This window comes from Acidobacteriota bacterium, assembly GCA_016703965.1.
Taxonomy (GTDB): Bacteria; Acidobacteriota; Blastocatellia; order Pyrinomonadales; family Pyrinomonadaceae; genus OLB17.
This window is the reverse complement of the sequence record JADJBB010000002.1, coordinates 288,358-346,028: the sequence shown is the minus strand read 5'-3', so window position 1 is coordinate 346,028 and position 57,671 is coordinate 288,358. Positions and strand designations below refer to the sequence as shown.

Below are 57,671 nucleotides of genomic sequence, written 5' to 3'. Positions count from 1 at the left end.
TTTTGAGGCCGGAATTTGTTATGTAGGATGGGGGTCAATATTCGATACCCATGGCACCAGATAATAAATTTATTAAGACCGATCGTTCGGGAGGAAAAATGAAAGTTAAAGTTTTTACAGTTCTAACTTTGGCCTTTGCTTTGTTCATGATGGCTTGCGGTAAAAGCGATGCCGATCTGCAAAAAGCGGCCACGGATAAGCTTACTGCTGAGAAGGTCACCGGCGTGACCGTTGCTGTCAAAGATGGCGTTGCTACGCTGACCGGCGAAGTCGCTGATGCTGCTGTCAAGAGCAAGGCCGAAGCAGCCGTTAAAGGTGTCGAAGGCATCAAATCTGTTGACGTTGCTAAGCTGACGCTCAAGCCGCTGCCAACACCGCCGCCGCCGTCACCGGACAAAATGCTTGAAGGCACAGTCATCGAAGGCCTTAAGAAAAAAGGCATCGACGGCGTGACCGTAACCGTAGCCAACGGCGAAGTAACGCTGACCGGCAAGGTTGACAAGGCTAAAGTGCCTGAAGTCATGATGGTCGCTAATGAAGCTAAGCCAAGCAAGGTCATCAACAACCTCAACAAATAGGCGTCAATTAAGGAGTAATTATGTCAGTACAGGAAAAATACGTATCACTTCTCGAACTAGCCAACTCAAACGGCACGTCCTATGAGCTGAGCGAAGGCGACGGAGTTTTGCACATCACCGGAACCGCTCCGAGCGACGAAGCAAAAGCTGAACTGTGGGCGGAATATGAACGTCTCGATCCAGACTTTCAGTCGAGCGATCTCATTCTTAACATCACAACCGGAGCCGGCGACGCCGGCGGCGGAGCCAATACCTACACCGTAGTCTCAGGCGACAGCCTCTCAAAGATCGGTGCAAAATACGGCATCGCCTGGAAAGCCATCTGGGACGCCAACCGCGACATCCTCAACCACCCGGACAAGATCTATCCGGGCCAGGAATTGAAGATTCCCTAAACGGAACTTTTTTCCGCGTTTAGTGTGCACTCTGGCATGGTCACTCTGTGGTCTTGCCAGAGTGCATTTTCTTTTTCCCCGCGTCTTGCGGATTAAATTAAGCTTCCTGAACGACAGCTCGATGTCATCTGATCTGAGATCCGGGGGAACTGATTCGCGCATAAAAAGCCACCGATTGGTAGAGTTCTCCACGTTTGACCAATCTGCCAAATAACTCTACCAAACCGCCTGGTTTTGCCTCCCGAGAGCCCAAATACCTTTGACCAATCATAGGTTGCCGGCAGTCATATCACGGATTGTCGGCTTTCGTACCGGGCAGTAAAAATCGTGATCTTGAACGAGCTTTCATAAAAGTGTGAAACGATTCACATTTAAATCAGCCATTTCAAACCCGACAAATGGCCAAAATCAGTGCGCGCACATTTTTCTCCCCCGCGAAGAACTCGAAAACTCATCGCAGATTACTTATATCGCCGATTTTGTTAAAGTTTTTAGTAATGGCATTGGAGACAGACTTTATCGTTATCGGAAGCGGCGTGGCAGGGTTGCGTGCCTCGGTCGAACTCGCAACGAGCGGTGCACGCGTGACCGTTTTAACTAAGGACAAGGCGAGCGAATCGAACACCGAATATGCCCAGGGCGGCGTTGCCGTCGTGCTGTCAGAGGATGATAACGCCGAGCTCCACGAAGACGACACCCTCATCGCCGGAGCCGGGCTTTGCGACAAGCAGGCAGTCGAAACGCTCGTCACCGAAGGCACGACCTACATCAAACAGCTCATCGATTGGGGTACGGAATTCGACAAAGAAGGCGGCAAGCTCCTCATGGGCCAGGAAGCCGCACACTCGCGCCGCCGAATTCTCCACGCCCACGGCGATTCGACCGGAGCTGAATTTGTCCGGTCGCTCATCGCTCGTGCCGGTCAGGAAAAGACGATAAACCTAACACCATTCGCCAATACCGAGAGCCTGATAGTCCACGACGGCCGCTGCGTTGGGGTCCGATTCCTCGACCCGATCCTGCGAGCTCCGCGTGATATATATGCCAAGGCCGTGATAATGTGCACCGGCGGAGCGGGCCAGCTTTATCTACACACAACCAACCCGCCCGTCGCGACCGGCGACGGCATGGCGATGGCGTATTTTGCTGGCGCCGAGATGGCGGATATGGAGTTTATCCAGTTCCACCCGACCGCTCTAAGTATTGAAAACGCCCCGCGTTTCCTGCTCACAGAAGCAATGCGAGGCGAAGGCGGCCAGCTCAAGAATAAGTACGGCGAACGTTTTATGGGCCGCTACGACGACCGGCTCGAGCTCGCACCGCGTGACATCGTTTCCCGCTCGATCGTCGCCGAAATGCGGCGTACAGGCACGCGAGAGGTCTACCTCGACATGACCGCAATGGACGAGGAATTCCTAAAGCATCGCTTCCCAAAGATCTATGAGGTCTGCCAGTCTTACGGCCTGAACATCGCAAATGATATGCTTCCCGTCTCACCGGCGTCGCACTACTGCATGGGCGGAATTAGAACGGACCTTTGGGGCCGAAGCACTGTTCCGGGCCTTTATGCGGCCGGTGAGGTGACTTGTACCGGCGTTCACGGAGCGAACAGATTGGCGTCAAATTCCCTGCTCGAAGGGCTCGTATTTGGAGCGAGAGCGGGCAAAGCGGTGGCGGATGATAATTCGGAATTTCAAATTTCAAACCTGAAATTTGAAACCGCGAGGTCCGATGCGTCGAATGCTGAAGCTGGAATTGCCACCGCCGTCAAAAAACGTATCAAACGCGTAATGTGGGAACGCGTCGGCATTCTGCGGGATAAGGATTCGCTAAAGCGGGCTTTGAAGGAATTCGGCCAGATAGAATCTGGAAATCTGGGCACATCTTCGCGAAACTTCGTGACACTCGCCAAGCTTGTCGCAACGGCGGCCCTTTGGCGTGAGGAATCTCGCGGTGGGCATTACCGCAACGATTTTCCAGAACAGAACGAAGAATGGCGGGTTCACTCCATACAGGAATTGGATGAGCCGATTTCTTCTGCTGAGAGTATCAGTTTTTGACCGAACTGGTTTATACTATCGAAACTCAAAATTACGTTAGACAGATCCGTTCTCCCCGAAACCGATAATCTATGGAAGGCACCGCCACCGTATTAAATCTGGCGTCGATAGTCACACATCACGCCCGCCTCGCACCGCAGAAAGAAGCCATAGTCTGGGGTGATGTCCGCATGACCTACCGGGAGCTTGACCAGCTCTCGAACCGTGTCGCAAATGCTCTGGTCGAAATGGGAATCGGCCACGGCGATAAGGTAGCGCTCAATTGCGTAAACCTGCCGTATTTCCCCGTCGTTTATTACGGGATCATGAAAGCCGGTGCGGCAGTCGTGCCGCTATGTGTCCTGTTCAAGGCGGCTGAGATCGAATACCAGCTCCGTGACTCAGACTCTAAAGCGGTCTTTGTTTTCGAAGGAACGCCCGAGTTGCCGATGCTGGAGGCGACCAAAGAGGCCTTTGATAAGGTCGAATCATGCGGCGAACTGGTGGTTCTGACTGCAGATCTGATGGGTGAATCTCCACTGCCGGAACACAAAACCCTGATGCAGCTGACGTTTGATAAATCGGAGCATTTCGACGCCTATCCGACGAACCCGAATGACACGTGCGCGATTCTCTATACATCAGGAACGACCGGACAGCCGAAAGGTGCAGAACTCACGCACCTCAACCTCTGGTCTAACAGTGTAACGACCTACAGCATCCACATGCCGCTACTGGATTTCACTGATCAGCAGCAGAAATCGTGCCTGATCACGCTGCCCCTGTTTCACACGACCGGCCAGACGGTGCAGATGAACACCCAGCTCTATGGCGGCAACCGGGTCGTGCTGCTTCCGCGATTCGAGCCGCGGGCAACGCTTGATACCATGGTGGCCGAAAAGATCAATTTCTGGGTCGGCGTGCCGACGATGTATTGGGCCTTGCTTAAATACGTCAAGGAAAACGATTACGATATCAGCCATATCGCCGACAATATGAAGGTCTGTACCTCCGGCGGTGCCCCGATGCCGGTCAATTTGATGATGGAGTTTCAGGAGAAATTCGGCGTCCGGGTGATGGAAGGCTACGGGCTTTCCGAAACATCTCCCCTCGCGACAACCAATCATTTTGAAAAGCCGTCAAAACCCGGAACGGTCGGCCAGCCCATCTTCGGAGTGGACGTTAGATGCTTTGACGATGAGGACAACGAGGTTCCACGCGGCACCAGAGGCGAGATCGTCATTCGCGGGACGAACGTCATGAAAGGCTATTACAAACGGCCCGCGGCGACTGCGGAAGCCTTTCGCAATGGCTGGTTTCACACCGGCGACATCGGTATTCAGGATGAAGAAGGTTACATCTCGATCGTCGATCGGAAGAAAGACATGATTCTTCGCGGCGGCTACAACGTGTATCCGCGGCAGCTAGAAGAGGTCATCATCACCCATCCGTCGGTCTCGCTTTGTGCAGTCATCGGCGTTCCGGACGAGCGTTTGGGCGAGGAGGTAAAAGCATTCGTGGTTCTTCACCCCGGTCATGAGCTTACAGCCGAAGAGTTCATCGAGTGGTGCAAGGCAAAGATCGCTGCGAATAAATATCCTCGCCACGTGGAGTTTCGAACGGAACTGCCGATCGGCAACACCGGCAAGATCTTCAAACGTGCACTCAAGGAACAATCCGCGTAACTGGTCTAGATGTTAAGCAAAAAGGTCGTAATAGTAGTTTATCTCGCCTTCGCCGCAGCGGCTGTCGCTTGTACCGGATCTAAACCTTCCCGTTACCTGATCGCCGAAAATAAGAGCTATGAAGCCTCGCTCTTTCGCCAGAACTGCTCGATCTGCCACGGCCCCGAAGCCGAAGGCAAAACGCTTAGCGACGGGAAGGTAATCCCAAACATCCGTGACGGCGAACATAAATATAAAACCGACGAAGAGATATACCGCCACATATCCGAAGGCGGCAATGGCATGATCGCCTTCAAATACCAACTAACGCCGAGAGAGATAAATCTGCTCGTCGGGCTCGTGCAAAATAATCTAAGGGCGGGTCAGAACCATACCCGTTAGTGCTTGCTCGGCCTAATTATCAACGACTGTGCGGCTGCCCACTTACGCAGGCGGTTCTGACAATGTATTATTCAAATTATGAAAGCATTGATCACGGGAGCCTCAGGCCTGTTAGGCCAGGCGTTGCAAAAGTCGTTTAGGGCAAAGGGTTATGAGCTACTGCTCGCCTCGCGAAAAGAACCGACCGATCCTCTCCACATTCAATGGTCGATCGAAGGCGGTTTCACAAACCCCGAAGAGCTCGAGGGCGTCGATATTGTCGTCCACCTCGCCGGCGAGAACGTCAGCGGCCTGCGTTGGACTGACGAAAAGAAAAAAAGCAATCCGCGACAGCCGCGTTCTGGGCACACGGAACGTTGTCGATGCGATTTCAAAACTCAAGCACAAACCGAAGGTTTTTATCGCCTCATCCGCCATTGGATTCTATGGCGAACGTGGTGATGAAGAGGTTACAGAATCGAGCGCGGCGGGCGACAATTTTCTCGCCGGTGTCTGCAAAGAGTGGGAAGCCGAATCACGCCGTGCAGAGGACGCTGGCATTCGCACCGTTCTGCTTCGTACCGGCATTGTCTTATCCAAAGATGGTGGAGCTTTATCGACAATGCTGCTTCCATTCAAAATGGGCGTGGGCGGCGTGGTCGGCAGCGGCAAACAGTGGATGAGCTGGATCTCGCTTGATGACGAGATCGCAATAATCAATTTCGCTATCGAGAACGAAAATATCCGCGGAGCAGTGAACGCGGTTTCACCAAATCCGGTCACAAATCACGACTTCACAAAAACCCTCGGCGATGTCCTATACCGACCGACATTCCTCCCGCTCCCCGAGTTTGCAGTCAGCATGATTTTCGGCGAAATGGGCGATGCTCTACTATTAGCAAGTACAAGAGTGATACCGAAAAGGCTTGAAGATGCAGGATTCGAGTTCAAATACCCGGATTTGAAACCGGCGATCGAACATGCGGTCGTATAGCAGTTTCTTAACGCAAAGGAGAAAAGACGCAAAGTAAATACATTGTTCCTTTGCGTCTTTGCTCTTTGCTCTAAACTGTCCTGAAAATAACCGGTCGGCTTGGGCTCGCGTCAGATTCGAACGGAGCGATCTGTAGATTCAACAGATATTCGCCGTCTACGACCGCGTTTGGAACATAGATCAACTCGGTCACAGTGCTTCGTATTCGGGTGTATTGATCAACCTCCCGGCTTCCTACATCAATATTCCAGAAAATTCGGTGGTTTTCTAGTCTGCCCTGATCTAACAAGCGGTCGATGGACGGCAGATCCACCAGGAGATGTTTGAAACCACATTCAACGACATATTGCATTGCCTTGGGGGTGAAATACGGCGGAATATTCTCACCGTCGTACAATCTCGACAGCTTGGTCTCATCATTCGGCAAGGTGCGTACTACCAGAGCGCCAAAGCCAGTGGCAACGCCCGCTTCCTTTAGTGCGTCTATTCCGATCACGAGATCCCCGCTATAAGTAGAAGGCTCAACAGAGATCAGCACCGCCCGCATAATGATGTCCTGCAGACAGTCACGAACCGAGATCCGCGCATCCGTAATATGCCCGACGCATTCAGTATGCGTGCCGTTGCAATGTGGAATGAACGTCAACTGCTCGAAGTTAACGCTCGAACCATCACGAGTGTCACCGAGAGTTTTTGCAAGTGCGGCCTCAACTCCAAACGCGTTCGGCTGCGGCCCGCCGAATCGTAGCGGGATCGAAAGATCGGCGACGAATTGATAGTTACTCATAGATCCTTGACAGCCGCCAGTACACTGGCGAGATCAAGTTCGCCTACGTTCTCAGTTTTCGCGCATATCGTCATGAGCAACGCGTCCTGAGCATTTCCCCGAGCCTTTGCAACCGAATACGGCAGATCTTCGCGAAACGTGACCATCGAGTACTTTGAGAAATAGTCAGGAAAGGTCTGCTCGAGCTTTGTTTCGAGTTCCCTTTTTTTGACAAAAACCGGATCGGCGACAGCATCACGCATTTCGTAGAAGTTTTCCTCAGCGAGATCAGCGATCGCATCCGTGTTTATTTTTCTTAGTTCGCCGTATTCGTCATAAACCGTTTGCCATTCTGTGCCATGTTTGTCGATAAGTTGGTCAAGCACCCGCACGTCCTCAAACGCACAGTTCATTCCCTGGCCATAAAACGGAACCACTGCGTGGGCTGAGTCACCGAGAAGCAGGGCCTTTCCGTCTGCGTTCCATGGAAAGCACTTCACAGTTCCAAGGTTTCCGGTCGGATTCGCAAAATAGTCTTCGGCAAGCGTTGGCATCAGAGCGGTCGCGTCCGGGAAGTTCTCTTCGAAGAATTGCAACATAGTTGCCTGGCCCTGCAGTTTCTCAAAGCTGTTCTCGCCCTTGTGAGCAAAGAACAATGTGCAAGTGAAGCTGCCGTCGAAATTTGGCAGGGCAATCATCATGAACTTATTTCGCGGCCAGATGTGGAGTACATTCTTTTCGAGTTGGAATCCACCGCCCGGCCCCGCCGGAATATGCAATTCTTTGTAACCGTGCTCGAGCCACTTTTGCGAGAAATCGAACCGCTCAACGCCCCCGTTCATCATTGCGTAACGAACCGTCGAACCTGCTCCGTCGGTTGCGATCACGGTGTCGCCGGTAACAAAGGAGCCACTGGAAAATTGAGCCTGGCCCGTTCGACAGTCAAAGTATGTGCATCGTTCGTTGAAACAAAATGTGACATTTGAGTATTTCTCTGCCTCATTCATCAAAGCGATATTCAAGCCGGAACGCGAAACCGAATTTATGTATTCGCCCTGACGGCCCGAATAAGGCAGCAGTTTTGTCTCACCTGAGACCGTGTGGATCAACCGTCCCTGCATCGGAACGGCTTCAGCAAGCATGTAATCGTCCATGCCGATCTCGCGCAGGGCGGCAATGCCTCGATCCGAAAGCGCGAGATTAATAGAGCGGCCCGCTGCAACTTCCTCAAGCCGCATGTCAGCGCGGGCTTCGTAAACATCCACGGTAATCCCGCGTTTCGCAAGATAAATTGAGAGCAGGGAGCCGGCGAGGCCGGCCCCGATAATAACTACCTTTGACATACTATAAATTGACGAACAACGGCTTCGAACGATATAGATCTAAGCGCCTAAATGTCGAGCTTCTCAATTCTAACAGCCGTGACCTTAAACTCAGGTGCCTGCGTAAAACGATCGCGTGTAGGGCCGGTTGCGTAATTCAGAAAAACCTTTGGATCGTGGAAAGAGGCAAAGAGCTCACCGTTCTTGACCCTCTCGCTTACCTGAGCTGGCAGTACAGCCTCGCCATAGTTGCTTTTTAGAAGCACGCGTTCGCCATCCGCGATCGAGAGCCGCATCGAATCAGCCTGCGATATCATCAGCAGATCGGTCGGCCGAAGTTCGCGGTTCGGCGTGCGCATCGTCATTGTGCCGGCGTTAAATTGCTCAAGCACACGGCCTGTCGTAAGCAGAAACGGGAAATCGTCCGTGACGACCTCTTTCGTAGCACGGAATTTTATTCGCCGCAACGCCGCCTTCACGCCGTTTGAGAACGATTCGCTATGCAATATCTCGGTTCCGGGATGATCAACGTCCGGACACGGCCACTGTATACCGGACTTTTCGATACGATCGTAGGTAATGCCGTATCCCGGAGGCCAGACGGCTCGGACCTCGTCCCAGATCTCTTCGGCCGAGTTAAACGTAAAATCCTTCTCAAATCCCATCGCGGCCGCGAGATCGCAAATTATCTCCCAATCAGATCGCGAATTGCCTCGCGGGCTTACGGCACTGCGAATTCGCTGCACACGCCGCTCACCGTTCATGAACGTGCCATCTTTTTCAAACGAAGTGACCGCCGGAAAAAACACGTGCCCAAACCGCTTGGCGGTCTCATTCATGAAAAAATCCTGAATGATCACGAGGTCCATGTTGGCAAATGCCTTTGCGGTCTCGTGAGCGTTCGCGTTTGAAAGAAAAACGTCATAGCCGATCGTCCACAGGGCTTTGAGTTTGCCGTCGCGCGCTGCATCGATCATTTGCAGTTGGTTGAGTCCGGCGGCCGTTGGAACCGGAGCCTTCCAAACACTTTCAAACAGCTCGCGGCCCGCTTCTATTGTGATCGAGCCGGTCAAAATACCCGGATCGCAGCCCATGTGAGCCGAGCCCTGCACATTATTTTGCCCTCGAAGCGGATTGACACCCGCACCGGGCTTGCCGATATTACCGGTAAGCAGGGCAAGATTGACGATCGTCATCACGCCTTCAGTTCCCTGCAAATGCTCGGTCATACCGAGTCCGTGCATAGCCATCGAGGGTGTGTCGGTCGCATAGATTCGAGCCGCTTTGCGGATCAATTCGGCATCGACGCCGCATCTTTCGGCGACAGCTTCGGGTGAATATTGGGCAACGAATGCCTTGAATTCTTCGAATTCATCGACGCGCGTTGCGATGAATTCCCGATCGGCCAAGCCTTCGTCAATGATCGCGTGGGCGATCGCGTTGAACAATAAAATGTTCGTCCCGGGCCGCAATTGCAGGTGAACATCTGCGTATTTCGTCAGTTCGGTCTGTCGAGGGTCGATGACGATCAGCTTGGTACCGTTCTTGATCACGGCTTGTTTTATGCGAGCTCCGGGGATCGGATGATTTTCGCTTGGGTTTGCTCCGCATAGGATGATCGTCTTCGCCTTTTCAATATCATCAAACGAATTGGTCATCGCCCCCGTGCCGATCATCATCTTCATCGCCGCTGCTGACGGCGTATGACAAACGCGAGCACAGCAATCTACATTATTTGTGCCGAGCACGACGCGGGTGAATTTCTGGGCGAGGTAATTCTCCTCGTTCGTCGCCCGCGCCGAACCAAGAACCGCTATGCTCTCTTTGCCAAACTCAGCATCAATGGCCTTTAACCTATCCGCCGTATATTGGATCGCTTCGTCCCAGGAAACGACACGCCAATCGCCGTTATTACGGATCATCGGCTCCGTAACACGGTCCTCGGCGTCGATAAAGTCGAATGCATATCGCCCTTTTACGCAAAGATGGCCGTAATTCACCGGAGCATCCATCACCGGCTTGACCTGAACGACGCGGTCATCGCGGACGCCGACGTTCATCTCACAGCCGGTCCCGCAGTACGGGCAGGTTGTCTTGGTCCAGTTCGTTGGAAAACCACGTTCGATAACTGTTTTATCTTCCAAAGCTCCGGTCGGACACGCGTCCGCACATGCCCCGCACGAAACGCAGGTACTGTCACCGAACGCCCCGAACGAATCCGGAATGATGTGCGATTCCTCGCCCCGGCCCAGTACATGCCAAACAAACTGCCCCTGTACATCTGCACAGATACGCACGCACGCATAACAGTTTATACAGCGTGACATATCAACGTTGATATATGTTTGCGAAGCATCTGCCGGGATCGAATGATTGCCATGAAAGTCCGCGTCCGTCAGCCCATATTTACTGGCAAGCTTGTGAAATGGTTTTTCGGGATACGACGCAAACGCATCCGCGGGGTAATTCCCAGCCAGCATTCTCAGATTCCATTTGCGAGCCTCTTCAATTGGCTCACTGTGGGTTAGAACCTCCATCCCGTCGGCAAGACGCGTGGTGCACGAAACCGTTTCCTTTGAACTTCCTTTTATCTCAACGAGACACATCCGGCACGCTCCGACAGGGTCAAGCCTGTCATCATTGCACAGCGTCGGAATATCAAATCCAAGTTTTCTTGCGGCCGCAAGCACCGTAATGCCCTCGCCGAAATCCGCTTCTCTGCCGTTAATACTTGCCCGGATCATTTGATTCCCCTTTTTATATGCCGCAAGTTCAATGGAGCTAATGTAGCTGCGATCTTAGAACCTCGGCGAACCTGAACACATCAGTAAACGAGTTATACAACGGCACGGGAGCAACACGGATCACGTCCGGCTCTCGCCAGTCCGCAGAAACACCGCTTGCCACGATGCTGTCGTGCAGCGATCTGTCACCACCTTGCACACGTATCGAAAGTTGGCAGCCACGTTGACTCTGATCGGTTGGCGTGACGATCGATATCCGGTCATCACCGATCGCCATGATAAGTGATTCTAGATAGCCCGTCAGCCTTCTTGATTTTTCCACCAAGGCCGACATACCCGCTTCTTCAAAGATCTCGAGCGACGCCCGTAATGCCGCCATCTGCAGGATCGGCGGATTAGAGATCTGCCACCCTTCGACCCCGGCGAGCGGAACAAATTCAGGCCCCATTAGAAAACGCGTCGCTTTATCGTGTCCCCACCAGCCTGCGAATCTAGGTATATCGTGGCAATTAGCGTGCCTTTCATGGACAAACGCTCCACCGACAGCTCCTGGACCGCCATTTAGATATTTATACGAACACCAAGCCGCGAAATCCACGCCCCAGTCGTGCATGTTCAGCTCAATATTACCTGCCGCATGAGCGAGGTCGAAGCCGACAAATGCACCAGCCTTGTGGCCCGCGGCGGTAATTTGCCCCATTTCAAATGCTTGTCCCGTGTAATAATTCACACCGCCAAGCAGAACCGTCGCGACCGAATTTCCTTCCCGCTCGATCATTTCGATAATATCCTCGGTCCGCAGTGTCGATTCGCCCGGGCGAGGAGCGACCTCGATCAGCGACAGTTCTGGGTCGAAACCGTGAAATCTGATCTGCGACTCGATCGCGTATCGATCCGAAGGAAAAGCCCCCTTCTCCACGATAACCTTATGCCTTTCAGCAGTTGGCCGATAGAACGAAACCAGAAGCAAATGCAAATTCACCGTGAGCGAGTTCATTACAACGGTCTCGATCGGCTTTGCTCCGATGATCGCAGCCATTTTTTGCGTAAGGAACTCGTGGTACGGAAGCCACGGATTCTTAGCATGGACATGGCCCTCGACGCCGAGGTTGCCCCAATCGTCCAATTCCTGCTCGACGTATCCTAGCACCGATTTTGGCTGGAGTCCCAACGAATTGCCAGTGAAATAAATGACTTCGCTTCCGTCGGCCGATCTGGGGATCAGGAATCTATCGCGAAATTTGCGAAGTTCATCGTTTTGATCCATTTCTTGGGCGAAACTCATATCTATACTTAACTGCTGATGGGTCATAATGTAATTATATTTTATGCTATCTTTGGAATCGCACGAAACAGTCACGCTGATCTATCTGTCGATGCGTCCCTCGTCCGAAGCAACATGGAAACGGTGGAAGAAACCGGACACCAAACTCAATTTCTAGCTATTCGATAGAGTCACGTGACTCAACATTTTTATGCACAATATTGATATAGATATCGTCGAGATGTCGCTCGACGTAATTAAGTTTGCGATCAATCAGATAACCCAAACAGACCAGAAGCTTGGGTTCCCGAAAAAAGAAGAAGAACTGTACGAGCTTGTGGGCGAGACCGTAACGGCAAAGGGCATTGGCGGCGAAAAAGCGTTTAAGCTCTTTCGCGATGTGCTCTTGAAAGCCAGTGTTTCGATAGATCATCCGCGGCACCTGGCGTTTGTTCCGGCATCGCCGACCCGCGCGGCGATCATGTTCGATCTGGTCACCTCGGCATCAAGCATCCACGGAGCCTATTGGATGGAGGGAGCCGGCGGAATATTCGCAGAGAATCAGGCAATGAAATGGCTCGTCAAGCTGACGGGCCTGCCGGAAGGGGCTTTCGGTGTTTTTACAAGCGGTGGTACGGAAGCAAACCTTTCTGCGATGGTCACCGCCCGCGAAACGTGGCGCGCAAGGCATCCCGAAAAGGCCCACACCCGCGGGATCGTGATAGCTTCAAACGCCGCTCACTCATCGATCTCGGCAATGGCAAAGGTGATCGATGCGGATGTCTGTCTGATCAAAACTGAAGACCGGCTGGAGGGCACCGACCTTGCGCGAACCATCAGCGAAATGTCTGACGAGGATCGTTCCCGTGTTTTTGCAATCATCGCCACCGGAGGCACAACAAATTCCGGCATAATTGATGACCTGGCGGGCATCGCCCGGGTGGCCAAGCATGAGAACGTCTGGTTCCACGTTGACGCGGCGTACGGCGGCGGAGCTCTCGCGGCTCGTTCGGTAAGGCACCTGTTTAACGGGATCGAGGAGGCAGACAGCATCACCATAGACCCGCACAAGTGGCTATTTTCCCCCTATGACTGCGGAGCAGTGATCTATCGGGAGCCTGAACTCGCAAAAAAGACCCACTCTCAAGAAGGTTCGTATCTTGATATTTTTACAGATGAGGGGGCAAAAGGGTTTAATCCTTCTGATTATCAAATACAACTTACCCGGCGGCTGCGGGGACTTCCGCTTTGGTTTTCCCTTGCTATGCACGGCACCGACCGCTATGAAACCGCTGTTGAACGAGGCATAGAACTTGCTCAAATAGCCGGGCGGCTGATCACGGACGCGAAACACGTAGAACTTGTTCGCGAACCCAGCCTTTCTTGCGTTCTTTTTAGACGTATTGGCTGGTCACCCGATGAATACAAAGCGTGGACTTATAGAAATCACAAGGCTGGCTTCGCTCTTGTAACCCCAACCAAGTGGAGAAACCCTGCAGGCCCTGAAACGGTGGCGAGATTTTGTTTTATCAATCCCGACACGACTGAAACGGATATTACGCAGATACTCGAGACCATGAAATAGAAAATTCCCGGTTGATACTTTTTTACTTCCGTTTTCGCCCTAGTTATTGAAGGAATTTGCCTTCACCAATTAGCTTAACGATTCATACGGAGGTATTAGTGAAATACACTTTTCAGTTCTTGCTCATCTTCGGTTTAGCGATCGGCCTCGGGGTCCCAATTGCAAGTGCTCAACCATCTGCCAAGATCAACGCAGCGATCCCTTTCAATTTTACTGTCGGCGATAAGCGGATCGAGGCCGGTGAATACAATCTCACTCTCACAAAAGACTCATCGGGAGGAGCCATCCTTGTCATTACGGATAGAGAAGGAAAACTCGTCCACACTACCCTTGGTCGCCTTGTTGGTGAGCGGGATCGCAGCGGGTCCGATCTAGTCTTTGCTCGCGTAGGAGACGACCGCTATCTCAGCAAGGTCGTCATTGAGGATTCTAGTTTCTCGTTTGGCGTTAGGCGTTAGGATTAGTCCCGCAAGCAGTTTCGAAAAGAAAACAGCCGCAACAAAATAAATCCGTCTTTCTAACGGCAATTTCATGGTTTGTAATTCTAAGGGGAATGGGGCGACGCCTGATTCCCTTTTCTTTATCGGGTAAACCTGATCGAATCTAACCCCAGCCACTCTAATGCTGTTTTAGAGAAGATCGCCTCCCGAACGTCTTCGCTAAGTCCCATTGATTCTATCAGTTCGCCCGGTCGAGCTTCCCCCAAAGGAAAAGGGTAATCGCTTCCCAATACGATCCGGTCGGCTCCGACCAGGTCGATCAAATACCCTAGGCTTGCCGGATCGTGAACCAATGAATCAAAATAGACCTGCCGAATATATTTGCGAGGATTGTGCGGATTGTCTACCGCACAAAGATCGGACCTGACGTTGTATCCATGTTCGATCCGGCCAAGTGTCGATGGAAATGCACCGCCACCGTGAGCAAAGCAAATCCTCAGTTTAGGCAGACGCTCAAGAGTTCCCGAGAATATAAGAGAGCAGATCGCACGCGAAACTTCAGCCGGCATTCCAACAAGCCACGGCAGCCAGTATTTCTGCATGTCTTTTTCACCCATCATGTCCCACGGATGAACAAAAACCGCCATTCCCAGTCGTTCGCAGGCCTCGAAAAATTTGAAAAACTGCGGATCGCCGAGGTTTAGTTGATTGATATTGGTTCCTATCTGAACCCCCGCGAGACCGATCTGTTTACACCGTTCAAGTTCACGCACCGCAAAATCAGTATCCTGCATCGGAACGGTTCCGAGACCTACAAAGCGGTACGGAAATTCGTTGACAATTCCAGCAATATGGTCGTTAAGAAAAATTGCGACCTCGTTCCCATCCTTCGGTTTCGACCAGTAGCTGAACATCACCGGTACGGTTGAGAGAACCTGCACGTTAACGCCCGACAGATCGCATTCTTGAATCCGTTTTTCGGCACTCCAGCAATTTTCGTCAACGTCGCGAAACTGCACACCATCGTCGCGTACCATCTTTGCACAACAAGGTGCATAATGATTAAGGCCGATGAACCCGCCGTACCCGAACGTATCCTTCCAGCGTGGAATGTCACAAGGCAGAATGTGTGTGTGAACGTCGATCTTTAGCATTAATCCATTCTACTCATTTCGCAGCAACCTGGATAAATCGGCAATCAACTATTGATCTAATTGGCGCTTTCCGGAATGATTTTCTATTTTCTTGATCTGCGTACGGATCGGCTGGCAGCTTAAATGTGGGCGTCCCGACATTTTGGGAGGGGCCGCCATCCCAAAGATCCAAACGAGCAAAAGCCGGGCAGTATATTAACGGCCCGGCTTTTGGCAAATTAAAATGATCAGGCCTTACTGCTGGTCCAAATTATCGTCGTTCGGCGGACGCTGGCCGCCGCCGCCACCCGCACCTGCTGGGGGCAGGATATACGGGAGCTTAGCCTCCAACATCAGAGCGTTCAGGGCCGGGAGATCGACAGTTACGAGGCTTCGGACCTCGGCCGCCGCGGCCGGAATTCGTGCAGACAACAATTCGATCTGCGCCAGTTCCCACGCTGTCGGAGCGGCCGATGCACCTTCGATCGCACCCATCACCTGATTCGCCCGCTGTCCTAAGGTCGGACGCGGCTCTACCAGGGCCGGGCCGGCCGCGCTGAGGTTGACGGCGCCGCCCGCCTGGGGTATCTGTCCCCAGTTCGGATAGATGGCGTCGATCTTCTTGAGCAGATCTTCGACCGAAGTCTTGACGTTCGCCGGTGGTTGCGGAACACCAGGCCGTTTCCATGCCTCAAGCTGCGCGTTCACATTCGCTCTCAGCGCGACGATCTGGGTCGTTGCCTGCTGGGCTTGCGCAATGAACGGAGCGAACTTCGCGATAGCCGCCTTCTTCTTGGCGCGATCCTCGGCCGAGAATTCGATACGCGGATCTTCCATCACCTTGATCGGCTTTGATAGTTCCGTTGTCCCGAGTTTGATCTTTACAGTGTAATCGCCCGGATCGACGCGTGAGCCCTGGCCTCCACCGCCGCCAAAGCCGCCGCCGCCACCTCCGCCGCCGCCGAAGCCACCTCCGCCGCCGCCAGCGCGGGCCTGGGCGCGCATATCCCATACATACCTGTTTATTCCTCGATTCGCGGTGCAGCCACCGCCACCGCCGCCGCCAAACTGGGCCAGAAGGGCCGGAGGAATCGCACCTCCAGCGGCCGCTGCTGCTGCCGCCGCGGCTGCCGCGGCACCACCGCCGCCGCCGCCGCCGCCAAATCCGCCACCACCCGGTCCGGGTGCTGCTCCTGGCTGCGGACGTGCGCAGTTAACGGTCCTGACCGTTTGGCCGGCCGAATCCTGGAAGGTGAGGGTAATGGTCTCGCCCTGATTAAGCGGTTCTTTCAGATAGAAATTGACGTAGGCTCCGATCTGCGGATTTTGTCCGACAAATTGTTTATCACCCGTCAAAGGCTTGTTGTTCCACGGCCGCCACTGAATGCCGGGACGTGAGTCGAAAACCTGAATATTGCTGGCCAGCGTGGTGTCATTCATCCCTTCAAGGGCCGAGATATCGTCCAGGATCCAGATCGAGCGGCCGTGGGTGGCGAGGATCAGGTCGTTATCACGCGGATGGATCAGGATGTCGTCAACGGGCACGGTCGGCAGATTTGCCTTGATCTGGGTCCAGTTCCCGCCCTTGTTCCAGGACGCAAACAGGCCGAATTCCGTACCGACAAAAAGCAGGTTCTGGTTACGCGGATGTTCGCGGATAACACTGACGATGCCGTTATTCTGCGGCAGGTTCGACGCGATCGACTTCCACGATTCGCCGAAATCCGTTGTCATGTAAACATAGACCTTAAAATCGCCATTTCGATGGCCGTCAAATGTCACGTACGCCGCGCCCGCAGAGGACTTCGATGCAACAACGCGGCTGACATACGTGCCCTTTGGCAGTCCCGGGACCTTGTCAACGACATTTTTCCAGGTAGCAGAATCGCGAGTCACCTGTAAATTGCCGTCATCGGTTCCGGCCCACAAAACGTTGCGATCGACCGGAGATTCCGAGATCGTCGTTATTGTCGGATAATTCTGAACGCCGTCGTGCCGCGAACGAGTATTTTTGTCGGGCACTTTACCCATGATCTGCAAGCCGTTGCGGTCGACATTGGTCGTCAGATCCGGGCTAATCTTTTTCCAGCCGTCTCCGCGGTCCGTCGATTTGAAAACAAAGTTACCGGGGTAATAGATCGTGTTGGAATCATACGAAGAGATCAAGATCGGCGAATTCCACTGAAAACGGTAGCTCTTTTCGTTTTCTTCTTCACGTGGCCGGATGCTCTTGCTTTCGCCGGTTTTTACGTTTCGACGCAGCAGATTTCCGTCCTGCGACTCGGCGTAGACGATATTCGGGTCATTCGGATCGGGCTGGGCAAAGAATCCGTCGCCGCCGCCGATCGTATACCAGTCATCATTTTTGATACCACCGCCGGCTAATGTCTGGCTCGGCCCACACCAAGTATTATTGTCCTGCAAGCCGCCGCAAACCTTGTACGGCACGCTGTTGTCAGCTCCAACCTCATAAAACTGGCCGAGCGGGACGGTGTTTGCATAATCCCATGTGCGGCCGCGGTCATAGGTGATGTTGATGCCGCCATCGTTACCGATCACGAGATTGTTGGAGTCTTTTGGGTTGATCCAGATACCGTGAGTGTCGGCGTGAGGAGAGCGGGCCAGGTTTCCCGTCCAAGTCCGGCCGCCATCCTCTGAATACTGCATCGAAACGCCGGCCATCCAGAGGCGTTGGTCGTTATTTGGGTCGATGCGGATCTGGCTGAAATACATGGGCCGTGGATTTGCGGCTATGTCGGCCTGACGCGTCCACGTTTCGCCCTTGTCGGTCGAGCGATAGATGCCGCCGTTGGCGTGTTCGACCAGCGCATAGACGACATTCGTGTCTTTCGCATAAACCGCGATCGCACATCTGCCGGTTTCGAGCAGTCCATCGGGACGCGGGGTCGGCGCGTTTTCCGTATTGTACGGCATGCCATTGACGATCTTTGTCCACGTGTCGCCGCCGTCGTGCGATTTGTACATGGCGCTGTGCTCTCCGCTACCGTTAAAGCCAAACACTGTGCGTCGGCGTTGATACATGGCGGCGTAGAGAATGGTCGGGCTTTCATGGTCTATTGCGATCTCGGTCGCGCCGGTATCGTCGTTGATCTTCAGCGTATTTGTCCACGTTTTTCCGCCGTCAGTCGTTTTGTAAACGCCGCGGTCGGGGCTCGGGCCCCAGAGGTTTCCGGTCGCTGCGACCCAGACGATGTCTGGATTGGTCGGATGGATAACGACGCGGGCGATGGCCATCGTATTAACCAAGCCCATGTTTTTCCATGTCTTGCCGCCATCCATCGATTTGTAGACGCCGTTGCCCCATGATGAGCTCTGGCGGTTATTAGATTCGCCCGTTCCGGCCCACACGATAGACGGATTAGACGGGGCGATCGCGATATCGCCAACGCTTCCCACGCTTTCCTTATCAAAGATCATGGTCCACGACGTGCCGCCGTTCGTCGATTTCACAATGCCGCTGGCCGCGGTCGCGGCGTAAATGATCCGCGAATCCTGCGCGACAACCTCGATATCATTGATACGTCCGCCCATGGTCGCAGGGCCGATCTCGCGAAATCGCAGGCCCGCGATGGACGATTCAAAAGTAGGCGGCGGCGATGCAGGCCGCGGAGCTGGCGTTGGCGTGGCCTGGGCCCCGGCGAACGAAACGACCGACAATAGTAGTAAAGTGGAAACGCTCAAGCGCTTCACAAAGCCGAATATTCTCATCATTAAATGTCCTCAAAACCGTAATTTGGATCAGAACGGAAAAGAAATTCAAAAGTAGATTGCACTTTGGTGAATTGCTATCAATTTAGTACGGTTCCGCAGGTTTGGCAACCAAATTACTACTGCAAGCCGTAAGTTTACAAAAGTTTACATTGGTAATGACGTCGATATTTGTGAGGTCAAACCCGACAAAATTACAGAACGGCAGATCCGGGGCGTTTAGGTAAAGCAAGACGCTCGCATCGGTAGAGTTGTCCGCCAGGATTGGTAGAGTTATTTGCGAGATTGGTCGAACTATCTTTTCTGACGTTTTCGACGGTTTTTGTGCCCAAGATCATAATTTTCATCCACTTCCCGCCGACTGGTTCCGCCGCCCGTGCCGCCGCCGCCAAATATCCGCTGTTCGCCGCCGCTCACCGCCGCCGCGAAACCCCACCGCCACCCGCCGCGAGCGGAGCTCAAGCCTCCCCCGACTGGAGCACGGGGCGTCCCGCTTGCCAACTTCGAGGCTTCCCCGGCGTGACGGCTCTAAAAGTAAGATAAGTTGAAATGAACCCGGGCACATCAGCGGTTCTCAACGACTTGGCAGACGGGACGCCCCGCGCTCCAGTTATTTTTTACTTGACATTTTGTTTTATCTATGATACGTTGTTTCGCATTATGATAAAACACTGGGAAGAATTCACCATCGGGCCCAAAGACGTTTCATCAGAGCTGCATGTCTCGCTGAACCGCAAGGGCGAAATTTTGATCGGGGCGAATGCCTTTGAGAAATTGGGGCGGCCCGGCCAGGCGGTACTGCTTTTTGACAGGGTAAACCGCCTCATCGGCATCTCACCGGCGAGCAAGATCACAAAACACGCTTACCCGCTGCTCCAGAAATCTGGAGGCCGGCATCGAGTGATACGAGCAAATCGATTCATCCGTCATCACCAGATCCAGGTCCCAAGAACCGTCGCATTCCACACCGCCGAGATCGACGAAGACAGCGTGCTGGTATTAGATATAAAAGCGACCCGAGTGATCGGAAAGGCAAAAGCGTGAGCGGACTGGAGCGCAATCGTCCCGCTTGCCAAGCGGTTGAAACCCGCTAAGGCTCTGGGACTTTTACAACTTGCTAAATGATCGGCGCCGTTACGCCGCAGAAGCTGCGGCGTTGGCAAGCGGGACGCTTGAGCTCCAGTCGGTTATGCGAAATTGAGATCGAATGTGAAGATCGCGCCGGCTTCGTCGTGTTGGATGCCGAAAGTTCCGGTGACGCCTTCGAAACCGTCGGTTCCGGAGCCAGGGACGACATCGCCGTACCAGGGCCCGCCGCCTGAGGCATCGCGGACGCCGTAGTGCATAATGACAAAAGTGCCTTCGCGGCCGTCCGTCTTGGCACTGACGCGTTCGATCACGACGTAGCCGCCGGTCTCGTGCTGGGTCTGCATGAGCAGCCCGTAGCCGACGCTGGTGCCTTCGAGCTCGCCGGAAAATGCCTTACGAATCGTCGCCCGGCCCACGTCAGCTAGCTCATCCACGCCGCCCGAATCCGCGACATCCCAGCCTTTAATTTCGAATGTTGATGTGAATTTCATGGTAATTTCCCTTATTTTGGCTGGATACCGTCTTTTTCCTTTTTGCGTTTTTTGCGAAGCTCGACGGCTTCTTCGGCCGTGAGCGGCTTCGATCTCATCAACGAGAGCGACAGGTCTCGCAGTTCGCTGGCCTGACGCAAACGCCGCGTGATCGCCTCCGACGACATATCAATTTTCTTCATTTTCTAACCTCTGAATGTCGGCAAGATCCTGCGGCCTGCCGGCCTGTTTCTTCATTTTGATAAGTCCATCTCTGGCAACTACTGAAAGGGCTTCCCCCGCAAATTCACGATTCTCGCGGCCTGCCCAAACATCTTCGACATGAGGCGTTACAAGTAGCAAGTCGAGTGAGATCACATCTTCCCCGACGATCTTGGAAACGCGCCTTATCTCGACCGTTCGTTCCTTAAACGAGATATCAAGTCCGCGAATATCAAAACCGACTTCGGCAGCCGCGGCGAATGCCTTATCCAAGGATTCCTCGCGGATCAGGAAATCAATGTCTTGGGTTGCCCTAACCAGTCCGTGAGCCGCGACCGCGAGTCCGCCGCAAAGTGCAAACTCAATATCGTGGCTGTTGAAGACCTCGACCAGGGCGCGAAGTTCTTCAATTAGAACAGACATGCATATACCCTACTTTCTTCATCCTTAGATCTGTTATGGCCATTTACACCACTCAAGGATAGGTTCATACCGCCTCCAATTTTGTCTTGAGGCGTTTTAGAGCTTTCTTGTTATTCAAAAGTTTTTCGATCGGATCCGCCATTTCAGCGTCTTGAATGGAATCACGCAGTGTTTGATTGATAAGCGTTTGATATCCCGTGCGTGAACTTTCGGCCTGTGCTTTAAAATGCTCGATTATGTCCGGATCAAGCATGATGGTGATGGGTTTCTTGTTCTCCCTTCGTTTCGGTTCTCCCAAAAAGGCGGGACGTGTAATTCGTCTTAGTCCTCTTTTACTTGCCTCTTCAGAAGTCTCGAGATACTCGTAATCGCTATTTTTTGCACTGCTCATATTCTCGTACCGCCCACTTTTCTGCCTTCCATGCGGTTATCAATCGGATGCCATCGCCCTCGGGGGTAAAGGTAATGTAAACCAGCCCGTACTTTGCAAAGATCGCGATGAGATTGAAACGGATCTCGGATGCGGTCGAATGCTCAACATCCTCGAAATAGACCCCAAAGTCGTCATCAAACGCATCGGTGATGAGCTCGAGATCGATGCGATGTTCTTTAAGAACTTTTAGTCGTTTTGGCTCGTCCCACAAGAACATAGCCTATACGTATAATATATGTATGTCAATCTTTTCAGCTAGCGACCGGCGGCGGTTCCATTACTAAGCCGCATGTTTTGCAAGTTCGCAAATTCTCATCGCCGTAGAATTTACGGAAAACGCCCTGAAACTGTGTGGTGATATCGTCTAGCTGGAAATATTCTTCGTACAGCTTGCTGTTGCAGTTTTCGCAGAACCAGAGGAGGCCGTCGAGTTCGCCTATCCGGCGTTTGCGTTCGATCACGAGGCCAATGGTGTTTGCCGGGCGGATGGGATTGTGCGGAATACGCGGCGGGAGGAGGAACATTTCGCCTTCTCGTATCGGCACTTCAACAGCCTTACCATTTTCCTGAATTTGGACCTTGATGTCGCCCTCGAGCTGGTAAAACAGCTCTTCGCCATCGTCCCAGTGATAGTCTTTGCGAGAATTCGGCCCGCCGACGACCATCACGATAAAATCGCCGTCGTCATAAACACACTGATTCCCCACCGGCGGTTTGAGCAGATGACGGTGCTCGTCGATCCATTGTTTGAAGTTGAAAGGTCTTCGAATCATAAGAATTGCCCACGAAAAGCACGAAAGGCACTAAATAGGAAATTTCTACACGACGATTCTCTCATATTCCAGTCTTGGGTGGTGGCCAAAATTTACTAGAAGAGCGAGGCGGAATTTGTTGGCGTGGAGGTAATTTAAGCACTGTGAACGATGTTCGTCAATGAGTTTCGAAAGGGCTTTCAGTTCAACGATGATCGTACCGTAACACACGAAATCGGCACGGAAAAACTGTTCGAGTTTCGTGCCCTTGTATTCCATTTCGATCTTAGGTTGAGCGATGAAGGGAATCCCCTGCAATGCAAATTCCAGGGCGAGGCATTCCTGATAGACCGGTTCCGTAAAACCACAGCCTTTCGACTTGTAAACTTCAAAACAAGCACCGATTATCTTGTACGATTCATCAGGATAAATTAATTCGGCCATAAAACTGCCAACGAAATGCACGAAATAAAGAAAAAATCTAAAACACACTGCAGTGTTCAATACTATCCATTTAGAAGATCCTAATGCATTTTATACCACGGTTTCTCTTATTCTTTTTAGTTACTTTCGTGCTTTTCGTGGGCACTTTCTTAAAGCGTAGAAAGCTTTTCGACCGTTCGCCAATTGCGGCCGGTGACGGCAAGTTTTAGCTTTTTCTCGAGGTAGCTCTTACCAAGAAGGCTGTCGATCACTCCCTTTGGAAGATGGCAATAGAGCTCGCGGCCGATGACCGTGTAACCTTCGCCTTCGGGGGCGGCAGCGAGAAGTTGTTCGAGCTTTTCGGCGGGCATTTCTTCTCTTAGAAAGAGAACGTGCATTTCCTTGTGGCTTTCGAATTGGCCCTCGTACGGATTGCTCGCAAGGATGTCGGCGATCGCGCTTTGTTCGCGGATCATGACAGGGATCTGTTTGGCGAAGTGCTTTTCTATGGCTTGCTCGATTTTCGCGGTTAGTTTCTCTTCAGCGGCGTTCGGTGATTCGCCCTTGCTGACGCGCGGTCTTTCGCAATCAAAGGCGATGTTGCCGCTGTTGATGTAGGTAACGACGTTCTCAAAGCCGAGTTCCTCGAACACGGCTTTGAGTTCCGTCATCTTGATCATCGTGTTGCCGCCGACATTGATGCCGCGGAGAAGGGCGATGTAGCGCATAGAGTTAGCTATTAATGGTAAATGGTTAATGGATAACCATTCACCATTTACCATTACCATTCACCACTTCCTAAAGCGTGCTCATATCGATCACGAATCGATAACGAACGTCAGCCTTGATCGTGCGTTCGTAGGCTTCTTCGATCTTGGTGATCGGGATGACTTCGACGTCGGAGGTGATGTTGTGTTCGGCGCAGTAGTCGAGCATTTCCTGCGTTTCCTTGATGCCGCCGATGCTTGAACCGGCGAGCGTGCGGTTGTTGCCGGCGAGCGAGAAGGCTCGGGCTGAGACCGGATTTTCAGGCAGACCGACCAGCACCATCGCACCGTAAACGTCCAACAGGTTCAGATACATATCCATCTCGTGATCTGCCGAAACGCAATCGAGGATGAAATTGAACGTGCCTTTGAGCGGTTTGAGGTTGGCTTTGTCGCTGGTCACGACGAAATGATGGGCACCGAGTTTGAGTGCATCGTCCTTTTTCGATGGCGAGGTGCTCAGAACCGTGACCTCGGCTCCCATCGAAACGGCTAGCTTGACGCCCATGTGGCCGAGCCCGCCGAGGCCGACGATGGCGACCTTACTGCCCGGGCCGACCTTGTAATGTTTCAGCGGCGAATAGGTCGTAATGCCCGCGCACAGAAGCGGAGCGACGGCCGCGAGCGGTTGATCGGACGAGACTTTTAGTGCGTAGGCTTCGTCTACGACGTGATGCTTCGAATAGCCGCCGCGCGTCGGCGTCACTTTATCCATCTCGGTACCGTTATACGTTGCAGCGGTGTGCACCTTACAAAACTGCTCCTGATCGGCTTTGCACGCCGAGCACTCGCGGCACGAATCAACAAAACAGCCCACACCGGCGAGATCGCCGAGCTTGAATTTTGTCACCGCACTCCCGACCTTAGAAACGCGGCCAACGATCTCGTGGCCCGGAACCATCGGGTAGATCGACGGCCCCCATTCCTGCTTCGCCTGGTGGATGTCCGAATGGCAAATGCCGCAAAACTGGACGTCGATCAGAATGTCATGATCGCCGAGATTGCGGCGTTCGAAATTGAACGGGACGAATTTTGCATTCGCGTCGTGTGTGGCGTAACCCCTTGTTTCTATCATTTTTTCTCCTATCTCTACTAGTTTATCGTTGCGATCACTTTCAGCTCGATCGCTATCGGCGTTGGCAGCGAACTGATCTCGACCGTCGTGCGGCATGGCTGATTATCGGCAAAATATTCCGCGTAAATGCGGTTGTACGTCGCAAAATCGGCCTTCATATTCGTCAAGAAAACCGTCACATCGACGATCTTGTCCCACGACGAACCGGCGTCCTCGACGATGTATCTAACATTCTGAAACACCGACCGACATTGCGTTTCGATGTCGTAGGAAACGATCTCGCCCGCATCGTTCAGCTCGACGCCGGGTATCTTTTTCGTACCCCTTTCACGCGGGCCGACACCTGATAAAAACAGCAGATCACCGACACGGCGTGCGTGCGGATACAAGCCGACAGGCTCGGGAGCTTTGGACGAATTAAGCGGTTCACCGTTCATAGATCGACTCAAACGAATAAAAATAAGTCTATCAGGAATGTTGGCTGTTAGAACAGTACGGGCGTGAATCTAAATGCAGTGAGCTGCACGAATTTGTTATCGTATAATCTCCGTAGGAGTCTTCAATATGTCACTTCTTACTAAACTTGCATTGGGAACAATGGTTATCGTTGCGGTCGGGTGCGGTATCGCGAGCAGCTCGGGCAAAACTGCCGATCTGCGCGAGGTCGTCCCGGCGGTCGATACGCAGCCGAATGCGGAAGCACCTAAATCTACGCAGGTCGCGGTATTCGCGGGAGGCTGTTTTTGGGGAGTCGAGGGCGTTTTTGAGCACGTAAAAGGCGTGATCGATGTCAGATCAGGCTACTCCGGCGGTGATGCAAAAACCGCGGACTACGAAACGGTCAGCAGCGGCGATACCGATCATGCTGAGGCCGTTCAGATCACTTTTGACCCGGCAAAGGTCACATACACCCAGCTTTTAACGATATTCTTCTCGGTTGCGCACGACCCAACGCAGCTTAATCGTCAGGGCCCTGACACGGGACGGCAGTACCGCTCAGCTATATTCTTCGCAAACGAAGAGCAGAAAAAAGCGGCTCAGGCCTATATCGAAGCGATCGACAGATCAAAGGCCCTGCCAAAACCGGTCGTTACCGAGGTCGTTCCGCTCAAAAAGTTCTACGAAGCCGAGGCGTACCATCAGGATTTCATGAAAAAGAATCCGAATCATGGGTACATAGTTGCCCACGACAAGCCTAAGGTCGAAGATCTCAAGAATCGATTTCCTGAGTTTTATGTAGAAAAGTAGACGGTTCTAAACACTCCCATCGCTGTTTTCCATCGTCAATATAGATGCCAAGAGCCCAACGCCTATCAAAGCAAAGCGGATGGGTTCGTGAAAGACCCAGCGAGCGACCAGCGGCTCAAGTACTGCCGGATCGTAATTGCCCGCTCCGATATAGAAGTTAGTGGGCAAAAAAACGGCGTATGTGTAGACCGCATAAATGACGACGACAAGAATAGCCGTGGACGCGAAGATGATCGCAATCTTCCCGCACTTCAATATCGAAGCTAGGCCGACGATCGAGAAAATAAACGAACTACCAACCGTAAGGTTGTAGTAGTCCGCCGGACTGGCAAGACTGAAGAACTGATTGTATTTCGTAACGTCGGCGATAGCCCCGGATTTCCAGTTGGGCACGACGACGATTAATTCATAAAGATGCCCCGCAAAAAAGCTCGCAAACGACAAGACCATTAACCATAGAACGACCTTTCTCATCACATTAACCTCGGGAGCTGAATTTCAATTCAAAAGCTACCTGGATCTCTCGGTCCAGATCTGAACCAAGGCTACCAGAGTATCGGTTGATTTTTCCAGCCCTTTTTTCGAGTTGAACTCGAGCTTACCATGAAAATTATGGCCGCCCGTGAATAGATTCGGCGTTGGCAAGCCCATTGCGGTCAAACGTGAACCATCCGTTCCGCCTCGTATTGGGCGAAGTTCTGCTTTAATTCCGGCCCTTTTTGCTGCTTCGATCGCGTAGTCGGTGAGCTGCGGATAGTTTTTGAGCACCTCTTTCATATTGAGATAGCCGAGCACGCTGGCGTATTCGATCTTGACGTTCGGGAATTTCTTCTGCGTCGCGGCCATCACGCGCCTGATCGCTTTTTCCTGGCCGGCAAGCCCGGCGATGTCGAAATTGCGGAGCAGTATTTTCACAGTCGAAGTCTCTTCCGTCATGTTCGACGAATACGGGTGAATAAAACCAACGCGGCCGGCGGTCGTTTCGGGACGGTTCGGGACCATGGCGGGAAACCGCGAAAGGAAATCGCCCGCAGCGTATGAAGAATTGATCATGATTCCCTTCGCCGTGCCGGGATGCGTAGATTTGCCGCGAAATGTAACAGTCGCGGTTCGAGCCGACCAAGTCTCGTTCGAGATATCGCCAAGCTGTTCGCCATCAACGGTATAAGCGAACTTTGCTCCCCAGCCCGCGATATCAAACTTTTCGATACCGCCGCCCACCTCTTCGTCGGGTGTGAAGGCGATGGCGATGTTGCCGTGCTTGATCGACGGATTCTGCTTCAAGGTGTCGATCATCGTCATGATCTCGGCACAACCGGATTTGTCGTCAGAGCCGAGCAGCGTCGTGCCGTCTGCCGTAATGATGTCGTCGCCGATGAGGTTTTTGAGATCAGGATTCTGCTTTACCGTGATGACCTGCGTTTTGTCGTTCGGCAAAACAATGTCGCCGCCCTGGTAATTCTTGTGGATAATGGCGTTAACATTCGCTCCGGAAACCGCCGGCGACGTGTCCATGTGAGCCATGAAGCCGATCGTCGGCACGGAGGAATTGTCCGCAAGATTCCCCGGAACCATCCCGTAAACGATTCCCCACTCACTGATCCGCACGTTCTGAACGCCGAGATCTTTCAGCTCTTTCGCCAGCAGATTCGCCAGATCGAGCTGCTTTTTCGTGCTCGGCGGAGCCGGTTGATCCTCAGCCGACTGCGTATCGATCTTAACGTATCGAAGAAAGCGCGACATCGCGGATTCGGCCGGCGGATTTTGCTGAGCAAGCGAAACTATCGAAAAAACCAGAACCAAAACAAAGCTGTAAAAACCTTTCATAATTCAATATTACCCCAATGCGTTCAGAAATTAACTTCACCGATACCGCTCGAGTTCAAATTCGATATCCTGCGGATATTCGATTGCGACCGGCACGGCGAATGAGCCTTTTCGGCTGATCGCGCTTCGCAGATTGTATAGAATATCTCCCGTCTTTGGATCGCGAATGAAGAACTCGAACGCGCCTCGATCCGCAAATCGAAAGAGAGCTCCATCGTTAGCCACATCGGGTAATCGCACCTTGAACCGCCCGTCGGCCCCAACATCGACCGCGTCGATGCGGTTTGGCCCTATCATGCAATCGGGCAGGCCGAGGAATTCGCACTTCCAGTGTGCCCAATACTCTACGGTTAGCCAGCGTTCATTCTTCGCGAGTCTTTCCGGCGATCGGATCTTGCCGCGAAACTCGATGGTCCTCGACCTGCGGAGTCGGGTGCGGATGACGCTTTCGCTTTTCGCGAGGTCAGGAATATCGAGTATCTGCGTCCGGCATCTTGCTCCTCTGATCATCAACTTGAGCGATGTCGCGGGCATTCCGTATCGAACGGTCGGTATATCGTATCGCGAGAATCGAGAATCGGTCTTAATAAAGCTGCTGTAACCGCCAAACGCTCCGGCGATGAAAAACTCGACCGACATTTCCCCCGGCGAACACGCTCCAGACAACTCGAGAATATAGCTTTTCTTTGGCGGTTCATTCTGGCCATGCAGATGCAGAGCAAAAACGAAAAGCAGGCTTAATGTCGTTAGCGTCGATCTCAAACGCATTTTGTTCGATCCGGTCTCCTGAAATATCCGATCAACCGCCATTCGGTTTGAACTGCGGGTAAAATTTCTTGTATCCGAGCAGCCGTGCTGTCGGTGCAATGACAAAACGCATCGTTTTTTGCACGGGCAACGGCGGGCCGTCGGCTATCCAGGAATCCGCATCGGTGCCATAAACCGAAAGCTGCATCATGATCCGCGGCACGCCCGGCCCATTTGGATAAGTATCCATAAAACCGTACAGCTGCGAAAGCAGGTACCCGAATTCCACCGGTAGCGTCTTGGGGTCGTCGCTCTCGACGATCACGGTCTCGGCGGTTTCATTGAATGGCTTATGCTTCGTCATCGGCGGGATCGAGATCGTCTCGCCAGCGTGAAGCGTCCGCTTTTCGCCGCTCACTAAGATGCTGAGCGTACCGCTTTTGACGGTAAACTTTTCCTCGAACGCCTCATGAAAATGCTCCGGCGGCCCGGCGGCGTTCGGCAGAACCACGAGACGTGTCTGCAGCCAACCGTTACCCACTGAGAGAACAGTTTGATCGAATCCTTCGGCCCTGCTGAACAGTTTATCGCCGGGCCTGAAATAATTTGCGTAGTCGATCTTAGGTTGCGCAAATACCAGGTCGCTCAAGATAGCTCCGCCTAGAATGTAGATAACACCAACCGCCAAAAGCCCCAGAATTATTCGTTTGATAGTACTCATATTGTCTCCTCAAACGAAGCATGCACATATCAATGTCGCCAGTCGGCTAGATGCGAATACAGACGTTCTTTTCCTCAGTAAAGAACCTCAGAGCCTCAAACCCGCCTTCCCGGCCGACGCCGCTTTCTTTCATGCCGCCGAATGGCGTTCGCAGATCGCGGAGCAGCCAGCAGTTGATCCAGACGATGCCCGATTCGAGCTTAGCTGCTACGCGATGGGCACGGGAAAGGCTTTCAGTCCAAACCGTCGCCGAGAGACCGTAACGCACACTGTTAGCAAAACCCAAAACCTCGTCCTCAGCGTCGAACGGCATGATCGTCACCACGGGGCCGAAGATCTCTTCCTGATTCGTCCGGCAATCGTGCGGTAACCCCTCGATAACGGTCGGCTCGATGAACCAGCCTTTAGAATGCTGAATGCTGAATGCTGAATGCTGAATACCGCCTTTCAAGATCGTTCCGCCCTCGGCTTTTGCGAGTTCGATGTACGACATTATTTTGTCAAAATGCTGCTTCGAGACGATCGCACCGACATCTGTGTCGGCTGCCAAAGGATCGCCAACCTTTAAGGCGGAAACTCTCTCGATGAAGTCTCTTTTGAATCGCTCGTACAGCGGCCGCTCAACAAATATCCGCGAACCGCACAGGCAGATCTCGCCCTGATTTGAGAAAGACGAGCGAACGGTTGTCGCCAGCATTTCTTCGTAATTGCAGTCTGCGAAAATTATGTTTGGATTCTTACCGCCGAGTTCGAGCGAAAGTTTTTTGAACATCGGAGCGGCAACGCGGGCGATCTCTTCGCCGGTCTTTGTGCCGCCGGTGAATGAGATAGCCTTGACGTCTTTGTGAGCGACGATCGCCGAACCGACCTTTGGGCCTAGTCCGTGGACGATATTAAGCACTCCGGCGGGCAAACCGGCTTCGATACAAAGTTTTGACAGCAGATAAGCCGTCATCGGCGTCACTTCGCTGGGTTTCGCGACGACTGTGCAACCGGCAGCAATAGCAGGTGCGACCTTCCATGTAAAAAGGTAGAGCGGCAGGTTCCACGGCGATATGCAGCCGACGACGCCGAGAGGCTGCCGCAGTGTGTAGTTGATCGCATTCTGTCCAACGCTGTCATGCGATTCATTGGCGGTGTGCATTGCCGCCGTCGCGTAGAACTTAAAATTAGCGACCGCCCGCGGAATATCGACCATTCGGGCAAGCGAAACCGGCTTTCCCTGATCAACGCTCTCGGCCAAGGCGAGCGGCTCCAGATCACGCTCGATCAAAGCGGCCAGCCGCATCAAAATATCATGTCGCACTTCCGCCGAGGTTGATGACCATTCCGAAAATGCAGCGGACGCCGCTTGCACTGCACTCTCGACGTCGCGCTCATCCGAATCCGGTATCAATGAATAAACCGCACCGGTCGACGGGTCGAAATTACCCAGATATTCCCCCGAAACAGGGCTAACTAACTTTCCACCGATGTAGTTCTGCAGGTGATCCATTCTATGTTCGAAAGGTCTTCTAAATTTAGCCGACTTCAGCTATTCTACCAACGTTAACAAAATAATTTGACCACAATCGGCGTGTTTTTACGCTCTATTCTTTGAAGGCTTTAATTTCGCTGTTGTCATTTTGCTTTGAATTAGCACATGGCATCGAGAATTAATAAAAATATGACCAAAGTCTGTCCAAAATGCAGTTTACCTAATCCGGCCGAAGCCGCTTTTTGCCACAATTGCGCTACGCCGCTTAACGCTCCCGGTATCGGAACCCAGCAACAGCAGCCATGGCCGCAGAATCCTGTTGCGGCTCCAGTAATGGGCGGCCAGGCTTACGTGGCAGCCTCGCCTGCCACGCAAAAGCCATTGATCGCTATGCTGCTCTCTGTCGGCGGACTTCTCTGCTGCGGGCCCCTCCTCGGCGTTCCCGGTGCGATACTCGGATGGCTCGAGCTGCAAGCCATCCGCGAAGGCAGATCGCCCGGGGATGGAAAGATGATGTCGCAGATCGGCCTATGGGTCGGTATCGCGGCGACGGTCATCCATATCGGAATTTGGGTCATCTGGGTTCTACTCTCGGCCATCGCGGGCGGTGGTGGATATTAATGGCTAACGATCCGCAAAATTTACCTGTCTGCTCGAACGGCCATCGTCAGCCCGCTCATGGCTCGCGATTCTGCATTTACTGCGGAACTGGAATGGCGGTTCAGGCACCCCAGCCTCAGCAGCCACAAAATCAGCAGTGGCAGCAGCCGCAAGCACATCAAGCCCAGCTTCAGCCACCGAATTACGATCAGAACTATCAGCCGCAGCCGCAGTTTGTGCCGCAGCCAGCAATTTGCCGTACGTGCGGTGGTGATGGCCGCGGCCTGTCGGAAAAGTCGGTAGTCTGTAAGGAATGCCGCTGGCTTCGTCCGCTCGTTCCGGGCTACCAGATCGACAATTCAGCTTTTGCCTGGGCTGCAGACGCCAAGGCAATGGCGGCTCTGAAGGCTGCAAAGCCATTGAATGCCGCCGCTAAAGCCGTTTCGGAAAAGGTCGGACGACGCTGGATCGAGGTATCATTTAACGGCATCTTATTGGGCGAAAAGCAGATGCCGCAAGTTTTCGGTCAAGCCGTTCGGGCGGCTCGCATCCTCGGAATGTCGCACATGCCCGACATTTACCTCTCGGGTGACCGTCCGTGGGATTGCCTGACCTTCGGCAGCGACAAGAACTCGTTCATTGTCATTGGTTCTGCTGTTGCGGGTAATTTTCAGGGTGTCGATATGCTCTATCTCCTTGCCCGCGAAATGGGCCACTGCAAAGCGGGACATGCCCTATGGAAGACGGTTATTCGATTCTTCCTCGGCGAACAAGGCCCCGCGAAAGGATTTATGGCGGGCGGTATCTTTAACGCTATCCTTAGCCCCTCGGCCCTGATCGGAGGAGCAGTCGAAATGCCGCTGCTCGCCTGGGCACGCCAGGCTGAGATCACTGCGGATCGCGCAGGTCTACTCGCGGTTGGAAGCGAGGAGGTCGCACGACGAACGCTTTTGTCGTGGTCGCTGAAATCTTCGTTCATTTTCAAGCAGATAAATATCGAAGCCTGGCTCGAACAGCAGCGTGAGGACGATGGCGATCTGCTGCGGCTTTCGGAACTTACGACAACCTCGACGCCCTATCTCGGGCCACGTTTAAAGCTTCTGAATCAATTTGCTAACGGCCCTGAATTCGCTCGAACGGCCTCGTGGATCAAGCAGGCCTTGATGAAAAACGCTCCGCCCAAGCCTGCTCCGGTGCCGCCTCCACCAAAGCCAAAAGCTCCGACCGAGATCAAGATCAAATGTTCTGCATGTAAAGCCCCACTGCGTGTACCGATCTCTGCGCTCAAGGGCAAGCAAAAACTTTCGGTCAAATGCCCGAGTGCAGGGTGCGGTAAGGTAACCGATATTCAAAAAAGGATCAAACCGGCCGAGCCAAAAGCTCCTCCGGCAAAAATAAAAGAGGAGAACCAAAACTATGGCGAATGAACAAGACCCAACAACGATCATTGACGAAAAGGATTTCGAGATAACGACCGCTCCCGGCGATGAAAGCTCGTTAGCAGACGAGATCGTCGAGGCATTGTTTGACAACGGTGCGGCAGAGACCGAGGTCACATACGCGGATACCGACGGCGATGGAAAGATCGACGCCGGTGCTGCTGATACCGCCGGCGACGGCGAGCTTGACACCATCGCCGGCGACACGGACGGCGACGGAAAGGTCGATGCTGTTTCGGCTGACACCGACGGCGACGGCAATCTGGACGTGATCGTCATGGATACGGATGGCGACGGAGCCATTGATGCCGCGGGTGCGGATACGGATGGCGACGGACAGATCGATGTCGCTATGCTCGATACGGACGGCGATGGTGAATTTGATGTCACCTATACCGACGCTGACGGAGACGGCGAATTTGAGATCGAAACAGCCGAAGGTTTGCCTACGGAAGAAGAACTTTCGACAAATTCCATCGAATTCACCGTCGGCGAAGACGGCTTTCCGGTATCTGATACAGCTGGTGAAGAGTTTACCGGAGATTACGCCGTTGGCACCTCGTACAACCAAGGCAGCGAGCCGGTTTATGCGGCTTCGGTAACCGATCCAACGAGAGAAACGGCGGAAGATCCGGCTTTGGCCGAACAGCAGGCACACGCAGACGCCGCCAGCGAAGCTCAGGCAAAAGCCGATGAATTTGTTGCGCAAGGAGATTACGCGGCCGCGGCCGAAGCGAGAGAGGTTGCGGAGAATGAGTCTTATGCGGCGGGCGATTCGTCGATGCTCGGCGCATCGGATTCGGGTGATCTGGATAACGCCGCTTATAAGCAGGAACTTGCAGACGACTACCGCACACAGCAAGCCGAGCACATCGCCGCGGGCGATTATGAAGCTGCCAAAGAAGATGCTCTGAACGTCGGCTATCAGACCGGCGATGCGGACTATCTCGCAAGCGGATCAGACCACACCGGTCAAGCAGACCAGGACGCTTCTAATCTTGGCAATGCGGTCTACCAGGAAAAGAACGCTGACTATTTTGCCGACAACGCCGAATGGTACGCCCAGCAAGGCAACACCGACGCCGCCCAAAGCAGCCTCGATAACGCCGCCTCGTATCAGGAGTCCGCCGACACATACGCGGCCTCTGCTGATCCGGCCTCACCGATGTACGATGTCGATCCATCGTCGGCGGTGGACGTCGGGGGCGGATATGATATGTCAGCGGTCGATACGGGATTTGATGCCGGAGCAGATATGTCGACGCCGGTTTCATACGATTCCGGAACGGACGACGGAACGGTGTAGCTTAATTTTTTTTCTGATCATAGAGGATGACTGAGAAGTAAGGACAATAGGAGAGTAACCACGAAATAACGCCAAAAAGAACACAAAAATGAAATATTTTTTGATCTTTTTAGTATTATTTCGTGGTTATCTTCTTCTTATTCTGACTTTTCATGCATTCTCTTTTTTATTTGGATATACGTCCGTAGCGTTTCAGGATCTCTTTAACCTTGTCGAGCGGCAAGGCGTCGATCGTGCGGCCGTTGCCGGTGACCGTTGTCGCCTTGAATAACGAATTGAGTATCGCCTCCTCCGTTGCCTCGATCGCGGCTTGGAAGAGCGGTGACATTGCGTCATTTCCGAGGACCGTGATCGAGCGCTTTGGGTCCGAAGCTTTGATGCGGTTCTGGGTAGAAAATGCTATCGCATAATCGCCGCTGCCGTTGGTCATCGATGAACCGGTTCGGGCGAGGCCGGACATGGTTCGCTCGGCAAGTCGTCTTAAAAGCCGATGATCGAGTGGCGCGTCGGTCGCCACAATGATGATGATCGACCCATCCGCTCTGTCAGAACCGGCTGCGTAAGAGGGCGGAACGGCCGACTGCTCAGAAACTGCCTCTTTCAAATAATACCTGCCTAATTCCTGACCGACGGGCACGCCGTCAACGCTGAGGACGCCGCCAAAATTTGTCTGAACAAGTACTCCGAGCGTGTATCCGCCGAGCGATTGCGGCAGCTTTCGCGACGAGGTCCCGATTCCTCCCTTCCAGCCGAACGCGACGGTTCCCGTTCCGGCACCGACGGAGCCTTCGTCGACCGAACCGATTTTTGCGTTCTTCAGTGCGGCAAATACGTCCTCCCTCGCGATCGGACGGCTGCGAATGTCATTCAGCCCGCCGTCATTCGTCTCAGCGACCAGTGGATTGATCGATCGCACCTCCTGATTGCCGGGCAGAGCGAGCATGTAGTCGATCAGGAAATCAGCGGTTTTTGGAACCGAAAGGGTCGAGGTCAACAGGATCGGCGTCTCGATCTCGCCAAGCTCATTGACCTGCGTCGAACCCGCGAGTTTGCCAAAACCGTTGCCAACGTAAACTGCTCCCGGAACTTTCTCCTGAAACAGATTGCCCGAATGCGGCAGTATCGCGGTCACGCCCGTCCGCACGTTATCGCCCCGAACGATCGTCGTCTGTCCGATGCTGACACCGGCAACATCCGTGATCGCGTTAAGCGGCCCGGTGGGAAGAATGCCGATCTTAATACCAGTATCGCGAACGCGTGGTCGCGTCTCCTGAGCAGATCCTGACGCAGCATATAGAAACACTAAAGCCGCAGCAATAACGATCTTTTGAGCTAGCCGCATATTTAAATAGTATCTGCATCTCGTTCTTTACCGAGATTCATACAAAAGGCGCAGGTTACACCTTTGCGAAAGTTAACCCCGTTTGCCCCTGATATTTGCCGCCGCGGTCTTCGTAACTTACGCCGCAGTCTTCGTCCGATTCGAAAAATAAAATCTGGCCGATACCTTCGTTGATGTAGACACGCAGCGGCAGATTAGCCAGATTTGCGATCTCAACGACCAGGCGTCCGGTCCAGCCGGCTTCGAGCGGCGTCGTATTTACGAGCAGCCCGGCGCGGGCGTAGGTTGATTTGCCGAGGGCGACACCGGTGACATTTCGCGGCATTTTGAATGTCTCGACCGTGACACCGAGGCCGTAATGATGAGGCGGAAGGAGATAGTATTTAGCACCATCCTCAGCCTCATGCACCTGAGGCTCGATAAGGGAAAACTGCTCGTCAAATCGTTTTGGATCGATCTCTTTTGCGTGGACCGACGAGAAGATGCGGAAGCCATCGTCCGCCAGACGCATATCATATCCATAGCTCGAACAGCCCGCCGAGATGATCCGCTTGCCGTCTGCCTCGCGCACAAGCTGCGGCAGAAATGGCGTGATCATATTCTCTTCCTCCGCCATTTTACGCAGCCAGATATCTGATTTTATTGTCATAATTTCAGCGACGGGCACCCAACGGCCGTCGGTCTAATTCAAAAAAAAAAGGTGATAAACCTTGGTAGTTTACCACCTAAAAAAAGTCATAACCACCTGTGTCGGGTGTAAGACTCTCGATCTTTGCTACTTTATTTTTCAGAGCGGCGTCACAAGCCTGTCCAATTTCATATTCCCGACTCCGACTACAAATTTAAGCGGTGCTCCGCCGACACCGGCCTTGGCAATGATCGACTTGTCGGTAAAGGGAACCTTTCGATCGCGCGGTTTAAGGTCAGGAATATGATTTTCGATCATTCCGGTCCGCAGGATCGTGGCATCGATCTCAGCACTCATGTTTGACGGGAACTTCACGTTCAGGTCCCCGGCGGCAACCTGGACATCAGTGTATCGTCCGCGCCAACCTCGAACGCCGAACGCTACATCAAGTGTTCCCGTGCCGATGATCAGAGTCGTGTTTCCGGCGATAATCTCAACATTCGCCTTTGATTCAATGAAGTTCGCACGGATCGAGCCCTCGACACCCGCGATCGAGAGATCCCCTTTTCCGCCATCTATTTCAAGATCGGAATACCGCGGGACCGATATGACGTAGTTGAGCGTAAAGGGCAGGCCGATCAGCTGTTTTGGAAAATTCTTGGGCAGTTTCTTCAGGCCGAATTTGTTGTGAACGCCAACCGTGATGACGCTCGTCCGGATCGCACTCTCATCAGTAATAAAGCCGGTAACCTCAGCGATCCTTGCCAAGTCAGCCTCGTTTGCCGCCTGAACTTCGATCACAGCCGTGATCTCGATCTCATTCTTCGCCCAGCCCTGCACCTTGATCGAGCCGCTCGGAGCTCCATTGATAACTACGGTGCCGCCGGAGCCGAAATCAAAACGATCGGTTTTCGTTGTGGTGCGTTTCACCATGTTCGGAGCCTGGCCGAAACCTGCGATGGAAAACGCCATTACAACGAAAAGCCCTAAAAGCAAGGATATTATGTTTTTCATTTGATTTGATGGGTGCGGAGAGTACTACCACAACTATGATATGGCCTGCGGTGTTAAAGGGTCAACAAAATTCGACCGGCCATCATCGGCTAAAGAAACCGATCCCGCCACGCTGATTGGTGACAGTCAGGGTTGCACTGCCGCTGCCGAAGGTTCCAATGACCCGGCGGCCGTCACTGACGCGGTTGAGGTTGGCGTTATCGAAGCTGCCGAGAGAGATGTTCCGTGAGGAGGGTGCCGTTGCGACGAGTTTGAATGACGAGGTGAATGGGATGCGGAGATTGATGGTACCTTTCATTGATGCAAAACGGTATTTGCCATCTTCCTGTATCTCACCGTCGAAGAAGATATCGCCCATCGTGTTCTCAGCTGAGACCGCCGTGGCGTATATGTTCGTCAGCGTAATATCACCTTCGCTTGTGATGTGGGCTCGTACCAGGCCGCTGCGAACGTTTGAGACCTGGAGGTTCCCGATACGGGTTTCGATGTCGACCTTGGAGTTGTAGGGAACTCTGATGTTGAAATTCACATTCCCCGTGTCACGTCCCTGATTATCACGAAGCAGATTGATATCGATAACTCCGCTCAGGCTCTGGGGAGCGATATTTGCGGCTGGAGCTTCCATGGAAGCTACAATGGAAACCTCTGGCCGATTCCAGCCTTCGACTGTGACAGTTCCGGTCTTATTGATCAGGACAAGGCGAATATCCTGGCCGGCAGGATAAACGCGGGCGAACCGCTTTTGGGCGTAGCTTTCACCAGCAAAAACAGACAAGAAAAAAACTACGGCCAGAAGCATCGTAGTTTTCGCCGGACCTTTCCGTCCGATTTTTTTAAAAACTCTGAACAACATCACTTAAAACTAAAGGTCTGCAAAATCGCGCAGCAAATTCATCTTATCAGTCATTACCGCATCGAGCATTTCGCCGGAAAGTTCATCCTCCGGGTCCTGCTGCAGGATCGTAGTGTATTCGTGGACTGATTCGTTGATCACCTGCAGATTGCGATCGAATGCATCTCGGGTCGTACGGTTCCACTGTTCACGTCGGCTCTGGACGCGTGCATTCCAATATTCGATGGCCGCCTGCTGTTCCTTGAGCCGAGTTTCGCGAGCCTGCTGCGGTGTTTCCATCAACCCGACACGGCTTAATACTTTTTCAAAAGTCGTCTGGTTAGCTTTCGACCGCGTCGTAAAATCGTCGGTCGCAGGCTGAGTATAATTCCTTATCGCTACTATCGTCAGCAGCGAACTGATCACGCCTACGCAAATGACGGCCGCCGACAACTGCATGAAAGAAAGCTGCCAAAAACGCCCTTTCGGCGGTTCCGGCAGAGCCGGCGGTGCGGCCTTTGCTTTTGCTTCTGTTTCAATAATATTGTTGATGCGGCACCACAGAGCTTGCGAATTCGGCGGCACGACCTCGCTGGCCGCTTCATTGGCACAAACATCGAGTATCGACGAAAGATCTTCACAAACGAGCGCACATTCGGCACAAACTGCCAGGTGCATTCGCACGTCGGCCGCCTGACTCTCGTCAAGCTCGTTGTCCATAAAGGCACCGATCAGATCTTTACACTTGTCGCAATTCATATGGAACGAAAGGGTCGCCCGCCTCAAGTATTCAAACCTAATAGATTAACCAACACCCAATAAAGTTGCCCTGTTGACTGATATTTTGGCACAAAAAACACGAACAGCGTTTCCAGTGTTCGTGTCCTTAGGGTTGTGCTCCACTATTATCCCTGCTGCTTGATCAAAAGCCCGCGAAGTTTAAGCCTTGCCTTGTGAAGCTGCGATTTAGAAGTGCCGACCGAGATGCCCATCTTGCGAGCGACTTCTTCGTGTTCAAAGCCCTCGACATCGTGCAGAACGAATACATTGCGATAGCCGTTAGGCAGTTCGGCAATGGCGTTTTTCAGCGCGATACGGTCGACGATCTGCATCCTGTTCGGATTTGTCGAGCCCGAAACGACCTGTTCCGGCATCTCGCCGTCTTCTGACGTGCGTTCGTTCTTAACGCTGCGACGGCGGAAATGCATAAGAACCTGATTCACCGTCAAACGATGCAGCCAGGTCGAGAATGCGGAATCGCCGCGAAAACTTCCGATCTTGCGGAACAGCTGAATAAAAACTTCCTGTGTCAGATCTTCGGCCTCGGTCTGGCTCGACGTCATACGAAGGCACAGCGAATATGTACGGCGATGATAACGTTCGTAAATAAGCTCAAAAGCCGCGATATTCCCATCCGCCGCGAGGCGGCAAAGTTCTATATCGGTCGCCGAAGAATCGAACGAAACATCCGCAACAGGCTGTGAAACTGCGATCTGAGCACCGTCGACGGCAAACTGCTCGCCGCTAACAACGAACTGCCCGCTATCCATCGCTACCGAGTGTGGATCCATAATTACTCCCTAAAAATAAGGTTCACGTCGGATTGTAGAACTAAGTCTCACGCTATGATGACCGACCACAGCTAAATGGTTGCTTGACCTTATGAAAAATACTATGCCCATTTTGCCGAAAGGTAAAGCAGTTTTTCGATGAGATTTCCTTTTCGGGGCTCAATTCGGGCGCAGGCCCAAATGATCGACTATCAATGCCTGAGCCTGCGGACGGATAAGGAGTTCATGATTCGCCGGATCGGCAGCAAAGAAAATAAAATCAAACTCCTTTTTTTCGGCAGATTTTTTGAACCATCGGAGAGCTTCTTGAACGTCGCCGAGCCGAGCGTAATACCTGCCAAGCAAATAGGCCGGAGCCGACCCGGGTTGCTCGAGAATTTTGATTCGCTCCTTCCAAAACTCCCGGATCCCGCCTGACGCGTACGCAATCCGTAACTTCTCGAGTTGCTCCGGATATGTACCGGTCGTCATGTATAGTTCTTCAACCTTAAAGTATTCTTCGACCGCCTCATCATACATTTGTTTGGCAGTGTAGATCTCGTAGAGATGCTGGTGACCGGCAAGAAAATTTGGATCGATCTCAAGTGTTTTCTTACACTGGTCAACAGCGAGGTCGTATTTTCGGGAGAAGTATAGGATCTGGCACATATCGGCGTTGATCGCAGCAGAGTTCGGTTCCAGCTCGACGGCGCGCTTTATCTCCGCAAGTGCGGAACCGCCCGAACGGCGGGCCACTAAATTCAAAGCGTACCATTGATGGCCGGTCGCGTAGGTTGGATCGACCAGTACCGCTTGCTTGAAATACGGATCGGCCTCGCCAAGTTTCTGTTCCCAATACATTCGGACAAACCCGATAGTCGCATACGGCTGACCAAGTATCGGGTCTCGACGGATGGCTTCGTTCGCCGTGGCCTCTGCCTTTTTCCAGTGGATCACATCAAAAACGTACGCGTCCGCTAAGGCAGCGTATGCTTGAGCGAATTCAGGGTCAAGCATCACGGCTCTCTCGAGATCGATCGTCGCTTGATGGAGCCCCTCAACCGAACGATCTCGCCACAATTCCCTGCCTCTATTATAAAGTTCTAAAGCTTCCTGGTTTGCCGTCAACTGCTTCCCGGCGGCGATCACCGAATTTGCATCGCTCGCCGCCGGACGCAGAACGCACCAACTAATGACAGCAACCAGGATTATCACCAATCCACCTGCAAGTTTTAACCGTAACGATACGCCTTTCGTTTCCGTCTCTGATCGATCCTGAAGCGAGACGCGATAGTTTGTTCGTTTCTCGACAAAGAATGAGTCTTCGTGTTCCTCGATCTCACGGACCTCGGGATCGAATCGATAGCCGCGCTTTGGCACTGTCTTGATAAATCGTGCTCCATCCTCGCCGAGCAGCTTTCGCAACGTCGAGATGTTCCTGTTCAGATTGCCCTCCTCGACGAACGCATCAGCCCAAACACGGTCCATCAGTTCGTTCTTGCCGACCGTATGACCATGGTTTTCAACGAGGGTAAGCAGGATGTCGAAAATCTTTGGCGTTAGCTGAACGCGACGGCCATTGCGCAGCAATTGACGCTCTTCGAGATCGATGCGAAACATATCGAACTCATAAAAGCGGTTTGGGGGTCGATCTGTCACGGGCTTCAGGAATTTCGGGAAAATTTCCGATTATTAGAAGGATTTTCTGAGACCTGCCGGGTTAATTTTTGCTTTTCAAGGATTTTAGTCTAGGTACGCAGAAAAAAGCAATATGAAATCGGAAGCCCGAACTCACACCATCGAGTTTTCAGTAGAAAAATACGAGACCTTCTCCATTCGGCGCGGCCGCCCGATCACTTACGTCCGGTGCAGCGGTTGTCGGTGCAAGGTTCAAATGTTGAGCCCGGAAGATGCCGCAAAACTGATAGGGATCTCTACTCGGAAAATTTACTCGGACGTCGAAGCCGGCAAAACGCATTTCGTTGAATCGGCCGACGGCTCGATAATCGTCTGCCTTGACTCACTTCGTGAATCGGAATAAGCCAAACACTTACAAGGAGTTTCAGATCAACCATGAAGAAATCTATCCAAACCGTCGTTCTTGCAAATCGGAATCTCGTTCTAAGTTTCACGATCATTTTATTGATGATGATCGGCGGCTTCTCGGCATGGCCGTCGAAGAGTGAAGCAAACGCCCCGAATCTGATCTACGGGCACGATCGATTCGCAAATCGATTGTTCACTTTCAATGGAAATTCCCCTGGGACTTTCACATCAAACATTGCAATAACGGGCCTCAACGCTGGAGAGCAGATAATCGGCATCGACATCAGGCCGGCTGATGGCCTGCTTTATGGCGTTGGAACGACGGGATCAGTGAGCCGATTGCTGAGGATCAACACAACGACGGGAGCAGTTACACCTGTTGGAACCGGTTTCACACCTGTTCTCCCAACTTCGACGTTTTATGGAATCGATTTCGATCCAACTACAGATCAACTGCGCATCATCAGCTTCACCGACCTCAATATCCGCATCAATCCCAACAACGGGTCATTGGCAGGTACAGACCCGAATGTTGCGTTCGCTCCCGGAGATCCGAATTTTGGCGATAATCCCGCGGTGGACATGATCGCTTACAACGATCGCGCAGCCCGCCCTGATGATCCAAATGGAGACCCCGGAGTTTTATACGGCATCGATACCGCAAATGGCGTACTTGTCATCATAAATCCGAGCACCGGCCAGATGGTTACCGTTGGTTTGCTGGGACAGCTGCTCTTCGCATCGGCCGGTTTGGATTTTGACTTTTTGACCGGCGAACTCATCGCTACCTACAATGACGGTGAGTATCGAATAAACATTTTTACAGGGCAGGCAACATTTCTCGGAAATCTTCCGGTCGGCGGAATTGACGGCATGACGGTCGCCCGGCCCGCATCCCCGACTCCAACCCCGACGCCAACTCCAACACCAACTCCAACACCAACGCCGACTCCAACACCAACGCCAACACCGACTCCGACACCAACTCCAACGCCAACACCGACTCCGACTCCGACACCGACTCCGACACCGACTCCGACACCGACTCCGACTCCGACACCGACTCCGACACCAACTCCAACCCCGGTTCCGACGCCGACCCCAACGCCGACGCCGACTCCGACACCAACTCCGACACCGGTCCCAACTGCAACACCGACGCCAACTCCAACACCCGCGCCGACTCCGACGCCGACTCCAACTCCCGTTCCGACCCCAACTCCAACACCTACGCCGACTCCTACGGTGACCCCAACGCCGACACCGGTGCCTTTCCTGATCCTCAACGAGGTGAATGCGGATACGCCGAGCGTAAGTACTAATAGGTGCCAGTTTGTAGAACTTCGCGGTACACCGGGCTATTTGATCCCGCCGGGTACATGGTTCCTCTCGGTAGAGGGCGAGGCAGGCAACTTTGGCCGCCTCAACTGGGCAGTTGATCTGGGTTTGCTTGTGGTCGGCCCTAACGGAACGTTATCCCTCGCAAATCTCTCCGATCCGTGCCCCGGCCGGCTTTTCTCTTCCGGAACGACCCTGATAGACGTTTCCGCGGCTAACACGGGCGGCTTTGGCACCGAAACCGAATCATACATGCTGATCAAGGCACCGCCGCAAAACAGCTTTGTTCAGAACGGCGATGTCGACGTCAACAATGACCGCATTCTCGACGCCGGTGCGGTAATTACGCTGCTCGACGGTATTGCTACGGTGAGCAACACTATCACCCAGGCAAACTACGCACCGCTTGTTTTCTCCGGCCCGAGTTCAAATCAGCCCGATGCGTTTACACGGTTTGTCGGCATACTCACGCCGAATAGCCCGCCCGCCTGGTTCTACGGCGAGTTGGCCGAGAATCCGGACAGCACAACGCAGTATGCCGCTCCGCTCAGTCCGAACGCACCGCCATGTCCGATACTGACTCCGGGCGATCAGAACGGCCAACCGCTCGGTTGCGGGGCACAGTTCTCAAACCGAACGCCCATCTCGATCACTCCCGGAGCGTCCGCAAATTCTGCGAACGATCCTGCCAGTCCGAACGCTTCGCAGATTGCCGTTTCCGGCATGATCGGCTCCGTCGAATCGATCCGAGTCACGCTATTTGATCTTTCACATGTGTTTCCTGATCACATCGATGTGCTTCTCGTCGGACCGCAGGGCCAAAAGTTCGTGATCATGGGCGACGCGGGCGACGGGACAAGTATTTCGCCGTCGAACCCGGTCACACTAACGTTCGGCGACGCGGGAATATCGCTGCTGCCTAACTCAAGCCCACTGACCTCCGGTTTCTGCGAGCCAACAACGTGGGAGACTCCGGTTTCGAACTTTCCGGCTCCCGCTCCCGCAGGACCATACAATGAAGCTGGCAGTGAGACAGGCAGCAGCACCGGAGCCGATACGTTCGCTGAGGTTTTCGCCGGCACAACGCCGAATGGAATCTGGAGCCTCTATGTGAGAGATGACAACGGAACTGCGCGGCCCGACGTCGACAGCGGAATGATAGCCGGCGGCTGGGAGATCGAGATCCGAACGACGACACCACTTGTGACGGTCTCGGGCCGCGTCGTGACGCCGACCGGACTTGGACTGCGAAATGCCGTGGTCGCTATGACGGATTCGCAGGGCATCAGGCGCACCGCGACGACAAGCTCCTTCGGCATTTATACATTTGAAAACGTCCGGGCGGGCGAAACCTACATCATTGGTGTCGCCTCAAAACGCTACCGCTTCGCCGCCCGGAGTTTGCAGATCAATGACAATATCTCAAACGTCGATTTTGTAGGACTTGAGTGATCCGAACGGATCTGCTTTCTTTCGCGATAGCAATGCGAATGCGGCCGTCTTGCCTGGCAAGCGCGTGGTCGTGAGCATCCAAAGGGATGCCACAGTTCCGATTGACACGCTAGCGGCGAGCCAACTAGAATTGCGTTACTCCGTGTGAAGAAAGACCAGATCCCTATAACAATTGATAACATCATTTCGGCTCATCGGACGAGGCGGCGGGAGATCCGTGCCCGACTCGCGGAGTTTGCAGCGATCGGGCGGCATGGGAGCGATCTGAACCTGTTTGAGGAGATGGTGTTTTGCTTTTTTACGGGTGGATGCTCGGCGAAGATGGGATTGTCTTCGATCGAAGCGGTCAAGCCGATCCTGCTGACCGCAGATCAGCCCGAGATGGCCAATGCTCTTGTCGGCCATCATCGCTATCCGAATGCGAGGTCAAAGTATGTAGTAACGTCACGCGATTTTCTGCAGCAGGAATTCGGTTTGAAACTAAGAAAAAAGCTCCGGAGCTTTGATTGCCGGTTTGAAAGGCGTGACTGGCTGGTGCGTGAGAAGGGTATTAAAGGCCTTGGATACAAGGAGGCGAGCCACTATTTGCGTAACATCGGGTATAAAGGCTACGCCATTCTCGACAAACACGTTCTTAACTGCCTCGCCGAACTAAAAATAATTGATGCCCCAAAGCCACCAAATACGCGTACGAAGTATCTAATCGTCGAAGAAAAGCTGAAACAACTTTGTAACATGACGCAGATCGACTTTGACGAGCTCGATTTAGTTCTTTGGTCGATGAAAACCGGTGTTATACTCAAATAACTTTCAGCATCTACCCATTTAGGAGTTCGCGGTATGAGGTACAAAGTTAAATATCCGGGTTTGAGGACGGCATTCCTGATCCTGTCCCTGACGATCACGGCGTTTTCAATGGAAACGGAACAGTCCGTCGACGTCAAGCGTTCGCTCAAGGAAGCCTCGAATAAGACAAGGGCCGGGCTATTCGCCGAGGCGGAGAACATTTTACGCGCAGCGATCAATGCCGACGATAAACGTTCCGACGCTAAGGTCGAACTCGCTTACGTACTCACCAAACAGCGGCGGCTCGGCGAGGCCTACGATATCGTATTACCAATAGTTCAAAGCGAACCAAAGAACGCCAGGGCGCTTGCCGTACTCGGATCGACGATGCTAACCGGCGGACGCTTTCGCGAGGCACGCTTATTATTTTTCAATTCGATCAAACTCGATCGCCGACAGCACCTCGCCTGGGCGGGCTATGGCTTGCTCGACTTCTACGAGAACCGCATTAACGACAGCGTCGAGAACCTTAGAGAATCGGTTTACTACGCACCTGACGAGCCCGATTATCTGTTTGCTCTGGCTCAGGTATCCGCCCGAGCTGAAAAGTATAAAGAAGCGGCCGACGCCTATCGCGATTTTTTGAGCGTATCTAACAGTGCCGACGCGGATCGCCGGGCTCGCATCCGGGGGCTGATCAATTTCCTACGCTATCTCGGCAACGCCGGCACATTGTACCGAGTCGGCGGAGCGGAAAAACAAGTGTTCCATTCGACCTGATCGGAAACCGGCCGATCATCAAGCTCCGCGTAAACGGCAGAGACGAGCCGCACAGATTCGTGCTCGATACCGGTTCGGGCAGCTCTGTCATTTCTGAGGCGACGGCAAAACGGCTGAAGATAAAGTCGATCACCAAAGGCGGTTTTGCACGCGGCATCGGCGGTGACGGCAAGTTCGAGATCGTTTATGGCTTACTTCGCCAGATCGAGGTCGGTGATGTTAACCTGCGTCAGGTTCCGGTTTATATTCGCAAATTCCACGCTGACGCTCAGGACGTCGATGGCTACATTGGGCTCGCTTTGATCTCAAAATTCCTGACGACAATTGATTACGGCGACAAAACATTCGCATTGACTCGTCGAAGCAATGATGAAAAAGAGTTCCGCGACGCTGTCGGGCTTTCGCTGCCCTTGCGGCTGACATCGAGCGGATTTCTCAGCGGTGAGGTTCAACTGCAGGGGGTCGAATCGCCGTTGAATTTTATCGTCGATACCGGTGCCAGCGTTTCGGTGATTTCGGCGGGTGTCGCTAAAGAGGACGGCCTCGTACCATTTGCCAACGAAGAAAAACTGCGCGTCATCGGCTCAGCAGGTGTTACGAATGACGTGCAGACATTCAAACTGCCAAAGGTCACATTCGGCAAGCACTCAGAAACAGACATCACCGCCGTTGCCCTCGATCTCGACGTGATCAACGAAGCATCCGGATTCGAACAGTCCGGAATACTTGGCGGCAATTTCCTGAAGAATTATCGCATGACCTTCGACTTTAAGAACTCGAAGGTGACTTTCGTTTCGGTCAAACCGGATAAGGATTAGCAAAGCGTTAAACTAATTAGGCGAAAGGCAAGATCGCGGTTGTTACGTGTTCTTGCCTTTCACCTTTTTACTATTCCCTTTAAACTTTGCCAGAGAAGTATGAAACAGAGCTTATATCTCGAAACTTCGGTCGTCGGTGCTTATCTCGACAACGGCGAGCCGTTTCGCCGGGATCTGACGATACGCTGGTGGGAGCATGAACTCGCCGAATATGAAGTCTACAGTTCAATCCTCGTCCAGCGCGAGATCGAACGAATGGAAGAGCCGCACCGCAGCGGCTATCTTAATCTGCTCAAACCGCTCAAGCAGCTCGAACTCTCGGAGGAAGTTGCGATACTCGCTGACGGATATATCGATCGCGGCATCTTTCACCGCAAATATATCGCCGATGCCATCCACGTCGCCATCGCCGCGGTTCACAAGATCGATTACATCGTAACCTGGAATTTCGGCCACCTCGCTAACGTACGAAAGCAGGCGAGGCTGCGGCTTTTCAACACCTCAGCCGGCTTCTTTTCGCCCGTGATCGTCACGCCGGAGTTTCTGGTTCATACCGAGATCGAATGACCTTGGCTCTCGTACCCTGAGCGACACGGAAAGAACGTGGAAGAGAAAGAAAAAGAGGATGTCTGAAAAGTCGAGATATCGTTGACTACCTAGCATTTTTAACCGCAGATCACGCAGATGAAGCAGATAAAAACGGATAACTGATAAAAAACCGATTGAAATCCGCGCTATCTGCGTCATCTGCGGCTAAATTTATAAAATATAGGAGTCCGGGTTTAGTTTTCAGACATCCTCTTTGAATTTACGGGCTTTGAAATTACGGATTTACTTCAACAAATCTCGGCATCGCGATAGCTTGATTCAGATATACGCTGAATTCAGTGCCGGATTTAACTTCGGCTTCCGGGCCTTTCAAAAATCGCTCACCGAGAAAGCCGGCTCCGGCTCCGATTACGGCACCGATAGCGGTTGCTTTACCGCCGCCGACCATCGCGCCGAGAACGGCTCCGCCGGCCGCACCGCCGCCGATGAAAATGATCTTGCGGTTCTTCATTTTTGAGGCGGTCGCAGATCCTTCATTGTCGCTCTTTGTCTTACCTGATTCCAGATCGGTCAACGATCCATTGATCGAACGGGTCCGCCCATTCGGAAGCCTGACTGAAACGAAGGAAACGTCGATCTGGCCGGGCTCACCGCCTTTCGCTGCCTTTTTGACGTTTGTGATGCGTGCCGTCAGAGTGCTGCCGGTCGGGATCACGACGACGCCGGTTGAAGAATAGACCGGTTCGGTAACGGTGCTGGTGAACGTATTGCCGACAGCCGCCGTCTTCGAGCTGATGGCGGAGTTCATGCGTGCTCGCATGATCGTTCCCGTTTCAACCGTATAAACAGGGGTCGCCGGCGCCGGAGCTTTCTTGACGACAGTCTTCTTTTTAAGAACAGGCTTTTTCTGACCCAGAGCTTCGCTCGCACCGAAGAACGTAATAAGGGCGAGCATCAGCCCGATGGACAATGTATTTATAGTTCGTTTCATATCGATTTCTCCTCTAACCAACCCAAGCACGCCGCATTTCGAGGCCGGCCAACTCGCGACCGTTTTGAGGCCAACGGGACTGAGTTCGTTGCATCAAATCATTTAAATGACGCTAAAGGTTTCCTCGTTAGAATACCACCGAAATAACTACTTTCGGAAATCATAGATATTTTCTGAAATCCGATTCGATTAGACATATGTTCCAGACGTACAAAGTTAGTTCACAATCTCCAAATACTGAAGTGGCCCCCGGTTTAAAACCCGGGGGTCAAGTCATTTAAGGGAGACGTTAAACAAGTTTTATTCCGCGAGAGGTCTATTTTTCTATGCAGCTTTTTGCCCCGACGTTCCTTCTCTTTGCACTGAATTTGCTCGATGCCCTTTTGACGATCGTTTGGGTTCGCAGCGGTGTAGCCACAGAGGGGAACCAGTTGATGGCGTCACTGCTGGATATCGGTAACGGCCCATTCCTCGGCGTAAAGATCGTCATCGGCCTGGTCGCTGCGATCGTCCTATATCGCTGGGGATCTCGACCGCTCGCTCGCTACGGACTGGCCGTTGCTCTGGCGGTTTACATCGGATTGATGGGCATTCATGTTTTTACGGGCCTCGCGGCATTTGGCGTTGTTTCTAACACCACGATCCAAAATGTTGCCGATTTTCACGGGCAGCTTTTCGCGGCACTTATCTAGAAAAAAACAATTCTCATGATGCTGTTCCCCGGTGTTTCTAACGAAACATCGGGTTTCTTTTTTTCGTAAGTAAACAGCACAACGCGAAGGTGTTTTCACGGCATCAAAAAGTTGATATTTTATTCTTAAATACAAGGTGTGAATTATGAGCAATAAACCAATTTATCAGATATCAGCAAGACAGATCATACTCCTGGCCTTTGCGTCAGCTTTGATAGCTGTCGGAGCGACTGCTCTCTTGTACAACCTGGACCGGTTCTTTCCGGCTAAGGAGAACTCCGGCGTGGCATTGGCGGAACAAGCCCCCGCCAATATTTCTGAGCCTTCGACAGTTACGGACGAACAAAACAGCATCGAGGTCTACAAAGCGATCTCGCCCGGCGTTGCGTTTATTAACACAACCTCGTACCAGCAGGATTTTTGGGGCGATGTACAGGAAGGAAAAGGCAACGGATCCGGGTCGGTCATTGATACCAACGGCAACATCCTGACCAATTACCACGTTATCGAGGGAGCACAAAAATTGACCGTCTCCTTTGGCGGTGAAAAGACTTATCCCGCCAGCGTAGTCGGCGGCGATCCGGACACCGATCTCGCGGTAATACGGCTAGATGCTCCGCCGCCTGGCTTGACCGTAGTGTCATTTGGCGATTCGGACAAGTTGACGGTCGGTCAGAAGGTATTGGCTATCGGTAATCCATTCGGCCTCGACCGTACACTCACAACCGGTGTCATCTCGGGACTTCAGCGTCCGATCCGTGCCCGGAATAACCGGCCGATCGACGCTGCTATTCAGACTGACGCGTCGATCAATCCCGGAAACTCAGGCGGCCCGCTGCTCGATAAATACGGGAAAATGATCGGCATTAACTCGCAGATCCTGTCGCCCGCCGGCGGTTCGGTTGGCGTTGGGTTCGCCATTCCTGCCAACACCGCGAAACGCATCATTCCTCAGCTTATTCAATTCGGCGAGGTCCGTCGTCCGAAACTTGGTGCTTCGCTGCCAACCATCGCTGAACTGAAGCAGCGTGGTTATCGCGTTCCGGTCGAGAGCGGCCTGCTTGTTTATCAAACTCAGGCGGGTGGATCAGCCGAACGCTCAGGCTTGAAGGGTATCCTGCCTGATGGCACGATCGGTGATATCCTCATCTCTGCCGAAGGCCAAAAGCTGAACGATCTTGATGACCTATATCGACTGCTGGACAAAAAACAGATCGGCGATACGGTGAACTTCGAGGTCTATCGAGGCGGCAAAACGGTCACAGTTCCGGTCAAGCTACTCGGAAGTGCCCCGGCCAGCAGAACAACACGACGGAATATTCAGGAATAGACTATTCCGATCGTAGGACTGGAGAGGATGTCTGAAAAGTCGAGATATCGTTGACTACCTAGCATTTTTAACCGCAGATTACGCAGATGAAGCAGATAAAAACGGATAACTGATAAAAAATCGATTGAAATCCGCGCTATCTGCGTCATCTGCGGCTAAATTTATAAAATATAGGAGTCCGGGTTTAGTTTTCAGACATCCTCTTCGTTTATTCAAAGAAATGATCGAGCTTAACGATTTCTACAACGCCGGGTTTGGATGGATCTGCCGCGGATGCGAACGCGATCTCGCCCCGCCCGCTAAAACGGCCGAAAAGCTCTCGAGAGCCTTTCGCGAGGGCGAAGCGGAAAGCAAGAACCCGGCACTAACAAACATCGCTATGGCCAAATGGACCGACGCCACCCGTCGCTACCTAACCTGCCCACGATGCGGGATCACGGAGTTGGCTGAGCAGGCCTGATCGGGTCGGAAAGAAAATTAACCGCAGATGGACACAGATATACACAGATAAGAAAAGCAAAACCCGAAAGGCCATATCTGATCTTCTTGTCCATCTGTGTTTATCCGATCTCATCTGTGGTAAAAACTCTTTCTTAGCTTCTCTGTGGTAAATTTCGCTCGACCGTGCTGTCGTGCTAAATTGTAGTTAATGCTTCAGCACGAGCTTAATACCGCGATCAACCTCGCACGGATCGCAAGCACCTCAATTCTTAAATTTTATAACGACGGTTTCGAGACCGAAGAAAAGATCGGTGCTGATAATTTTAGCGAGCCGGTAACCGCCGCTGACCGCGAAGCGAGCCGAATCATTGTCGACGGCCTGGCGGCCGCCTTTCCTGACGACGGAATTCTTTCTGAAGAAGAGATCGACGACCTCGAACACCGAATCTCAAAAAACCGTGTCTGGATAATCGACCCGATCGACGGAACCGCTGGTTTTGTAAATCACGACGGCGATTTTGCCGTGCAGATCGGGCTCGCCATCGACGGCGAAGCGATTCTCGGCGTTGTTCTGCTTCCGTTTCACGATATTCTGCTTCACGCTGTCCGCGGTGAAGGAACGTTCTCACGAACCGGCGATGGCGAAAGTAAGCAGCTTTTCGTCTCCGATCTCACTGACCTGAAGGAGATGTGCATCGCGGTATCGCGAAATCACCCAAGCAATCGGATGAAGCAGATAATCTCGCATTTCGGCTTCTCAAGATCGATCCGCCGCGGTTCTGTCGGCCTAAAGGTTTCGTTGATCGCGAATCGCGAAGCGGATCTCTACATTCACCCGAGTCCGCGAACCAAGCTTTGGGACACGTGTTCTCCGCAGATAATTCTCGAAGAAGCCGGCGGCAAAATGACGGACTTGTTCGGCCTCGAACTTCGATACGACAGCCGCGACCTGCATAATCGCAACGGCATCCTCGCCTCAAACGGCATCTCGCACAATAAGGTTGTCGCCCATCTCGCCCCTCTGCTCGCCGAATTCGGCCGCGTCCCACACAAAGGCTAAACCGCCTAGATCCAGCATTTATAAGATATCTGCTTAACCGGGAGAAAAAATAATCCTCCTTTTCGTCGTTTTTACCTAAAATCGTGTTGTTTTATGCAGATGTTTATGGTAGAAATATTGCTCAAGTAGTTTCTTCGAGCACTCTAGCTAAATTAGACAAGGAATAGAATTAGGTGATTACAACCACTGGGATAGTTGAATCCGTTGAACCGGTCTGTGATCGGTCTGTGATCTTTGCCGATAATTATCTTAATAAATTAAGCGGTGAGCAGATCGAATATGAGTGCCGCCGCCGGATCGAAACCGGCTGCCGCGAGCTCGAACTGAACTTCTCCAGGACCGAGATAATAAATAGTATCGGTATTTCGATACTTCTCGGCGTTATCGACACCGCGTCGAACAAGGGAGCAAAGGTCGTTTTTTCGGAAGTTAGTGATGAGACCGTCGAGCTTTTTGAAATGCTGGGCCTCACAAACCACGTAGTTATTGAATAGAACGGAATAATTATGACCGAACACTCTCATAAGTTGATCCACGCATTTGGGGCCCTGGCAGAACTCGGTCAGGAGATCACCAATAAGAACAACTTTCAAGAGACGATCCGCACGTCGCTGCATTTGATATCCGGAGCCCTGGGTATAATGCGCGGTTCGGTCGCGCGTTATTCGCGGTTTGGCCATGAGCTCAATATGCTCGCCGTTCGAGGCCTGGGTGACGATTTCCCACTCAGCCTGCAGCTCTGCAGCGAGGACGAACGCCAGTTCTTAAGCAACGGACTGAATCCGATCGAAATATCGCAGGCAAAGGTTTTACCATTCTTTCAGGTTTACGACGCCAGCTTTGAGCGTCGCCGGTTGGAGCTTTTTGTACCGCTAGTGGTTCGCGATGAGATCGTCGGAGCATTGTTCCTGGGCGAAAAAGCCACGGGCGAGGTTTACACCAGCTACGAAAAAGAGATCATCTGCGCGATGGGCCAGCACATCGGCGTTGCGATCGCTCAGCGAAACTTGATGGCTGAGATCGAACGCCACGCGGAACAAAATCGCCGGCTCTTCGACGAAATGCGGTCAACCTATCACGACACCGTCAAGGCGTTCGCCGCCGCGATTGACTGCAAAGATAAATATACCGAGGGCCATTCGGTACGGGTCGGGCGATTTTCAGAGATCATCGCATCGGAACTCGGCTGGGGCAGTGAGGAAGTTGAGGGAGCTGCAGTCGCAGGATATTTACATGATGTCGGCAAGCTAACCGTTGAGCGAAAGATCATCAACGCTCCGTATCGCATTAATGCCAAAGAATCTGCCGAGCTCAACAAACATCCGTCAGTCGGCTACGAAATTCTCCTTCCGATCCATCATCCGTTCACTGACGTTCCACTTGCGGCAAAATACCACCACGAACGCCTCGATGGCCGTGGTTATCCCGACGGTTTATATGACCGCGAGATCCCCTTCATTGCCAAGGTCGTGAACCTTGCTGACTCATTCGACGCAATGACGACCGATCGCCCATATAAGGCTCGCCGGCCGGCCAAAGATGTGGTCGAAGATCTGCAGAGAAATGCCGGCCGTCAGTTCGCACCGGAACTCGTAACCTCATTCCTTGGCGGTATGTTAAAGGAATTGACCGGAGAAGAAAGGAACAAGCGTTTTCGCCGCCTGCTCGGCCGCGAGTACATGGAAGCGGAAGGGATCGTAGACAAACTGAGAGCCTCGTTGAACGAAATGGCCCCGACGACACCCATGACCTACGTCGCCGCTGCCGCGTCGGTCGGTGAATCACAGATCGTTCACTAAACACCTATTTATCCTTTATCCGAAAAAAGCCACGACTCGGCGGCTTTTATGTCTTCAAATATCCGTCCGTTCACGCCACGATTCATTGCAACCAGTTCGCCGAACTGGTTAATATCGTTCTGACTTAGGAATCTGTCAACAAAAGCGATCTTTGCCCGTCCAAAACCCATTTCGGGGATCTCCGACGCCAGCCTGTAAGCGTCCGCAAAAGAGCCTGGTTCCGTGATATTTTCGTCTATGAGAACTCTTTCTGACATGAGCTCTCCAGCCTTGTCAGCAATTTCCTGCCAGGCTGCTCTAGATATCTCGTAGGTGTCTTTTTCGCCCTCGATAAAAGCGTAGAGATAGCCCGGGCGTTCCTCGAGCGTCAATTTATATGGTTTTGCGGAGTTTTGCAGGAACATAGAGAGCAGAAATTCTTTTTTTCACCATTTTAATTCTAATACTGCCCATTTCCTAGCAGTTCGAGGAACTTTTTCGCGGCGATCGAAAGATTCCGGTCGGTTCGATGGATCACGCCGACGGAGCGGATCCAATACTTCTCGGCCATTTGGACAACCGCCAGCGTGCCCGCTTTTTTCGACTCGATAACGGCGGATTCCGGCACGATCGCAATTCCGAAACCTACCTCAACTGCTCGTTTAATGGTCTCAATGTTGTCGAACTCGGCGACCTTCTTAACCTCGACGTTGTTGGTCTTGAATATCTTGTCCATCGCCTTGCGTGTCGGAACGTCACGCTCGAACAGGACAAAATCCTCGCCATCGAGTTCAGCCACCTTCATTTTCTTGCGGTCGGCGAATTTATGCTCCGGTGGTGCGATCAGCACTAGCCGGTCGTCCGGCATAGGCGTTATCGTTAATCCCCGACGCGGCTCAGGAAAGGCGAGAATGCCTAACTCAACCGTGCCATTCAGAACATCTCGGACCACACGCGTCGTACGCGAGTATTCGAGATCGATTTTCGCCGCTGGGAATTTTGTCATGAACTCGCGAACCTTGTCAGGCAATTCATGCAGGCCGACACTGTAAACGGTCGCAACCTTAACAGTTCCGCCGATCTTTCCGACAACTCCGCGAAGGTTTTCCTGCAGCTGATCATAGGCGGCGAGTACTTTTTTTGATTCCTGATAGAAAACGTCGCCGGCCGGCGTAAGTTTCACCTCTCTGCGTCCGCGAATGCGTTCGAGCAAACGGCGTTTGAATTTATCTTCAAGCGCCCGTATTTGCTGGCTAACGGCTGATTGCGTAATAAAATTCCTCTCTGCGGCGAGCGAAAAGCTCTCAAGATCGACGAGGTCACAGAATACTTTCAATGTTTCGACGTGCATTTTGTTGAACCTAACTCATTAGTATTTCTATTTATTCACGGCTAAATTTTTCATTTTATCTTATCTAATCTTCGTCGTAGTATAAATAGCAGATTCGGAACATTGCTGATTTGTAGATTTGGAACTAAAATTCAGACATTCACTTCGGCAATTTTGGATCGTAAAACGGACGTTTATTAGATGGCGATAAAATTCTCTAACACCTTTCTGCTGCGAAAGCTCCATCAGATCACCGGCATAGTTCCGCTGGGTGTATTCTTCTTCGTTCACATGTTCACCAATTCAAAAGCAATGAACGGTGAAGCGAATTTCAACAAAGCGGTTCGAGAGATCCACGATATTCCGTTCCTGCTCCTGATCGAGATCTTCGGCATATTCCTGCCGCTCCTGTTCCATTCGGTTTACGGAGTTATAATTTCGTCGGAAGCAAAGCCGAATCCGCTCAGCTATGGTTATGGGCGTAACTGGTTCTACCTATTTCAGCGGGCGACGGGGATCTTTCTGTTTTTCTTCTTGTTGTTCCACATCCTGAATCTGCGATTCGGCATGATCCCTTATCTCAATATGACGCCGGTGGCCGGCAATGCGGATAAGGCGTTCGCGATCGTATCAGCCGAATTTCAGATCACTTGGGTGCTGATCCTGTACATGCTCGGCGTGATAGCCACGGCCTGGCATTTAGCCTATGGCCTGTTCTTATTCGCGGTCGATTGGGGCCTCGTGATCGGCGAGAAAGCTCAGAAGATGACGTTAACGGCGTGTATGGGAGTGGCATTGATGCTTTCATTCGTCGGGATAAACGCAGCATTCTCGTTCGTTAGGCCGTGCGGTTTGATGCCGCAGGCGATGTGCGAAACACCTAAAAAGACCGCAAGCACCGGAGCAACGAAGTTCTAGAATTCCGGTCTATTCATATATGGCATCGAAATCACTAAAATTTGCGATCGTTGGCGGCGGCCTGGCTGGCCTTGCTGCGGCGATGAAGATCGCGGAAGCTGGGCACGAGGTCGATCTGATATCGGTCGTGCCCGTAAAACGTTCACACTCTGTCTGTGCTCAGGGCGGCATCAACGCGGCCGTCAATACCAAAGGCGAGGGCGATTCGCCGGCAAAGCATCTTGACGACACGGTCTACGGCGGTGATTTTCTCGCCAACCAACCGCCAGTCAAACGAATGACCGACATGGCTCCCGAGATCATTTACCTTTTTGATCGAATGGGCGTGCCGTTTTCGCGAACTAAAGAAGGCCTGATGGACTTTCGACGCTTCGGCGGAACGCTCCATCACCGCACCGCTTTCTCGGGAGCATCGACCGGCCAGCAGCTCCTGTACGCACTGGACGAGCAGGTCCGTCGCTGGGAAGTCGAGAAAAAGGTAACGAAATGGGAAGGCTGGGAAATGCTCTCGCTTGTCCCGGACGACCACCAAGTTTGCCGCGGCCTCATCGCGATGAACCTGCAAACGCTTGAGCTGAGATCTTTTGCCGCTGACGCAGTTATCATGGCGACCGGTGGGCCGGGCATGGTGTTCGGCAAATCGACAAATTCTCAGACCTGTACGGGAAGCGCGGTCGCGGCTTGCTACCAGCAAGGCGCTCGGTACGCGAACGGCGAATTTATACAGGTTCACCCGACCTCGATCCCCGGCGAAGACAAGCTTCGACTGATGTCCGAATCAGCCCGAGGCGAAGGCGGCCGCGTCTGGGTTCCGCGTGACCCGATGGATGCTCGCAAACCGAAGGACATTCCGGAAGCCGAGCGCCGATACTTCCTCGAAGAAAAATATCCTGCCTACGGCAATCTCGTGCCGCGCGACATTGCGACCCGCGAGATCTTCCAGATCTGTCTCGAAGGCAACGGCGTCGGTGCCCAGAATCAGGTCTATCTCGATCTCACGCACATTCCGGCCGACACCCTGACTGAGAAATTGGGTGCGATCCTCGAGATCTATGAGATGTTCGTCGGCGACGACCCGCGGTATGTTCCGATGCGAATTTTCCCTGGTGTCCACTATTCGATGGGCGGCCTGTGGGTCGACTTTGAGCAGCGGACGAACATTCCCGGCCTTTTTGCTGCCGGCGAATGCGACTATTCTATCCACGGTGCCAACCGTCTCGGCGCAAACTCGTTGCTATCCTGTGTTTACGGCGGTTTTGTGGCCGCTCCTTCGGCTTTGGAGTACGCCAAGAACGTTGAGCGCGGGTCGTCCGAATCGAACGGCATCCACGCTGCCGAACTCGCCCGCCAGGAAGCCATAAACCAGTCCATCATCAAGAGCGAAGGCGGCGAGAATCAGTACAAGCTTCACGAAGAGCTCGGCAAAGTGATGACCGACAACGTCACCGTGGTCCGCTACAACGACCGTTTGCAAGCGACCGATGACAAGATCCGTGAGCTGCAGGAGCGGTTCAAAAAGATCTCGATCAACGATTCGAACCTCTGGGCCACACAGGCGATACCGCACGCACGTCAGCTCAACAATATGTTCGACCTCGCCCGCGTCATCACGCTCGGTGCCCTGAACCGCAACGAATCACGCGGTGCTCATTACAAACCGGACTTTCCGGATCGTGACGATGAGAATTTCATGAAAACGACGATAGCGGAATATTCAGCTGAAGCCCCTGTATTGAGCTACGAGGCGATCGACGTTTCGCTGGTGGAACCCAGAAAGAGAGATTATTCGAGTAAAAAAGCGAAGGCGTAGTTGAGCAACTTGCCGTTAATTTTTATGACCACGAACGCACACATCGAAAAGAAGAGACTCGAAACACCGCCCGCGACGATCAAATTTAAGATCCAGCGACGCGAGAAAGAAGGAGCTGCGGCGCATTGGGAAA

The 57,671-nt window shown here is 52.8% G+C and carries 57 protein-coding genes and 2 pseudogenes (1 of these 59 running past the window's edge); 28 read left to right on the top strand and 31 right to left on the bottom strand.

From position 1 onward, the window contains the following. The first annotated feature begins 98 nt into the window (after positions 1–98). The 6 genes and pseudogenes from IPG22_01610 (at position 99) to IPG22_01585 (ending at position 6,051) form a co-directional block, all read left to right on the top strand. The gene (locus IPG22_01610) at positions 99–578 is read left to right on the top strand and encodes a BON domain-containing protein (protein ID MBK6587007.1); all 480 of its coding nucleotides are present in this window, start codon (positions 99–101) and stop codon (positions 576–578) included. Between the two features lie 20 nt (positions 579–598). Continuing rightward, positions 599–973, top strand: a complete 375-nt coding sequence (locus tag IPG22_01605) for a LysM peptidoglycan-binding domain-containing protein (GenBank protein ID MBK6587006.1) — start codon at positions 599–601, stop codon at positions 971–973. A gap of 497 nt (positions 974–1,470) precedes the next feature. After that, positions 1,471–3,033: an L-aspartate oxidase gene (gene nadB, locus IPG22_01600; GenBank protein ID MBK6587005.1), complete on the top strand. Its 1,563-nt coding sequence runs from the start codon at positions 1,471–1,473 to the stop codon at positions 3,031–3,033. Between the two features lie 71 nt (positions 3,034–3,104). Further along, a complete protein-coding gene (locus IPG22_01595) occupies positions 3,105–4,697 on the top strand; it encodes a long-chain fatty acid--CoA ligase (GenBank protein MBK6587004.1) in 1,593 nt (530 codons plus the stop codon). Between the two features lie 9 nt (positions 4,698–4,706). Further along, positions 4,707–5,078, top strand: a complete 372-nt coding sequence (locus IPG22_01590) for a cytochrome c (GenBank protein MBK6587003.1) — start codon at positions 4,707–4,709, stop codon at positions 5,076–5,078. Between the two features lie 78 nt (positions 5,079–5,156). Further along, positions 5,157–6,051: pseudogene (locus IPG22_01585) on the top strand (TIGR01777 family protein). Positions 6,052–6,121: 70 nt separating this feature from the next. Here IPG22_01585 and IPG22_01580 read toward each other — a convergent pair. The 4 genes from IPG22_01580 to kynU are packed head-to-tail and all read right to left on the bottom strand — an operon-like array spanning position 6,122 to position 12,195. Continuing rightward, positions 6,122–6,838 (bottom strand): cyclase family protein, encoded by a 717-nt coding sequence (locus tag IPG22_01580; GenBank protein ID MBK6587002.1) that lies wholly within the window; start codon positions 6,836–6,838, stop codon positions 6,122–6,124. After that, entirely contained in the window at positions 6,835–8,160 is a 1,326-nt protein-coding gene (locus tag IPG22_01575; protein MBK6587001.1) for an FAD-dependent monooxygenase, read from the bottom strand. Before IPG22_01575 ends, IPG22_01580 begins: the two co-directional genes overlap by 4 nt. Before the next feature lie 47 nt (positions 8,161–8,207). Further along, positions 8,208–10,883: a formate dehydrogenase subunit alpha gene (fdhF, locus tag IPG22_01570; GenBank protein ID MBK6587000.1), complete on the bottom strand. Its 2,676-nt coding sequence runs from the start codon at positions 10,881–10,883 to the stop codon at positions 8,208–8,210. 37 nt (positions 10,884–10,920) lie between these two features. After that, positions 10,921–12,195 carry a kynureninase gene (gene kynU / locus IPG22_01565; GenBank protein MBK6586999.1) on the bottom strand — a complete coding sequence of 425 codons (1,275 nt, stop codon included), beginning with the start codon at positions 12,193–12,195 and terminating at the stop codon, positions 10,921–10,923. A gap of 163 nt (positions 12,196–12,358) precedes the next feature. On the opposite strand from kynU, the gene IPG22_01560 reads away from it, so the two are divergent. Next, on the top strand, positions 12,359–13,732 hold the full coding sequence (locus IPG22_01560; GenBank protein MBK6586998.1) for an aminotransferase class V-fold PLP-dependent enzyme: 1,374 nt from the start codon (positions 12,359–12,361) through the stop codon (positions 13,730–13,732). A 98-nt stretch (positions 13,733–13,830) separates the two neighbouring features. Next, positions 13,831–14,190: a hypothetical protein gene (locus tag IPG22_01555; protein ID MBK6586997.1), complete on the top strand. Its 360-nt coding sequence runs from the start codon at positions 13,831–13,833 to the stop codon at positions 14,188–14,190. Between the two features lie 122 nt (positions 14,191–14,312). Here the strand turns inward: IPG22_01555 and IPG22_01550 are convergent, their stop codons facing one another. Next, complete coding sequence (locus IPG22_01550; protein ID MBK6586996.1) at positions 14,313–15,326, bottom strand: amidohydrolase; 1,014 nt, start codon at positions 15,324–15,326, stop codon at positions 14,313–14,315. A 234-nt stretch (positions 15,327–15,560) separates the two neighbouring features. Beyond that, positions 15,561–19,037: a hypothetical protein gene (locus IPG22_01545; GenBank protein ID MBK6586995.1), complete on the bottom strand. Its 3,477-nt coding sequence runs from the start codon at positions 19,035–19,037 to the stop codon at positions 15,561–15,563. A gap of 321 nt (positions 19,038–19,358) precedes the next feature. Here IPG22_01545 and IPG22_01540 point away from each other — a divergent pair, with 321 nt between their 5' ends. Further along, the gene (locus IPG22_01540; GenBank protein MBK6586994.1) at positions 19,359–19,577 is read left to right on the top strand and encodes a hypothetical protein; all 219 of its coding nucleotides are present in this window, start codon (positions 19,359–19,361) and stop codon (positions 19,575–19,577) included. A gap of 117 nt (positions 19,578–19,694) precedes the next feature. Continuing rightward, positions 19,695–20,078, top strand: coding sequence for a hypothetical protein (locus IPG22_01535; protein MBK6586993.1), 384 nt, complete (start codon positions 19,695–19,697; stop codon positions 20,076–20,078). 143 nt (positions 20,079–20,221) lie between these two features. Here the strand turns inward: IPG22_01535 and IPG22_01530 are convergent, their stop codons facing one another. From IPG22_01530 to IPG22_01485, 10 genes are all read right to left on the bottom strand, one after another. Then, positions 20,222–20,614: a DUF3224 domain-containing protein gene (locus IPG22_01530; GenBank protein MBK6586992.1), complete on the bottom strand. Its 393-nt coding sequence runs from the start codon at positions 20,612–20,614 to the stop codon at positions 20,222–20,224. A gap of 11 nt (positions 20,615–20,625) precedes the next feature. Next, positions 20,626–20,796, bottom strand: coding sequence for a hypothetical protein (locus IPG22_01525; protein ID MBK6586991.1), 171 nt, complete (start codon positions 20,794–20,796; stop codon positions 20,626–20,628). Continuing rightward, positions 20,783–21,238, bottom strand: coding sequence for a hypothetical protein (locus IPG22_01520; protein MBK6586990.1), 456 nt, complete (start codon positions 21,236–21,238; stop codon positions 20,783–20,785). Before IPG22_01520 ends, IPG22_01525 begins: the two co-directional genes overlap by 14 nt. A gap of 64 nt (positions 21,239–21,302) precedes the next feature. Then, complete coding sequence (locus tag IPG22_01515) at positions 21,303–21,629, bottom strand: BrnA antitoxin family protein (GenBank protein ID MBK6586989.1); 327 nt, start codon at positions 21,627–21,629, stop codon at positions 21,303–21,305. Next, positions 21,610–21,888 (bottom strand): BrnT family toxin, encoded by a 279-nt coding sequence (locus IPG22_01510; protein ID MBK6586988.1) that lies wholly within the window; start codon positions 21,886–21,888, stop codon positions 21,610–21,612. Before IPG22_01510 ends, IPG22_01515 begins: the two co-directional genes overlap by 20 nt. Before the next feature lie 34 nt (positions 21,889–21,922). Beyond that, positions 21,923–22,444, bottom strand: coding sequence for a 3-hydroxyanthranilate 3,4-dioxygenase (locus tag IPG22_01505; GenBank protein ID MBK6586987.1), 522 nt, complete (start codon positions 22,442–22,444; stop codon positions 21,923–21,925). Positions 22,445–22,489: 45 nt separating this feature from the next. Then, positions 22,490–22,867 (bottom strand): GxxExxY protein, encoded by a 378-nt coding sequence (locus IPG22_01500; protein ID MBK6586986.1) that lies wholly within the window; start codon positions 22,865–22,867, stop codon positions 22,490–22,492. A gap of 149 nt (positions 22,868–23,016) precedes the next feature. After that, positions 23,017–23,574, bottom strand: a complete 558-nt coding sequence (locus IPG22_01495) for a DUF1697 domain-containing protein (GenBank protein MBK6586985.1) — start codon at positions 23,572–23,574, stop codon at positions 23,017–23,019. Positions 23,575–23,644: 70 nt separating this feature from the next. Then, positions 23,645–24,688 carry an NAD(P)-dependent alcohol dehydrogenase gene (locus tag IPG22_01490; protein MBK6586984.1) on the bottom strand — a complete coding sequence of 348 codons (1,044 nt, stop codon included), beginning with the start codon at positions 24,686–24,688 and terminating at the stop codon, positions 23,645–23,647. Between the two features lie 17 nt (positions 24,689–24,705). Continuing rightward, entirely contained in the window at positions 24,706–25,125 is a 420-nt protein-coding gene (locus tag IPG22_01485) for a RidA family protein (protein ID MBK6586983.1), read from the bottom strand. A 127-nt stretch (positions 25,126–25,252) separates the two neighbouring features. Between IPG22_01485 and msrA the strand changes: the two genes are divergently transcribed. Then, positions 25,253–25,936 (top strand): peptide-methionine (S)-S-oxide reductase MsrA, encoded by a 684-nt coding sequence (gene msrA / locus IPG22_01480; GenBank protein ID MBK6586982.1) that lies wholly within the window; start codon positions 25,253–25,255, stop codon positions 25,934–25,936. A gap of 6 nt (positions 25,937–25,942) precedes the next feature. Here the strand turns inward: msrA and IPG22_01475 are convergent, their stop codons facing one another. The 5 genes from IPG22_01475 to IPG22_01455 form a co-directional block, all read right to left on the bottom strand. Next, a complete protein-coding gene (locus tag IPG22_01475) occupies positions 25,943–26,410 on the bottom strand; it encodes a hypothetical protein (protein MBK6586981.1) in 468 nt (155 codons plus the stop codon). A 36-nt stretch (positions 26,411–26,446) separates the two neighbouring features. Then, positions 26,447–27,679: a peptidase T gene (gene pepT, locus IPG22_01470; GenBank protein MBK6586980.1), complete on the bottom strand. Its 1,233-nt coding sequence runs from the start codon at positions 27,677–27,679 to the stop codon at positions 26,447–26,449. Positions 27,680–27,799: 120 nt separating this feature from the next. Next, entirely contained in the window at positions 27,800–28,573 is a 774-nt protein-coding gene (locus tag IPG22_01465; protein MBK6586979.1) for a hypothetical protein, read from the bottom strand. After that, positions 28,563–29,231: a cupin domain-containing protein gene (locus IPG22_01460; GenBank protein ID MBK6586978.1), complete on the bottom strand. Its 669-nt coding sequence runs from the start codon at positions 29,229–29,231 to the stop codon at positions 28,563–28,565. Before IPG22_01460 ends, IPG22_01465 begins: the two co-directional genes overlap by 11 nt. A gap of 46 nt (positions 29,232–29,277) precedes the next feature. Then, a complete protein-coding gene (locus IPG22_01455) occupies positions 29,278–30,726 on the bottom strand; it encodes an aldehyde dehydrogenase (protein ID MBK6586977.1) in 1,449 nt (482 codons plus the stop codon). A gap of 171 nt (positions 30,727–30,897) precedes the next feature. On the opposite strand from IPG22_01455, the gene IPG22_01450 reads away from it, so the two are divergent. The 3 genes and pseudogenes from IPG22_01450 (at position 30,898) to IPG22_01440 (ending at position 33,102) form a co-directional block, all read left to right on the top strand. After that, positions 30,898–31,329, top strand: coding sequence for a zinc ribbon domain-containing protein (locus IPG22_01450; protein MBK6586976.1), 432 nt, complete (start codon positions 30,898–30,900; stop codon positions 31,327–31,329). Further along, positions 31,329–32,735: a M48 family metallopeptidase gene (locus IPG22_01445; protein ID MBK6586975.1), complete on the top strand. Its 1,407-nt coding sequence runs from the start codon at positions 31,329–31,331 to the stop codon at positions 32,733–32,735. The genes IPG22_01450 and IPG22_01445 overlap by 1 nt, the downstream gene beginning before the upstream one ends. Positions 32,736–32,829: 94 nt before the next feature. Next, positions 32,830–33,102: pseudogene (locus IPG22_01440) on the top strand (hypothetical protein). 1,117 nt (positions 33,103–34,219) lie between these two features. On the opposite strand, the gene IPG22_01435 reads toward IPG22_01440, so the two are convergent. The 7 genes from IPG22_01435 to IPG22_01405 form a co-directional block, all read right to left on the bottom strand. Next, positions 34,220–35,395 (bottom strand): P1 family peptidase, encoded by a 1,176-nt coding sequence (locus IPG22_01435; protein MBK6586974.1) that lies wholly within the window; start codon positions 35,393–35,395, stop codon positions 34,220–34,222. A gap of 55 nt (positions 35,396–35,450) precedes the next feature. Next, positions 35,451–36,044, bottom strand: coding sequence for a dCTP deaminase (locus IPG22_01430; GenBank protein ID MBK6586973.1), 594 nt, complete (start codon positions 36,042–36,044; stop codon positions 35,451–35,453). Between the two features lie 138 nt (positions 36,045–36,182). Continuing rightward, on the bottom strand, positions 36,183–37,037 hold the full coding sequence (locus IPG22_01425; protein MBK6586972.1) for a hypothetical protein: 855 nt from the start codon (positions 37,035–37,037) through the stop codon (positions 36,183–36,185). 82 nt (positions 37,038–37,119) lie between these two features. Continuing rightward, a complete protein-coding gene (locus tag IPG22_01420; GenBank protein MBK6586971.1) occupies positions 37,120–37,836 on the bottom strand; it encodes a DUF4097 family beta strand repeat protein in 717 nt (238 codons plus the stop codon). Between the two features lie 63 nt (positions 37,837–37,899). Further along, positions 37,900–38,628, bottom strand: a complete 729-nt coding sequence (locus IPG22_01415) for a zf-HC2 domain-containing protein (GenBank protein MBK6586970.1) — start codon at positions 38,626–38,628, stop codon at positions 37,900–37,902. A gap of 146 nt (positions 38,629–38,774) precedes the next feature. Beyond that, positions 38,775–39,419, bottom strand: a complete 645-nt coding sequence (locus tag IPG22_01410; protein ID MBK6586969.1) for an RNA polymerase sigma factor — start codon at positions 39,417–39,419, stop codon at positions 38,775–38,777. A gap of 180 nt (positions 39,420–39,599) precedes the next feature. Beyond that, complete coding sequence (locus IPG22_01405; GenBank protein MBK6586968.1) at positions 39,600–41,039, bottom strand: winged helix-turn-helix domain-containing protein; 1,440 nt, start codon at positions 41,037–41,039, stop codon at positions 39,600–39,602. Between the two features lie 453 nt (positions 41,040–41,492). Here IPG22_01405 and IPG22_01400 point away from each other — a divergent pair, with 453 nt between their 5' ends. The 5 genes from IPG22_01400 (at position 41,493) to IPG22_01380 (ending at position 47,206) form a co-directional block, all read left to right on the top strand. Beyond that, positions 41,493–44,255, top strand: coding sequence for a DUF4394 domain-containing protein (locus IPG22_01400; GenBank protein MBK6586967.1), 2,763 nt, complete (start codon positions 41,493–41,495; stop codon positions 44,253–44,255). Positions 44,256–44,399: 144 nt separating this feature from the next. After that, complete coding sequence (locus tag IPG22_01395; protein ID MBK6586966.1) at positions 44,400–45,062, top strand: N-glycosylase; 663 nt, start codon at positions 44,400–44,402, stop codon at positions 45,060–45,062. A 33-nt stretch (positions 45,063–45,095) separates the two neighbouring features. Next, positions 45,096–45,821: a tetratricopeptide repeat protein gene (locus tag IPG22_01390; protein ID MBK6586965.1), complete on the top strand. Its 726-nt coding sequence runs from the start codon at positions 45,096–45,098 to the stop codon at positions 45,819–45,821. A 59-nt stretch (positions 45,822–45,880) separates the two neighbouring features. Continuing rightward, positions 45,881–46,639, top strand: coding sequence for an aspartyl protease family protein (locus IPG22_01385; protein ID MBK6586964.1), 759 nt, complete (start codon positions 45,881–45,883; stop codon positions 46,637–46,639). Positions 46,640–46,738: 99 nt separating this feature from the next. Then, positions 46,739–47,206: a type II toxin-antitoxin system VapC family toxin gene (locus IPG22_01380; GenBank protein MBK6586963.1), complete on the top strand. Its 468-nt coding sequence runs from the start codon at positions 46,739–46,741 to the stop codon at positions 47,204–47,206. 256 nt (positions 47,207–47,462) lie between these two features. Here IPG22_01380 and IPG22_01375 read toward each other — a convergent pair whose 3' ends face one another. Beyond that, positions 47,463–48,179 carry a hypothetical protein gene (locus IPG22_01375; GenBank protein MBK6586962.1) on the bottom strand — a complete coding sequence of 239 codons (717 nt, stop codon included), beginning with the start codon at positions 48,177–48,179 and terminating at the stop codon, positions 47,463–47,465. 326 nt (positions 48,180–48,505) lie between these two features. On the opposite strand from IPG22_01375, the gene IPG22_01370 reads away from it, so the two are divergent. From IPG22_01370 to IPG22_01345, 6 genes are all read left to right on the top strand, one after another. Continuing rightward, positions 48,506–48,871 (top strand): hypothetical protein, encoded by a 366-nt coding sequence (locus tag IPG22_01370; GenBank protein ID MBK6586961.1) that lies wholly within the window; start codon positions 48,506–48,508, stop codon positions 48,869–48,871. A gap of 145 nt (positions 48,872–49,016) precedes the next feature. Then, entirely contained in the window at positions 49,017–50,201 is a 1,185-nt protein-coding gene (locus tag IPG22_01365; GenBank protein MBK6586960.1) for a trypsin-like peptidase domain-containing protein, read from the top strand. A gap of 220 nt (positions 50,202–50,421) precedes the next feature. Continuing rightward, complete coding sequence (locus IPG22_01360; GenBank protein ID MBK6586959.1) at positions 50,422–50,661, top strand: hypothetical protein; 240 nt, start codon at positions 50,422–50,424, stop codon at positions 50,659–50,661. Positions 50,662–50,850: 189 nt separating this feature from the next. Next, a complete protein-coding gene (locus tag IPG22_01355; protein ID MBK6586958.1) occupies positions 50,851–51,702 on the top strand; it encodes a 3'(2'),5'-bisphosphate nucleotidase CysQ in 852 nt (283 codons plus the stop codon). A 173-nt stretch (positions 51,703–51,875) separates the two neighbouring features. Next, positions 51,876–52,196 carry an STAS domain-containing protein gene (locus IPG22_01350; protein MBK6586957.1) on the top strand — a complete coding sequence of 107 codons (321 nt, stop codon included), beginning with the start codon at positions 51,876–51,878 and terminating at the stop codon, positions 52,194–52,196. Positions 52,197–52,208: 12 nt separating this feature from the next. Further along, on the top strand, positions 52,209–53,501 hold the full coding sequence (locus IPG22_01345) for an HD domain-containing protein (protein ID MBK6586956.1): 1,293 nt from the start codon (positions 52,209–52,211) through the stop codon (positions 53,499–53,501). A gap of 8 nt (positions 53,502–53,509) precedes the next feature. On the opposite strand, the gene IPG22_01340 is transcribed toward IPG22_01345, so the two are convergent. Next, on the bottom strand, positions 53,510–53,905 hold the full coding sequence (locus IPG22_01340) for a hypothetical protein (protein ID MBK6586955.1): 396 nt from the start codon (positions 53,903–53,905) through the stop codon (positions 53,510–53,512). A 35-nt stretch (positions 53,906–53,940) separates the two neighbouring features. Further along, positions 53,941–54,831 carry a LysR family transcriptional regulator gene (locus IPG22_01335; GenBank protein MBK6586954.1) on the bottom strand — a complete coding sequence of 297 codons (891 nt, stop codon included), beginning with the start codon at positions 54,829–54,831 and terminating at the stop codon, positions 53,941–53,943. Between the two features lie 180 nt (positions 54,832–55,011). Here IPG22_01335 and IPG22_01330 point away from each other — a divergent pair, with 180 nt between their 5' ends. The 3 genes in view from IPG22_01330 to sdhB are tightly spaced (at most 24 nt apart) and all read left to right on the top strand, a layout consistent with a single transcriptional unit that may run on beyond the window. Beyond that, entirely contained in the window at positions 55,012–55,728 is a 717-nt protein-coding gene (locus IPG22_01330; GenBank protein ID MBK6586953.1) for a hypothetical protein, read from the top strand. 19 nt (positions 55,729–55,747) lie between these two features. Continuing rightward, positions 55,748–57,538 carry a succinate dehydrogenase flavoprotein subunit gene (gene sdhA / locus IPG22_01325; GenBank protein MBK6586952.1) on the top strand — a complete coding sequence of 597 codons (1,791 nt, stop codon included), beginning with the start codon at positions 55,748–55,750 and terminating at the stop codon, positions 57,536–57,538. 24 nt (positions 57,539–57,562) lie between these two features. Further along, positions 57,563–57,671 carry the start of a succinate dehydrogenase iron-sulfur subunit gene (sdhB, locus tag IPG22_01320; protein ID MBK6586951.1) on the top strand. 692 nt of this gene lie beyond the right edge of the window, so the window shows 109 of its 801 coding nt (coding positions 1–109); its start codon is at positions 57,563–57,565; the stop codon falls past the right edge of the window.

Coding starts and splice junctions, on each gene's coding strand:
- IPG22_01460 (MBK6586978.1), bottom strand. CDS start 29,231: ATGAGTACTATCAAACGAATAATTCTGGGGCTTTTGGCGGTTGGTGTT.
- IPG22_01610 (MBK6587007.1), top strand. CDS start 99: ATGAAAGTTAAAGTTTTTACAGTTCTAACTTTGGCCTTTGCTTTGTTC.
- IPG22_01450 (MBK6586976.1), top strand. CDS start 30,898: ATGACCAAAGTCTGTCCAAAATGCAGTTTACCTAATCCGGCCGAAGCC.
- IPG22_01370 (MBK6586961.1), top strand. CDS start 48,506: ATGCAGCTTTTTGCCCCGACGTTCCTTCTCTTTGCACTGAATTTGCTC.
- IPG22_01455 (MBK6586977.1), bottom strand. CDS start 30,726: ATGGATCACCTGCAGAACTACATCGGTGGAAAGTTAGTTAGCCCTGTT.
- IPG22_01575 (MBK6587001.1), bottom strand. CDS start 8,160: ATGTCAAAGGTAGTTATTATCGGGGCCGGCCTCGCCGGCTCCCTGCTC.
- IPG22_01595 (MBK6587004.1), top strand. CDS start 3,105: ATGGAAGGCACCGCCACCGTATTAAATCTGGCGTCGATAGTCACACAT.
- IPG22_01355 (MBK6586958.1), top strand. CDS start 50,851: ATGCTTCAGCACGAGCTTAATACCGCGATCAACCTCGCACGGATCGCA.
- IPG22_01510 (MBK6586988.1), bottom strand. CDS start 21,888: ATGTTCTTGTGGGACGAGCCAAAACGACTAAAAGTTCTTAAAGAACAT.
- IPG22_01330 (MBK6586953.1), top strand. CDS start 55,012: ATGGCGATAAAATTCTCTAACACCTTTCTGCTGCGAAAGCTCCATCAG.
- IPG22_01340 (MBK6586955.1), bottom strand. CDS start 53,905: ATGTTCCTGCAAAACTCCGCAAAACCATATAAATTGACGCTCGAGGAA.
- fdhF (MBK6587000.1), bottom strand. CDS start 10,883: ATGATCCGGGCAAGTATTAACGGCAGAGAAGCGGATTTCGGCGAGGGC.
- IPG22_01490 (MBK6586984.1), bottom strand. CDS start 24,688: ATGATAGAAACAAGGGGTTACGCCACACACGACGCGAATGCAAAATTC.
- nadB (MBK6587005.1), top strand. CDS start 1,471: ATGGCATTGGAGACAGACTTTATCGTTATCGGAAGCGGCGTGGCAGGG.
- IPG22_01335 (MBK6586954.1), bottom strand. CDS start 54,831: ATGCACGTCGAAACATTGAAAGTATTCTGTGACCTCGTCGATCTTGAG.
- IPG22_01545 (MBK6586995.1), bottom strand. CDS start 19,037: ATGATGAGAATATTCGGCTTTGTGAAGCGCTTGAGCGTTTCCACTTTA.
- pepT (MBK6586980.1), bottom strand. CDS start 27,679: ATGTCGCGCTTTCTTCGATACGTTAAGATCGATACGCAGTCGGCTGAG.
- IPG22_01495 (MBK6586985.1), bottom strand. CDS start 23,574: ATGCGCTACATCGCCCTTCTCCGCGGCATCAATGTCGGCGGCAACACG.
- IPG22_01520 (MBK6586990.1), bottom strand. CDS start 21,238: ATGTCTGTTCTAATTGAAGAACTTCGCGCCCTGGTCGAGGTCTTCAAC.
- IPG22_01445 (MBK6586975.1), top strand. CDS start 31,329: ATGGCTAACGATCCGCAAAATTTACCTGTCTGCTCGAACGGCCATCGT.
- IPG22_01485 (MBK6586983.1), bottom strand. CDS start 25,125: ATGAACGGTGAACCGCTTAATTCGTCCAAAGCTCCCGAGCCTGTCGGC.
- IPG22_01475 (MBK6586981.1), bottom strand. CDS start 26,410: ATGAGAAAGGTCGTTCTATGGTTAATGGTCTTGTCGTTTGCGAGCTTT.
- IPG22_01380 (MBK6586963.1), top strand. CDS start 46,739: ATGAAACAGAGCTTATATCTCGAAACTTCGGTCGTCGGTGCTTATCTC.
- IPG22_01465 (MBK6586979.1), bottom strand. CDS start 28,573: ATGGCGGTTGATCGGATATTTCAGGAGACCGGATCGAACAAAATGCGT.
- IPG22_01530 (MBK6586992.1), bottom strand. CDS start 20,614: ATGAAATTCACATCAACATTCGAAATTAAAGGCTGGGATGTCGCGGAT.
- IPG22_01405 (MBK6586968.1), bottom strand. CDS start 41,039: ATGTTTCGCATCGATCTCGAAGAGCGTCAATTGCTGCGCAATGGCCGT.
- IPG22_01360 (MBK6586959.1), top strand. CDS start 50,422: ATGATCGAGCTTAACGATTTCTACAACGCCGGGTTTGGATGGATCTGC.
- kynU (MBK6586999.1), bottom strand. CDS start 12,195: ATGACCCATCAGCAGTTAAGTATAGATATGAGTTTCGCCCAAGAAATG.
- IPG22_01400 (MBK6586967.1), top strand. CDS start 41,493: ATGAAGAAATCTATCCAAACCGTCGTTCTTGCAAATCGGAATCTCGTT.
- IPG22_01390 (MBK6586965.1), top strand. CDS start 45,096: ATGAGGTACAAAGTTAAATATCCGGGTTTGAGGACGGCATTCCTGATC.
- IPG22_01430 (MBK6586973.1), bottom strand. CDS start 36,044: ATGACAATAAAATCAGATATCTGGCTGCGTAAAATGGCGGAGGAAGAG.
- IPG22_01425 (MBK6586972.1), bottom strand. CDS start 37,037: ATGAAAAACATAATATCCTTGCTTTTAGGGCTTTTCGTTGTAATGGCG.
- sdhA (MBK6586952.1), top strand. CDS start 55,748: ATGGCATCGAAATCACTAAAATTTGCGATCGTTGGCGGCGGCCTGGCT.
- IPG22_01375 (MBK6586962.1), bottom strand. CDS start 48,179: ATGAAACGAACTATAAATACATTGTCCATCGGGCTGATGCTCGCCCTT.
- IPG22_01590 (MBK6587003.1), top strand. CDS start 4,707: ATGTTAAGCAAAAAGGTCGTAATAGTAGTTTATCTCGCCTTCGCCGCA.
- IPG22_01535 (MBK6586993.1), top strand. CDS start 19,695: ATGATAAAACACTGGGAAGAATTCACCATCGGGCCCAAAGACGTTTCA.
- IPG22_01415 (MBK6586970.1), bottom strand. CDS start 38,628: ATGAATTGCGACAAGTGTAAAGATCTGATCGGTGCCTTTATGGACAAC.
- IPG22_01410 (MBK6586969.1), bottom strand. CDS start 39,419: ATGGATAGCGGGCAGTTCGTTGTTAGCGGCGAGCAGTTTGCCGTCGAC.
- IPG22_01365 (MBK6586960.1), top strand. CDS start 49,017: ATGAGCAATAAACCAATTTATCAGATATCAGCAAGACAGATCATACTC.
- IPG22_01345 (MBK6586956.1), top strand. CDS start 52,209: ATGACCGAACACTCTCATAAGTTGATCCACGCATTTGGGGCCCTGGCA.
- IPG22_01515 (MBK6586989.1), bottom strand. CDS start 21,629: ATGAGCAGTGCAAAAAATAGCGATTACGAGTATCTCGAGACTTCTGAA.
- msrA (MBK6586982.1), top strand. CDS start 25,253: ATGTCACTTCTTACTAAACTTGCATTGGGAACAATGGTTATCGTTGCG.
- IPG22_01525 (MBK6586991.1), bottom strand. CDS start 20,796: ATGAAGAAAATTGATATGTCGTCGGAGGCGATCACGCGGCGTTTGCGT.
- IPG22_01560 (MBK6586998.1), top strand. CDS start 12,359: ATGCACAATATTGATATAGATATCGTCGAGATGTCGCTCGACGTAATT.
- IPG22_01505 (MBK6586987.1), bottom strand. CDS start 22,444: ATGATTCGAAGACCTTTCAACTTCAAACAATGGATCGACGAGCACCGT.
- IPG22_01605 (MBK6587006.1), top strand. CDS start 599: ATGTCAGTACAGGAAAAATACGTATCACTTCTCGAACTAGCCAACTCA.
- IPG22_01420 (MBK6586971.1), bottom strand. CDS start 37,836: ATGCTTCTGGCCGTAGTTTTTTTCTTGTCTGTTTTTGCTGGTGAAAGC.
- IPG22_01550 (MBK6586996.1), bottom strand. CDS start 15,326: ATGCTAAAGATCGACGTTCACACACACATTCTGCCTTGTGACATTCCA.
- IPG22_01580 (MBK6587002.1), bottom strand. CDS start 6,838: ATGAGTAACTATCAATTCGTCGCCGATCTTTCGATCCCGCTACGATTC.
- IPG22_01500 (MBK6586986.1), bottom strand. CDS start 22,867: ATGGCCGAATTAATTTATCCTGATGAATCGTACAAGATAATCGGTGCT.
- IPG22_01435 (MBK6586974.1), bottom strand. CDS start 35,395: ATGCGGCTAGCTCAAAAGATCGTTATTGCTGCGGCTTTAGTGTTTCTA.